The organism is Dyadobacter psychrotolerans (genome assembly GCF_004349265.1).
Taxonomy (GTDB): domain Bacteria; phylum Bacteroidota; class Bacteroidia; order Cytophagales; family Spirosomataceae; genus Dyadobacter; species Dyadobacter psychrotolerans.
In genome coordinates this window covers 115,343-173,013 of the sequence record NZ_SMFL01000009.1, presented here as the reverse complement: position 1 = coordinate 173,013, position 57,671 = coordinate 115,343, and the positions used below count along the sequence as shown (strand labels likewise).

Sequence of the window (57,671 nt, the reverse complement as noted above, 5' to 3'; positions counted from 1 at the left end):
AAGCGTTTGGGAGCGACGTCGGTAATCAAAGATTCAGGAAAAATGGCCGGAATTATTACCGACGGAGATCTTCGGCGTATGCTTAATCAGCATGCAGGAGACACGCTGCTGCAATTACAGGCCAGTGATATCATGACCCCCTGTCCGATCTCTGTCGGCCCGGAAGAGTATGCTGTAAATGCCCTGGAGATTATGCAATCCCGAAGTATCACTCAGGTTGTGGTTGTGGAGGACGATCGGGTTTTGGGATTTGTTCACCTGCACGATTTACTAAGAGAAGGCCTGGTATAACAAATGTCCCCAAGCCCTATTCTCTAGACCCCAAGCCCTCTGCTTATCTACCTAAATCTGTTGGATTGCTGCACCTTTTTTTCATCTTTCCTGATAAAACGGTTTGCAAACACATTAGACAGCATAGATGCGATTAATCCGTAGAAACCGATTTCGTAATTGCCCGGATTTTCAGGATCAAAAAGTTTGGCTGTGCTGTAAAAAGTATAATAAATGACCAAACCAATCATGACGGTCATCAAAATCGAATTAACCGCGCATAATGCAGATTGAAGAATGCGGTTTTTAAAGCTAAAAATGGCATAAGCCGATACCAGTGCTACAAGAATCGCCAGGATTACAAAATAATAAACCGGCTGAACCTGTGATTGCACTGCATTGATCTGGTGTGTTAACTTTAATGCAGTAAGATCTGCTTTTTCCACACCTGCGGCAGAAATTTTACTCCATACCGGAAATGACAGAAAAACGCCCATTCCGATAATTGTAATGGCTAAAAATATAGTTTGAACTCTTTGTAACATGGTAAACGGAAATATTATTCTAAAACGGTTTTACAAATTTAATAAAGAGAAAAGGGAAGGATATAACTGTTAAAATTAAATAACAACCTCTCCGTACAGGTCAAATTCCTCAGAGGATGTGATTTTTACATTAGCAAAATCTCCCAATCTTACATACTGGCTTGCAGGTATAAGTACTTCATTATCAACTTCCGGAGAATCGGATTCGGTGCGGCCAATAAAATGCCCGCCTTCTTTTCTGTCAAAAAGAACCTTGTAGGTGTTGCCTACTTTCTGCTGGTTCAGTTCATAAGAAATTCCCTGCTGAAGTTCCATGATTGCATCGGCACGTTCCTGTTTAATTTCGGCAGGAATATCATCCGGCATGGAGTAGGAATGCGTGTTGTCTTCATGAGAATATTGAAATGCACCTAATCTGTCGAAACGCATTTTTTCAACAAACTCGTATGTTTCATCAAATAAAGCTTCGGTCTCGCCGGGATGCCCAACGATAAGCGTGGTACGCAGCGTGATTTCAGGAATTTTCTCGCGGATCGATTCAATCAGCGACTCTGTTTTTTCACGGGTGATACCTCTCCGCATGGATTTCAAAATTTCTGTTGACCCGGATTGAAGAGGCATATCCAGGTACTTACATATATTACTGCGCTCTTTCATGATATCAAGGATGTCCATCGGGAAACCGGCAGGATAAGCATATTGCAATCTGATCCACTCAATTCCTTCCACATCAGAAAGTTGAGCCAAAAGATCAGATAAATTTCTTTTTTTATAAATATCAAGACCGTAATAAGTAAGATCCTGAGCAATAAGAATCAGCTCTTTTGTGCCACGTTTGGCCAGAGATTTTGCTTCTTTTACCAATTCTTCAATCGAACGGGAGACATGCCCGCCGCGCATAATCGGAATTGCACAAAAGCTGCACGGACGATCACAGCCTTCCGCTATTTTTACATACGCATAATGCGTAGGTGTGGTAAGCAGGCGCTCTCCAACCAGTTCATGTTTATAATCTGCTTTCAGTGTTTTAAGCAAACGCGGAAGTTCGTTGGTGCCAAACCAAGCATCAACTGTGGGAATTTCAATTGAAAGTTCATCTTTATAACGGTGCGAAAGACAGCCGGTTACATAAACTTTGTCCACAATCCCTGCCGCTTTTGCATCTGCATAACGAAGAATGGTATTGATAGATTCTTCCTTTGCATTATCGATAAAACCGCAGGTGTTGATCACAACGATCTGAGAATTATCCTTTTTTGATTCATGCGCTACATCAAAGCCGTTTCCTTTTAGCTGTGTGTACAACACTTCCGAATCGACCAGGTTTTTGGAGCAACCCAGCGTAACAATATTTACTTTATTTTTAACTATTCCTTTGGTTTTCATTATGGGAAGCTGCCAGCAGTTAGTAATTAGCTGTTAGCCTGTTATGTTGTTCGAATAAAACGGATTAAGCCCCTTGCCCCTATAAAATAAAGTATGCAAACGGGCTGCAAAGATCGGGAAAATTTGGATAGGAAATTCTACTTTATATAAGGAAATACTTTTACCGAGTATTCGGAAGGAATGTTCCTGAAATATTCATTAATAATCCACAGGCCCGGCATACGATCTGTGAGGATAAATTTCTCTCCGTTTGTTAGATAATAAGTATAATAAGAAAAGCGAAGACGGGTATTATTGGAGACGATGGATATTCTTTCAATATCACCTTTTCTGAGAATGATCTCTTTTCCTTTGACGTTGACATGAATTTCATGACTGTAAGGAATTGAGGTCAATATTACGCCCTCGGTAAATTTCCAGTAATTGTATTGAAATACAAGAAAGTATCCTGCCGAATAAGTGTTTAATGAACCCAAGGAAATAAAAAGCAGGCTACCAAGCCCTTGTTTTGTTTCAAATACAGGAAAACCTTTGGTGATTGGCATGGTTAAAATTACCAATGCCATAATCAAAAGGGGATATGAAGTAATGCTATCCAGGCTGGTGAAATAGCTGACGGTAGATATCTGATAAACTCTGTCGACCTTAAGCGGAGAGTTGTTGCCATAGGTATCTCTTGATACCCTATATAGTTGCCAGATGCCCCCTCCTGCTATACCGAAAACAATCAGGAAAATAAGGACGGTATCCATTTTTAACAGATGATTTTGCTTTTTCCATCATCAAAGATAAAAAGTCTAGCTCCAGTTATCCAATTTTCTTAAACAAAGAATCAACAAATTCGCTGCGGTCAAAGACCTGCAAATCGTCCATTTTTTCACCTACTCCGATGTATTTAACGGGTATTTTAAATTCGTCGGAAATTCCGATTACCACGCCGCCTTTTGCGGTTCCGTCCAGTTTGGTGATTGCCAGGGCAGTGATTTCTGTAACCTTTGTAAACTCACGAGCCTGAATAACCGCATTTTGCCCGGTACTTCCATCCAGCACCAATAAAACCTCGTGCGGCGCATCAGGAATGATTTTTTGCATGACCCTTTTGATTTTCGAAAGCTCGTTCATCAGGTTTACTTTGGTATGCAATCTCCCGGCGGTGTCAATAATAATGACATCCGCACCAATTTCCATTCCTTTTTTCAGTGCATCATAAGCAACAGAAGAAGGATCGGTGTTCATACCATGATCGATAACCGGAACGTCCACTCTTTTTCCCCACAGTTTTAATTGTTCAACTGCGGCAGCACGGAATGTATCGGCTGCACCAAGTACCACTTTATGTCCGCGGGAGTGAAACTGGTGGGCCAGTTTTCCGATTGTTGTTGTCTTTCCTACACCGTTCACACCTACCACCATGATCACATAAGGTTTAGGAAGATGCTTGGTTTCAAAGCTGTCCGTAAAATCAACGGATTTATTTTCAATAAGCAGTTCGGCAATTTCCTCGCGGAGAATTGTGTCAAGTTCGGCAGTCGTTGCATATTTGTCTCGTGCAACACGTTCTTCTATTCGTTTAATCACCTTTACGGTGGTTTCAACACCCACGTCTGAGCTTACAAGTATATCTTCCAATTCATCGAGAACATCTTCATCGATGGTTGTTTTTCCAATGATTGCCTTTGAAAGTTTGCCAAAGAAACTGTCTTTGGTTTTTTCCAGGCCTTTATCTAATGTTTCTTTTTTTTCTTTTGAAAAAAAGCCAAATAAGCTCATATCAGCGTAGGGATAAGATCAGTAAAATGAGTGTGCATGAAATAGTGCAACTATTTGCAATTCAAAATTAAACAAAAAAAGTCCCGAAAGGGACTTTTTAAACTGCAATATCAAAACCTGCAACTGAAATGTGTTTAACCTCAGTTTTTAAGCGCACCCTGAACACCGTCAAGAGGTACAATTTCTTCTTTGAAGGTATAAGCTCCGGTTTTTGGAGACTTTACGGCTTTAATCACTTTCGCAAAAGCTTTACCACCTTCTTTTTTCAGCGTAGCAACTACTTTCTTTGCCATATCTGTATATATTTAAAATGTTATCAATTATATATAATCAAGACGAGAGGCTAAATTACATTAACCACTAACATCCTGCAATAACTTTAAGACAGTATTATTTAATCTCTTTGTGTAGAGTATAACGTCTCAGGAAAGAATTGAATTTTTTCAATTCCATACGGCTAGGCGTATTTTTACGATTCTTTGTAGTCACGTAACGTGACATACCTGGTACACCGCTTTCTTTTTGTTCAGTGCACTCTAATATAACCTGTACTCTATTACCTTTCTTAGCCATTACTTTACATCGTTTTACAAATAGGACTGCAAAAGTAATGATATTTCATATTATTCACAATAATTTATTTTAAATAAAAAATAAAATTACCTATTTTTAAAATCTCACTTTTGTGTTAACCTATTTATTGTTAGGTTTTTATGTGGAATTTTGCTCAATTTTATTGTTGTGATTTATAAAATATATGAGGGAAATCTAACACAAACTTACTTTCTTCGTGTAGTGGATTATCGGGAAATGCGATAACATGGCGGAAATTCTTTAAAAAATTAAAACAATGACACTTAAAAAAAGTACTTCTCTGGCAATTATTGCCCTGGCAGCTTCTGTATGGATCGGCTGTTCTTCAACGGAAGACAAGGAAAAGTATGACAACTTTTACGGAGCCGGAAGTAAAGCGAGAGAGGAAACAGCGCTCGTTACATTACAAAATGAGAGAAAAAATCCTAAACCAGAAGTAACACCTGCCGCACAGCCTGCTGCTGCACCGGCTGTTACTGATTCGGCAATGGCCGGCGATACAACTGCTGCTGCAACACCAGCCGCTCCGGCCGCAGATGCAAAACCAAAGCGTAAACCGGTACCAGCAGACGTATCTGCTCTGTTGAATAAACATGCCTGTTTTGCCTGCCATCAGGCATATGACAAGGTAATCGGGCCGGCTTATTCGGAAGTAGCAAAAAAGAAATATACGCCTGAGCAAATTGTTGAACTGGTACATAATCCTAAGCCTGAACACTGGCCTGGTTATCCTCCAATGGCGCCGCTGGCACACGTTCCAAAAGGGGATATTGTGGTTATTGCCAACTGGATTAATTCATTATAAGGTAATTAGGGATTAACTAGCCGAGGTGCTTCTTCGGTTTACTTCTTTGAAACAACTTACTAAGTCAGAAAATGCGGGTCGTTCATATTATGGACGACCCGTATTTGTATCTTTGCAAAAGCATTTGCAATAATTATGATTCAAACAGAAATTACTCCCTCTGAAATAAGCGAAGAACTTTTGGCTTCCTATGAAACCGTGATCGGTCTGGAAGTGCATTGTCAACTATTGACCGAGTCGAAACTATTTGCTTCGGACCGGAATCTTTTTGGGACTGAACCCAATACGAACGTTGGGCCGATAACCATTGCTTTACCGGGAACATTACCTAAAATAAATAAAAAGGCTGTTGAATATGCCATCCGTCTTGGCCTGGCTTGCGACTGTTCAATAAGCAGGCGTACGACCTTTGACAGAAAAAATTATTTTTATCCGGATCTTCCGAAAGGTTACCAGATATCACAGGATAAAAAACCGATTTGTGAAAAAGGCGGTGTTACCATTGCAACAAAAGGTGCAGACGGGAAAATGGTTGAGAAGCTGATCCGCTTTCATCATATTCATTTAGAGGAAGATGCAGGGAAATCAGTTCACGACGGGAGTGATACGGAAACCCTGCTTGACTACAACAGAGCTGGAACGCCACTGGTAGAAATGGTTTCTGAACCGGATTTGAGATCGGCAGAAGAAACAGGAGCCTTCGTCACAGAAATTCGTCGCTTGGTTCGCTATCTGGGAATCAGTGATGGTAATATGGAAGAAGGTTCTTTGCGCTGCGACGTAAATGTCTCCATCAGAAAACGTGGTGAAACTGCATTGGGAGTTAAGGTTGAGGTTAAAAATATGAACTCGATCCGTAACATGATGCGCGCAATTTCCTTTGAAACAAAAAGACAGGTTGAGTTACTTAAAAATGGCGGTGAAATACATCAGGAAACCCGTATGTTCGATGTTGAATCCGGCAATACGTATGGCATGCGTATGAAAGAAACGATGAATGATTATCGCTACTTTCCGGATCCTGATCTGAGCGCTGTTGTGGTTTCTGAGGAATGGCTGGAAGGTATCCGTTCGGCGATGCCGGCTTTGCCAAAAGAATTACGGGAGAAGTTTACAACGGTTTATGGTATTCCCGCTTATGACGCGCTTGTTTTAACTGATACAAAAGAGATTGCGGATTATTTTGAAGCCGTTTGTGCTAAAACGAATTTCTATAAATCTGCTTCTAACTGGCTGATGGGACCGGTTAAGTCTTATTTAAACGAACATCAGGGGGACATTACGTTATTTCCGGTTAAGCCGGAAGGACTTGCAGCGTTAATTGAATTGACAGAATCGGGTTTGGTGAGTAATTCTATTGCAACACAAAAGATATTTCCGGTTATGCTGGCCGAGCCGTTAAGAATGCCAAACGAGATCGCGACTGCAAATAACTGGCTGCAAAACAGCAATACAAATGAGCTTGAAACGTTGGTAGATGAGGTAATTGCGTCGATGCCGGATAAGGTTGCGGCATATAGAAAGGGCAAAAAGGGTTTAATGGGACTTTTTGTCGGAGAAGTAATGAAAAAGTCAAACGGAGCCGCGGATCCTAAGCTGGTTAATCAGCTTCTTGCAGCAAAACTTTAAGTGCGTCATTTATTCAAATGAAAATAGTCCATATTATGAAGCAGTTCGGTATAAAATATCTGTTTGTCTTTTTTCTGTTTGCAGTTTTTCTTACAAGCCCGGCTTTTGCCCAAATTGCGCCAAAATACTTTACGGTTAACGGTAAAATTAAAAATGGAGTAAAGGGAGAAAAAGTTACTCTTATGCAGACTATGGCCAACGGATCAGCCGTAAAGGTTGATTCTGCGCAGTTAGCTGCGGACGGCACTTTTATGATCAAAGCAAAGGAAAAAGACGGCGGTAGTTTTTACACGCTCAATCTAGCCGACAGACAAAAGGTTGTTTTGCTTGTTGAAGGTGGCGAAACGATGAATCTTGTGGCAGATGGTTTTACAAAAACCAGTGCGGGAGCCTCGGGTAAAGCAGTGATTACCGGCTCTAAAAACATGGAGTATTATGCAAAGATAGACGAGCTGATGCAGGAGTTTGCAGCAAAAGTTACTGTTTGGAATGAAGAATATGCTGCGGCTGAAGAGAAAAAAAATACTAAAAAGGTGCAGGAAATTCAGTCATCTTTTGCCGCTGCCGATCAGGCAAGAATGGGTGTGATCAGAAAAATGCTGCCGGAAATGGGTACTTCATTAATCGCATTGTTTACGGCGAATAATTTTCTAAGTCCGGATACCGATCTTGCAACATTAAAAAACCTTGCTTCCGAATTTGAAAAAGTAAAACCAACTCCGACACTTGCACAGGGATTTATTGGTCAGATCAAACGTATGACTGGTGTTGCCGTTGGTGAACTTGCTCCGGATTTTACATTAAATAATCCTGAGGGAAAACCAATTGCCCTTTCTTCCCTTCGCGGTAAATTTGTTCTCATCGATTTCTGGGCGTCCTGGTGCGGTCCGTGTCGGATGGAGAATCCGAATGTAGTTCGGATGTATGATAAATTTAAAGACAAAGGATTTTCTATCTACGGAGTTTCCCTGGATAAGGAAGAGGGCCCGTGGAAAGCAGCTATAAAAAAGGATAATTTAACCTGGGTGCATGGTTCAGACCTTAAATACTGGAATTCTGCGGTTGCCCAGACTTATGGTGTAACTGCCATTCCGGCGACTTACCTTTTGGATAAAGAAGGAAAAATTATTGCTAAAAATTTGAGAGGAGCTGCCTTGGAGGCAAAGCTGGCTGAATTACTGGGAACTGCCCAGTAAATATATACAAATGTTAAAATCAAAAAGTCCGCTGATTTTCAGTGGACTTTTTGGTTTTAAAGGCGGGTATGAAAACTAGTTTTCGGGTAACTGATATTTAAAATACAGCGGGTCAGGAAAACGAAAGCTGTATTTATAAAAAGTTGAAAACTTGTCGGCCGAGATGATTTTAAAATCGGGTTTGATTTCAGGTTCAGAAAAGGTGGGAGCTTCCCAGTTGAATTCAGCGCAGGTACTTTCATAAACTTCCCGCCGGGTCGGATGCGAGGGAGCGACGATATTGAATGTTTCGTTAAGTACACCTTTTTGCATGATGGTAATGATAATTTCAACCGCATCATCCGGATGGATATAGTTAACCGGCAGGGAGCCGGTTGTCATGTTTTTCAGGCCTTTGACATATTTCCCCGGAATTCTTTCATAACCGATTAAACCGCCAAATCTCAGAACAGATACGGTCATGTTTTCTCGAAGCTCAAAAAGCAGATTTTCAGCTGAAACCATGTCTGGCGCCGCAGATTCGTCAGGTGTAGTAACATCTTGTTCTGTCACAACACGGTTAAGATCAGGATAAATACCTGTAGAACTGATAAAAATAATTTCCTGAACCGGAGACTTTTGAACGGCTTTCACAACAGCCGCGATTTGTTCCGGGTGAAACCCAGGTTCATGTTTTCCCAGTCGTGGAGGGATGGATATTACGAGAAAGTCTGAATCAAAGAAGGACGTAATAATTTCCTCACCAGCCGAAAATTCGGGATTTAAACTAAATTCAACACCTTGTATTCCTTCTTTCTGAAATGTTTCAAGTTTCGCAGCGGAGGTGGTACTTCCTTTTATTTCGGATGTAATATCAAGTTCCTGGAGGCGTTTAGCTAACTGTAACCCGAGCCATCCGCAGCCGAGAATGCTTACCCGTTTTTTTTCTATTTTTGACTCTTTATTCATTTATACTGATTTATCAATGATTTTTGTTCGAACGCTGACGCTTTTCTGTTTTTTAGTTGTGATTACAGTTTCATGTAAAACCGACACAAAAAAAGAAACGGATAAAACTCCCGAAATATCCGATGTGTCAGTTGAAAACCTGGATCAGGAGCTGTTTGCAAGCAAATCGGTTCAAGATGTACAAATTTTTTTAAATAAACATCCCTATCTGACGCCGTTGTATTTTACCGATACGCAAGCTGACACGGCACAGCTGGCAAATCATTTATTTAATATTCTTCAAAATCCCGGTTTGCAGGAATTTAAAACCCGGATCGACACGATTATTGGTGACAGAACTTTAAATATTGTAAACCCGCTAAAAGAAGCATTTGCTAATATCAGGGAAAGTTATCCCGACTTCAAATCACCGAAAATCAAATTTATAATTACAGGCTTTACCGGAAATGATCTGTATATATCCGATTCTCTGATCATCATTGGTCTGGATTATTTTGGCGGACCCAAAGCGGGTTACCGTCCGGATGTTTTTGATTATCAGTTGAGAAGATATCAAAAAGAGTATATCGTTCCATCCGTTATTTTCTTTTTGTCCAATCAATACAATCATCTTAATGCAACGGATCCAACCTTGCTTTCAGAAATGGTAGGATATGGAAAAGGATTTGAATTTGTCAAACAGGTATTGCCCAATACGCCTGATAGCCTGATTCTGGGTTATTCATCAGAAAATTTGAGCCGGACTTACAACAGTCAGCAGGATATCTGGGCTTACTTTATTACCAACAAGCTGCTTTATGAAAAAAATGAATTGAAAAAGCAGAAGTATATTGGCGAACGACCTTTTACTACCGAAATAGGCAATCAGGTTCCGGGTGGAATTGGGCGTTGGGTTGGCTGGCGGATTGTTTCTATGTTTATGGAAGAAAATCCTGATTTGACACTTCCGGAACTTATGAAAATGGATAATGCCATGCAGATTTTGCAGGAATCAGGATATAAAGGGCAAAGGGACGAAGAGAACTAAGTTTTTGATTACTTTTGCCTGTTGAGATTTTGACTATATAAGCTTTCTTTTAATAGAAATGTCATCAAATAGAACAATTTTCCTGAATTAAATCTGACTACCGTTTACAATGCCGATAACGCTTATCATTTTTCTTTTGGCCGTTCCGGGCTTTGTAATCGTAGGCGTGTATCTGGAACGTAAGGTTTCTGCTTTTATACAGGACCGGATGGGACCGATGGAAGTTGGTAAGTGGGGACTTCTGCAATTGTTTGCGGATTTGCTAAAACTGCTTCAAAAGGAGGATATTGTTCCCAAAGCCGCTGACCGCCGTCTTTTTCTGATTGCTCCCATCGTAATTTTTGTTTCTGTTTTTGCAGGTTTTGCCGTGGTACCGCTCGCTCCGGCGCTTGCAGGTTCCGGCGCTGCCGTTGGTGTCTTTTTTCTGATGACGATTATCTCTGTTGACGTTATCGGTCTTTTGATGGCAGGGTGGGGCTCTAATAACAAATTTGCTTTGTATGGAGCAATGCGTGCTGTTTCGCAAATTATATCCTATGAGGTTCCGCTGGGGCTCTCTATCTTGTGTGTGGTGATGCTCACACAAACGTTAGATCTTCAGGTTATTAGTTTTCAGCAGGGAATTTTTAGCCCGGATACCATCTATCTTTTTGGTATGAAACGCCTTGGAATTGATGTAACTTCTGTAGGTGGGTTTTTATCCTGGAATATTGTCCGGAATCCGTTTTTGCTGCTGGCATACATCGTGTTTTTCATAGCTTCTTTGGCAGAATGCAATCGTGCACCGTTCGATTTACCGGAAGGAGAATCAGAGCTTGTTGCTGGTTTTCACACTGAATATTCGGGAATGCGCTTTGCATTATTTATGCTTTCCGAATATGGCATGATGCTGCTGGTTTCTTTGCTGGGAGCAATACTTTTTTTGGGTAGCTGGAATACGCCTTTTCCAAACATCGGACCGGTAAGATTGGCGGATTGGACCAGCGGTGAGCCAGGGACGTGGCTTGGTTACCTAACCGGTGCTTTCTGGCTGTTATTTAAAGCACTTTCCGGTGTATTAGTTCAAATGTGGGTGCGCTGGACACTACCACGTCTGCGTGTTGACCAGCTGATGTATCTGGGATGGAAAGTGTTAACGCCTGTGGGGCTGGTATTATTCTTTATTTCGGGTGTCTGGAGACTGATCGGGATTTGACGGGTGGTCTTTTTATTCCGCTATTTCAGCTCCGTCCAGAATATAATTCATTTTGTAAATATCATCAGCGTTCAGCATAAGTGTACCTGTCAGTGTAAGACGCTCATCGGTTTTAAACTTTCTGGAATTCTTTTTGAAGTTTAGTGTCATAACTGTTTCCGGTCCTGCACCTCCGCAAAAGAAACATGCACTAAAAGGAAAGGCTGATAACACATATAAGTTAGCATCCAAATCAACCGGAAGGATGTAACCTGTAATACTTACCTGCTGATTTTTTAATTTCTGAACACTTGGGCCAAAGGTCGGGTGAAGCATGTAAATCGATTCTTCGGCATACCATTTCTTCTTGAAAGTAACATCCCTCAATATTTCCCAAGTCAGCTTAACCGGAGCATTTGAAGGAGTAAATGCAAAAAGGGAGGTTGCAAATGCAAAAATTATGAAGAAACGTAGTGATTTCATGAATGTTATCTTAATGGTAAGCCTGATCAGTTAGTCAACAAATTTAAGAAGAATATCATTCCTCAGCCAGAGTACGGGATATATTCAGTTTGTAAATTCCCAGAGATGGCAAGGCTGCTGCCAGCAACCCAAGGACAATCGCTGCGGCAAAAAGGTAAATCTCTTCCGGCAGGAGGTTAAATTCTTTAAGCGAATAGTGAAAATCCTTCTCGGTCGATTTGTTAAACAGATACAATCCGATTCTGCTCAGACCTATTCCGGCTACATAACCAATCAAAGCAAGCATCAATCCTTCAAGCAAAAGCATAAAAAACAGGCGTGTTCTTGTCGCTCCCATGGAAAGCATCAGTGCCATTTCGTATTTTCTTTCTTTTAAGGAATTATAAAGAGAAATAAATACACTTACACCGGCAATGGTGATGATAATGATAGCAAGGTTTTGCAACGTTTCTATACCAACGCCAAGAAGTGAAAATAACCTGTTGATTTCAATACTGGGAAGAGCAGCCTGCATTGAAGTGTTTTCATTTACCTGACGCGGTAAAGTAAGCAGGCCCATCGGGTTTCGGAACTGGATCAATGCACTGGTAACCTGTTTTTCATCTTCATGATGTTCTTGGGAATGTTCATCACCCAGCAATTCAGACGTTGGTTGTGCTGGTTTTTCTGCATGGCCATGTATATCCCAAACACTGGAAAGGCTGGTGAGTATCAATTGATCTAAAACCGATCCGGTCGGGTCGAATATTCCAACAACCTTATATTTTTTGTCTCCATGTTTATCTCCTTCGGAATCAAGACCGTGTGAGCTTTCAAAACTATCGCCGATCCTGAGACCAAGATTATTAGCCGCATTACTTCCTAAAGTGACCTCCATGGATTGATCGAAAAGTTTTCCGGAAATGACCTTTGCCTGGAAATGTTCCGGATATTTCGCCGATGTTCCTACAATCCTGAATCCTTGGTAATTATCTCCCATAGATAACGGGATAACGTTTTTGACAAAGGGATTTCTTTTGAGACTGTTTACCTCCGACAAAGGGATGTTGCCGGTAGGAGCATCGATCTGATAAATGCTGCTGAGTATAAGCTGCAAGGGGCTTCCCTTGGCTCCCACAACCATATCAATACCACGAATGTTACGCCTGAATTGCTCGTCCAGCTGTTTGTTAAGCAAAAGGAGCAGCGAAATCATTCCAATCCCAAGCGTAAGAAGTAACGCGCTGAGAAAACTGTTAAGCTTTTTCTCTTTAAGATTTGCAACACTGATTTTAAAAAGGTTCATATTAAATTTAAAGATTCTTCTGTTCGGCGGTTTGAGTTAAGCCAGTTATTCAAGAGCTGTTATAAAAAGATCTGATTAGCAAATTCGTCTTTTAATCGCTGATCGTGCGTTACAACCACCAGGCTGGCGTCAATAAGTTTGGATTGTGATTTTAATAATTCAATTACTTTTTGGCAATTATTATCATCCAGACTTGAAGTAGGCTCATCTGCAAGTATGACATTGGGGTTGTTCATTAATGCTCTTGCGATGCTAACTCTTTGCTGCTCGCCCTGGCTTAGCTGATTTGCTTTTTTAGAAAGATGATCTGCAAATCCCAGTTGTTCAGCAAGGCAGATAGCTTTTGTCTTGTCCTGTCGCTTACCTGCAAAGTAATTGGGCAGCAAAATATTGTCCATTACAGAAAGTGAGCTGGTAAAATGAGCACGCTGATAAATTATACCAATGTTTTGTGCCCTGACCTTTGTAATTTGGGAGGGTGTAAAGCTGCTAACCTCATTTCCTGCAATGTTAATTTCACCGGACTCCGGTTTGAGTAAGAGAGCAAGTAAGTGCAGCAAGGTTGTTTTACCTTTACCCGACTGTCCTAAAATGAGCAGGGTTTCACTGTCTGCGCAAAAAATATCCGGAAAGTTAAAGTGCTTTTGACTTGAATATGAAAATTGAAGGTTCTTGCTGCTAATCATCAGGGAAACGGTTTTTTGACCTATACAATGATAAGGAAGTTTTTGCCTTTTAAAGAAAAATAAGCAGGATTTAATTGTAGCTAAAGGCAGCAATGGTGCGAAGAAGTGCGTATATGACTCTGGGTGGTAAAGACGGTTACAGAAATTTTAAAGCCAGCACAAATAAATAATAAAGAAATACGTTGAAAAGGAGATTAATCTATGGAAAACCGACAACTGTTTTATTTTTGCAAAAAAAATGATCCCAATGCGTAGAAATTTTGAATTGAAAGGAGTAACCGGAGCGCTGTCGCTGATCTTGACTATTGGATTTTTATTTACAGACGGAGAGGTACTTGCGCAGAATCGCGGCATTTTTATGCCTTATTCTTCTGTCGGCGTTGGCCTGGGTACCGCAAATTATTATGGGGACTTAGCTCCTTACGGAACACCACTTGCTTCAACATTTAAAATGATGCGCTGGAGTGCAGGCGGTAATTATACACGCCATTTTACTCCCCGGTTGGCTGCAAGAGCAGGATTTACTTATGCAAGAATTGCCGGTGATGATTACATCATGAACCGAAGCTCAAAGCGTGAAAGTAATGTTTATTATGCCCGAAATCTGCATTTTCGTAATGATTTGAAGGAATTCTCTTTACAGGGAATTTTTAAATTAACTCCTGATAACCGTAGTTATGACAGGCGTCCACAACTCGGAGTTTACCTTTTTGCTGGTATCGCTTTAACTGCACATAACCCCAAAGCACTGGATTCTCTAAAAGGAGACTGGGTTAAATTGCAACCGTTAGGAACAGAAGGTCAGGGTAATGAAGGTTATGAAAAACCCTATTCCCTTGTTCAATTTGCAATTCCGTTTGGGGTAGGGGTTCGTTACAAAATCAATTCGAAATTTGATGTTTCTGCCGAGCTTGGTTTCCGGTATACTTTTACGGATTATCTGGATGACGCGCATGGAAACTATGCGGATCCTGCTTTATTTGCGGATGATCCTCTGGCCGCTGCCATGGCAAACAGGTCAACAAACCCGGTGGCCGTGAGAAAAGGCGCTGACAGAAGCGAGGCAATAAAGAAGTTTCTTCAGGTCAATTATTTGATTGATTCCAATGATCCTTTAGCAACGCTTCCAACTACCGGTTTTGCGTCAGCAGGCAATCCGAGGGGAAATAGTCCGACGATGAAAGATGCTTACATGGTTGGGACGATTAGCGTTCATTATATTTTGCCTGCTCAGATTAAATGTCCTCCACTGAAGTAACTAGGTATCCAATTGAATTACCGTCATAACATTTTAATGAATAAATACTTGCCCAAGGTTCTTTTGGCAAGTATTTGTGTTTTTATTCTATCAATTGCTCACACGGCTTCTGCTCAAAAAGTCGAAATAGGAGCTGGTTTGGGCGGATTCAATTATAAAGGTGATATTGCTCCCAATTTTCGGTTTCGATTTTTCAAGCCGGGTGGAAGTTTGTTTTTCAGATATAATCCCAGTCAGGCGTTGTCATTACGGGCGGAGCTCGCCGGCGGTTTAATCGGAGCTGATGACGCTGCCAGTAAAGATCCGTTTCAGCAGGCTAGAAATATGTCGTTCCGAACAAGAATTATTGAAGGCAGCGCGGTTGCAGAATACAACTTTCTGGATTACGAAGACAGGCGTTTTGCAGTGAACTGGACTCCATATCTATTTGGTGGTGTCGGTTTGAGCAGTTTTAAACCGGATATTAAAACCAGTGATTACAAAACGAGTTCATTGATACTTCCCTATGGTGTAGGTATAAAATATCAGATTCGTCGTCCCTGGAATATTGGGCTGGAATATGGTACACGGAAAACGTTTACGGATTATCTGGATAATTTAGGTGGAGATCCGGTTTCAACCGATAAACTTCAGCAGGGAGATCCGTCTCGCAAGGATTCGTATTACTATGTCCGATTGTCTGTAACGTACACCTTTTTCAGGATATTCTGCCCCAAATGATTTATGAAAAAACCTCTCCTCCTCATTGTTTCTTTTGTATTATTCCTGGTAGTCAGTTTTTTAGTCTATAAGCGTTATACCAAGTCGTTCAGTCCTGAAGCCTCTGTTGTTTATGACCAGAGGGGGCTGGAAATTGAGGTGAGTTATGGCAGGCCTGCAAAAAAAGGGAGGTATATTTTTGGCAGACAGCAGGACAATGCCCTGGTTCCTTATGAAAAAGTATGGAGGACAGGTGCCAATGAAGCGACAATCATTGATTTACCACAAAATGTAATCTTCGCAGGAAAACCGGTAAAAGCTGGCCAGTATTCGTTGTGGACAGTGCCGGGGCCGGGTACCTGGAAAGTGATTTTGAATTCAGAAACCGGTCAGTGGGGGACAGAATATAACGACGGAAAAGATGTTTTCCAGTGTGAAGTCCCAATCCGGATCCGGTCGGGAATACAACAGTTATTTACCATTTACTTCGAAGAACAGCCAGTTGGAGTAAATATGATTTTAAGTTGGGATCAGACAGAAGCGGTCGTTTCTATCAAACCCCAATAATTTTTGCCCTTCCAACCCTTTATTATGTTTGTCGAAGCCATTGAAAACGTGGACAGGTTTACGCGTCCCGTTCATTTTATTTTGCGTTATTATACGGGGACAGATATCGTACCGGGAACTGCCACCTTATTTTTTGTTAATCAGGATGGTTTTGCGGTCACATGCCGGCATGTTGCAAGGCAGATTCTGTATGCCAATTCTGTTTACGAAAACTACATGAAGTTTTCAGGCGAGTTGCGAAGGTTTGAACGCGATCCTAGTTTCAACACACAGCGACAGTTACTGGAAAGCAAGTATAAGATCAACGCAGAAACTCCGGTCAGAATACTGTTTAATTTTATCAATTGTGTTTCAGCTTATAAAAGTCTCTCAGTTCACCTGCATCCGACTCAGGATCTGGCCATCATCCAGTTTAAGGATTTTTCTTCCCTGCAATATCAGGGAGCTGCCCGGTTTCTGAAAGATTCCAGAATGGTGAAACAGGGTAGGTATCTGTGCCGGCTGGGTTATCCTTTTCCCGAGTTTACCAATTATCGGTATAATAAGGATATCAACGATATTGAATGGTTAAAAACAGGCCGGATCAATACGCCCAGCTTTCCCATAGACGGAATTGTTACCAGGCACATCGGAGAGAATAATGAAATTACGGGTATTGAAATGAGTACGCCCGGTTTGCGCGGACAAAGCGGAGGTCCGTTGTTTGATCCTGGTGGAATTATTTATGGGATGCAAAGCTCTACCAGGCATTTACATCTTGGGTTTGATCAGGTTAATAGAGAAGTAATTACCGACGGGCATCGTAAAAGAGTTTCAAATTATCCTTTTCTAAATGTTGGTCAGTGTGTTCATGTGGATGTGATCAAACAGTTTCTTCGCGAGAAAAAGGTATCATTTTATGAATCCGACGATCTTGGGTAGTTTTTACAGCTGATTTTCTTTTTAATAGAAATGTCTGCTAAATGGAAACTACTGAAATACGATCATTTGAACAACAACTTGAAGAGCCGTATGAGCTTCCGGCAGAATCGGTTGCTTTTTTTAGAGAATACGGATATGTGAAACTCAAAAATGTGTTAAGTGACTCACTTCTTGCTTACTATGGAGATATTATTACTGAATGGGTTTTTAAACTTAATCAGTTAACCAAGCCCATGGAAGAAAGAACGACCTACGAACGCGCTTTCCTTCAGGTTATGAATCTCTGGCGGGAAAATGAGGAGGTGAAAGATTTTGTATTCTCAAAACGACTGGCTAAAATCGCTGCTGATCTGATGGAAGTAAAAGGTGTCAGGTTATACCATGATCAGGCGCTTTATAAAGAATCTTCCGGAGGTATCACACCCTGGCATGCTGATCAATTTTACTGGCCCCTTTCCTCTCCTAAAACGGTGACTGTCTGGATACCTTTACAAAAAACTTTGATGGAAATGGGGCCGCTGGCTTTTGCGGAAAAAAGTCATAACGTGGAAATAGGACGCAATCTTGAGATCAGTGATGAAAGTGAGGCCATTATGGCTTCCCAGCTTACACAGTTTAATCTCAACGAAACGCCTTTTGATTTGGGAGAAGTCAGTTTTCATTCGGGGTGGTTGTTCCATCGGGCTGGTGCCAATTTATCAGGCAGCGCCAGAAAAGTAATGACAATGATCTATATGGACCAGGATCAGCTTATCACCCACCCTCAGAATTCGTATCAACAGGCAGACTGGGAAACGTGGCTGGCATCAAAAGAGATTGGCTCTCATCCTGACAGCTATCTTAACCCACTGCTTTTTAGTTATTAATTTATAAAATAGATTTCAGTTCTTCCAGTCTGCGGATATCATAAGTTGGCTCCTGGTCGAATTTTAATCCGGCGGGATTGTAGTAAACGGTGTCCAACCCAAACTGCTTTGCACCAAGCACATCAGCCACCCAGTTATCACCAATCATGATACATTCTTCTTTGTTAGCTTTTGCAGACTCCAAAGCGTAAGCGAAAATTCCAGGGTCAGGTTTTTTTGCGTTGGCATTTTCAAAAGTGATCACATTTTCAAAAAAATGGCTTATTCCGGAACTGGCGATCTTTCGTGCCTGTATTTCGGTGAATCCGTTGGTGACGATATGCATCTGATAACCCGCAGATTTAGCATAGTTTAAAGTATCCAGCGCACCTTCAAGCAAATGTTTTTTATCAGGTAATGTATTCAGGTAAAGGTCACCGATTTCCAGATGATTGTCCGGAAGAGCAATACCTAATTCTTCAAAAACCATCAGAAACCGGTTTTGACGTATATAGCTATGGTGCAATATTCCTTTGTCAAAATCATCCCAAAGGCGTGTATTGATACGTAAAAACGATTCTATAAAATGCTCTAATGACGTCACGCCGCATTCTTTGAGCAGCATGTTGTGAAAAATATCTTCCAGTGATTCTGACGAGTTTCGTTCAAAATCCCATAGTGTATGATCGAGATCAAAAAAAAGATGCTTATATTTCATTTCTGGGAAAAATTCAATATTTGGAAAAAGTTCAATTATTGTAAAAAAATGATTTTTATTAAAATTTAATTTCAAATTTGATCTGAATGGCCGGCCCTTGTCGTATGTTATTTGATAAGTTCAATTATTTGGTATAATATGAACACGGAAGCAGTTTGTGGCGGAAATAGTTATAAAGTTACCCTCAGGTTGTTAACATCTGTTAATTGAAAAAAATTTAGTAAAAAAAGAAACATAAACATTTGCAAATCATTTGGCAAATCTATTTCTTTGATTAACAATATTGAAAAGACCCGCATCAGCACTTCATTTTATCATTTTAAAAGAAAGGAGAAACAATATCGACGAACCGCTCTACGTTAACTAAATCGAATAGTAAAAATGGAGAAAGTCCAAGTTAGCGACAGTGAGTTGGTAACATTGTATATCCGTGGTAATGAAAAAGCCTTCGAAAAGCTTGTTCAGCGCCATAAGTCCAGAATATACACCACTATTTATCTGATTGTCAAGGACCAATATGTTGCCGAGGATTTATTACAGGACACATTTATTAAGGCCGTTGACACGATAAAAGGAGGTAGATATAACGATGAGGGCAAATTTTTGCCCTGGATCATACGAATCGCACACAACCTCGCCATTGATTATTTCAGACGCGATAAACGCTACCCCAATGTAGTGTTCGAAGATGGAAGCAGTGTATTCAATACGCTGGACTTTTCGGAAGATTCCGTAGAGTCAGTCCAGATTCGGCAGGAAACACATGAGCAGCTTAGGGAGATGATCCAGAGGTTGCCGGATGTACAAAAGCAGGTACTGATCATGCGTCATTATGAGGACATGAGTTTTCAGGAAATTGCTGATGCGACGGGTGTGAGTATAAATACGGCATTGGGTAGGATGCGTTACGCGTTGATAAATTTGCGTAAGCAGTTCAACCAACGTGCCCCACAGTATGACAAAAACTTTTACCTACGATGACGTTGTCCGGTATTTATATTCGGAGACAACAGAAAATGAAAACGACCAGATTGTTGAAGCCTTAGCGCTCGATGACGATTTGATGAACTTTTACATTGATTCTCTGGAAATTAAAAGCCAGATGAACAAAATTGTCCGGAATCCAACAGATCGGACGATAGGTCAGGTTCTCAGATATTCACAACAATTTTCACCAAAAAGACCGACTGCTCTTTCTTGTTAAAGAAGCCGCCGGTCTTTTTCTTACCAGCTAGTGTAATATTAGCTGGCTTATTTTGTTAGCTCAGGACGGATAAATCAGCCGCCCTGGTTTTATATTGTCATATCTTGACATTTTGATTATTTATGCAGAGAAAAGAGCGTTTCAGATTACTTCTGGATTATTTTACCACAAACTTTCCGGAACCTGAAACCGAACTTCATTATGGCAATCCTTACGAGTTGCTGGTTTCAGTTATTCTATCAGCGCAATGCACGGATAAGAGAGTTAATATTGTTACGCCTCCGCTTTTTGAGCGTTTCCCGGATCCGGAATCGTTGGCTTTATCAAATGCAGAGGAAGTGTTTTCCTACATTCGCTCCATATCTTATCCCAATAATAAAAGCAAACATTTGGTAGGTATGGCCAGGATGCTCGTTGATCAGTTTGACTCGGAGATTCCCGCATCAATTGATGAGCTTCAGAAACTGCCGGGTGTGGGAAGGAAGACGGCAAATGTGATTGCTTCCGTAATATTTAATCAACCGGCTATGGCTGTTGATACACACGTTTTCAGAGTGTCGCACCGTATAGGGCTTGTGCCGTCTACAGCGACAACACCTTTTGCCGTGGAAAAAATGCTGATGAAACATATTCCTTCCGCGCTTGTACCAAAGGCGCATCACTGGCTTATATTACATGGGCGTTATGTATGTGTGGCACGCACGCCTAAATGCGACATCTGCAATTTAAAATTCTTTTGTGCGTATTATGAAAAGAGAGTGGTTGCTTAATTTTTTCATAAAGTTTGCAACCATTTCCAATTTTATAGAGTCTACCATGCTGTGGAGTTTTTACAAATTTGTATAAATCAAAAATAAAAGTAAAAAAGATGATTAGTAGGTATTTGAAAATGAGCGTTCTGTCTGCTGTTGTAGTGGGGTTGGTGTCGTGTAATAAGGGGATGGATAACAGTGAGGAAGAGCAGAAGATTGTAGAAAATGAACAGGCTATTGAAAAATACATTGCTGACAGCTCACTAAGTGTAACCAGAGATTCTCAGGGGTTTTATTACTCAACTGTTACCTCAAATCCAATAGGAACTAAGGCTGCGGTAGGAGAAGAAGTGACTGTTAGGTATAACATGTATCTTTTAGACGGTACTAGAATTTGGACATCAGAAAGAGATACTGTCAAGTCTAGTAAATTTCCCTTTTATACAGGATTTCGCTTTGTTTTGCCAGGGATGGAGCTGGCACTAAATACCATGCGTACAGGTGAGAAGATTAAACTTCTGGTTCCCTTTTATTTAGGATTTGGTAACTATACTAATGTACTGACGGGCTATTCAACAAACGCAACTATCCCAACATATTCACCGGTTAGAATAGACATGGAGTTTGTAGGCAAGCGAACAGAAATCGAGCAAATTAATGAGTATATAGCGGCAAAAAAACTAACGGTATCTGAAAGAACAAGCGATAACTTAGTAATCGTTAAAACAACCCCAGTTACAACAGGAGATACCCTCGGATCAAACAAGGCCGTTAAAATCAAGTATGTAGGTAAGTTGCTTGACGGAACTGTTTTTGATCCTGGTACTAACCCCTTGGAGTTTACCACCGGCACAGGTAGAAATAATCTCATTACTGGTTTTGACCGCGGTATTCGTAGGTTAAAAACAGGAGAGAAGGCAACTTTAATACTACCTTCTGCTATTGCTTATGCTAAAAATGGCGTCGTAAATTCTGCACAGACTAATTTTTCTATAAGACCATATCAGCCAATTGTGTTTGAGGTTGAGGTTTTATAATAAGTTATTAAAAAAATAGTTAACTCCTTCATAAAAGAAAACACCTCCGGATGGCTGAAAGCAAGTCCGGAGGTGTTTTCTTTTCAGTGATTTATTCTAATCATATGAATTATTCTTTCAATTTCATTTGATGTTAACCCCGACCCCGACGGCAAACAAAGTCCCTTCTCAAAGATACCCTCAGCCACATTTCCTCCAAAATAAGCTGCATCTTTAAAAACCGGTTGTAAATGCATGGGTTTCCATACCGGCCGGGATTCAATGTTTTCTTCTAATAGGTGTTTTCTTATACTTCCCCGGGTCGTTCCTCCTGATAAAGTCGGATCGATTAAAATAGCAGTTAACCAGCGATTAGAAAATGAATTGGGAGTTTCTTCCTGGAAAGTCAGGCCGGGTAGATTTTTTAATCTTTCCTCGTAAAAATAGTAGTTCGCTCTTCGTTGGTTTACTCTTTCTTCAATCACTTCCAATTGCCCTCTGCCAATTCCTGCACTAATATTACTCATCCGGTAGTTGTAGCCAGTTTCTGCATGTTCGTAGTGAACAGCATCTTCCCGCGCTTGCGAAGCTAAAAACTTGGCTTTGGTAATCAGATTTTCTTTGCTGGATAAAAGAGCGCCTCCACCAGAGGTCGTGATGATCTTGTTGCCATTGAAGGAAATAACACTCATTTCGCCAAAGCTGCCCAGTTTCTTTCCACGGTAAGTTGAACCCAGGGCTTCAGCAGCATCTTCAATAAAAGGAACTTCATATTTTTCGCAGAGGTATAGTATTTCATCCAGCTTGCAGGGCATTCCATATAAATGCACGCCGATTACCGCTTTGGGTTTTCTGCCGGCTTGTGTATAATACTTTAGAGCATCTTCCAGTGCGTCCGGGCAAATATTCCAGCTCTCTTTTCACTATCAATAAAAACCGGGGTGGCTCCCTGATAAACAATCGGGTTTGCACTGGCAGCAAAGGTTAAGGACTGGCAAAGCACAATATCATTTTGTTTGACATTTAAAAGAATGAGCGCCAAATGCAAAGCTGCTGTTCCGGAGTTTAACGCTGCGGCGTGTTTGCTGCCGATATACTTGGCCAGCTCTTTTTCAAAATTGTCAATGTTCGGGCCGACGGGGGCAATCCAGTTTTGTGCAAATGCCTGTTCAATGTATAACATTTCCCGGCCGCTCATGTGTGGCGGAGAAAGCAGGATTTTGTTTTGCGGATTCATTATATTGTCCTGATAATTCTGCCCGGATTGCCGCGAACTATGGAACCGTCAGGAATGTGTTGTGTGATAACGGTGCCGGCAGCTATAAAACAGTTGATTCCTATTGTGATATTTGGACAAACAACGCTTCCTGCACCAATGAATGTATTTTCTCCAACATTTACGTTCCCGCATACAATTACGCCGGGAGCAAGATGCACGAAGTCAGCGACCAGGCAATCATGATTTACACTCACGCGAGTATTAATGATAACATGATGGCCAATTACTGAGCCTGTTTGTATAATGCTCCCATGGAGCATAACAGCGCCCTTGTTAATGATGACATCCGGATCAATAAGTGCCGATGAATGCTGAACAACTCCAAAAGTATGGCTGACTTTTTCCGAGACAAGACGTCGGGTCTTGTTGTCTCCGATAGCGATTACCAGTGATTCAGTATCAAAAAGAGACGGACTGTATTTACCATGAATGGTAACACCCGAAATTTCAGGTCTATCGGGTGCGTCATCAAAAATGGCAGGTACTTGTTCACCATCGACAAGTAAGCAGCTTAGAATCGCTTTGGCATGTCCGCCTGCGCCGTAAAGAAGCATAAACTGTTGATTCAGATTGAAACTGCAGTTAGTACGGCAAATCAGGTTTTTGGTAATTAATTGACATATTAAATTTTACTGCTTCCTGTAAATTTATCAGGAATGGAAGTTTCCCTCTTGATCGTGGTTGTCCTGAAAATCAATTTCTTAAATGTCAGAAAAAGTATTTTTATATCAAGCCGCAGCGAAACGTTGTGAACATACCAGACATCCAGTTCAAATTTCTTTTCCCAGGAAATTGCGTTTCTGCCATTGACTTGTGCCCAGCCGGTAACACCGGGTTTTACCTGATGACGCTGAAATTGAAAAGAATTGTAGAGAGGTAAATATTCTTTGAGCAAAGGTCTGGGACCTACCAGGCTCATTTTTCCCGATAATACGTTAAGAAGTTGAGGGATTTCATCGAGCGACTGTCGCCTTAACCAATGGCCTACTTCTGTAATACGTTCGGAGTCTGATGATGAAGCATCCCTTTCATCAGCCATCGTTCTGAATTTAATCAGCTTGAAAAGTTTTCCGTTTAAACCGGGGCGATGCTGATAAAAGAAGGGTTTTCCTTTATTTACAAAACATAACAGCAGGGTCAGTAAAAGAAAAAGCGGAGAAAGGATGATCAGTCCGCTCCCCGCTAATACAAGATCTAAAATTCTTTTTCCTGCCGGTTTATACATTTAAACTAAAATAACTCAGGAAATGATACAGGATTCGTTTCCCGCATCATGTTGTAAGCCTTTTCCAGTACGTCGTCCATGTTTGGCTTCGTGAAATAATCTCCGTCTGAACCATAGGGAGGACGATGGTCTTTCGCTGCAATCGTAACAGGAGCGGAATCCAGCCAGCGATATGCCTGTTGTTTTTCGATTACCTGCTGCATCATATAGGCCGATGCGCTGCCCGGAACATCTTCGTCGGCAAAAATAACCCGGTTCGTTTTCTTGATAGACTCAACAATACTGCTGTTAACATCAAATGGTAAAAGCGTTTGTACGTCGATAATTTCAGCTTCTATACCCAGTTTTTCAAGCTGTACAGCGGCTTCCATCACAATCCGGCACATCGATCCGTAGGTTACGATTGTTATATCCTTTCCTTCTTTCAGGATTTCAGGTTGTCCCAGCGGAAGACAAATCTCACCGATATTATCAGGAAGCACTTCCTTTTGCCGGTATGAATTTAAAGGTTCGATTACCAGGGCAGGATCATCACCTTTTATCAGTGTATTATAGAACCCGGCTGCCTGGGTAAAGTTTCTTGGGACAATAACATGCATTCCGCGAAGGCTGCTCAGCATCGTCCCCATCGGAGAGCCGGAATGCCAGATTCCTTCAAGGCGATGGCCACGCGTACGTACGATCAAGGGCGCTTTTTGACCGCCGGCGGTGCGATAACGTAATGAAGCAAGGTCATCTGTTAAAGTCGCTAATGCATAATAAATATAGTCAAAGTACTGAATTTCAACGATAGGGCGCAAACCGCGCATTGCCATTCCGATGCCCTGACCGATGATCGTCGCTTCACGGATACCGGTATCGGTTATCCTGATCTGACCAAATTTTTCCTGTAAGCCAGCCATGCCCTGGTTCACGTCACCGATCATACCTACATCTTCGCCGAGCGAAACAATACGCGGGTCTTTTTCGAAAAGTGAATTAAAGAACATCCGGATCACTTCGCGGCCGTCCACGGTTGGACTTTCCTCCGAGTAAACCGGTTTAACCGGCTCAACCAGCATGGGTGATTCAGGCGAATTACTGTAAAGATGGGTGCTGAATCTTTCGGCATTGTCTTTCAGGCTGGTTCTAAGACAATCCTGTAATTCAGTTTTGCTTTGACTGCTTTCTGAGGCCATCAGCCGCAGCGCTTTACGAATGCTGGAAACCATATCCTTTCTGACAGGCAGATAGGTTTTGGATAATTCCAGAACAATATTGCTTATTTCAGAAGTAAACGCACTCTCCTGCATTGCATTTTGCAACAGCTGAATTGTGCCCAGATATTCTTTATCAAGATCTTTTCTATAAGCCTGCCATGCCTGATTACGGGCCTGGCTTGCTGTTTCCTTTGCTTCGGCTTCAATGCGTTCGAGTTCTTCCTCGGTTGAATACCCGTTTCTGAGGATCCAGTCCCGGAATCTTAAATTACAATCCCGGTCATTTTCCCACTTCAGCCTTTGTTTGGATTTATATCTTTCATGCGAGCCGGAAGTGGAATGGCCCTGCGGCTGAGTTAACTCTGTGACATGTACTAAAACAGGTACCTGCTCTTCCCGGCAGATTCTGGCTGCGCGTTCGTAGGTTTCAATCAATGCAGGATAATCCCAACCGGAAACGGTAATAATTTCCATGCCCGGTTCATCTTCGTTGCGCTGAAGACCGGCCAATGCTTTTGATATGCTTGATTTAGTCGTCTGATATTCAATAGGAACTGAAATTCCGTAACCGTCATCCCAAACCGAAGTCAGGAGCGGAATCTGCAACACGCCTGCTGCATTCATTGATTCCAGAAACATGCCCTGAGAAGTGGAAGCATCACCGATGGTAGCAAAAACAATCTCTTTTCCCTGATCTGAGAAATTGGTCAGGTATTGAATATCCTTATTTTTTTTGAACAGTTTTGAAGCGTAAGCCAATCCTACCGCACGGGGAATCTGACCCGCGGTGGAAGATATATCACAAACCGAATTATATATTTGGGTCTGGTCCAGCCACAGCCCGTTTTCATCCAGCCACCTCGTAGAAAAATGCCCGTTCATTGACCGGCCTCCGGTACTCGGTTCATGCTGTAAGTCAGCATGTGCATACATTTGGGCAAAAAACTGCTGCCAGGTAAGGTTCCCCAAAGCGGCTTCAATCGTTTGGTCCCTGTAATATCCTGAGCGAAAATCGCCTTTGCGAAATGCACGCGCAAGTGCAATTTGTGCTACTTCTTTTCCATCTCCAAAAATGCCGAATTTAGAACGGCCGCCCATTGTATCCTTTCTTCCCAATAAACTTACCTGGCGACTCTCGCAAACCAGGCGATAGTCATCTGTAATATTCTCCTTACTCAACACGCTGGAACCGGTCAAACTATCATTTTGAAGCATAAGCAAAAGTTACGGGGTATGAATCCGTAGTTAAATTACATTTTTTTGGATGCAAGCCAAAATTATGCAGGAAATTAATATTCCCAGCAATATTCACAACAACTTTAAAGACCTTTGTTAATATTGGTTAATGTTTATTAAATTTAACTTTTAAGCACTAATCTTGTTCTTGAATTATTTTTTTCACCACTAAATGTAACAATCCGATTATGAAAGTATTTTTTTCAGCACTGGTTTTATTCATTGGTTTAACCACTGTTAGTTTTGCCCAAAAAGGTGTTTTGAAGTTTAAAGAAGAAACACACAAATTCGGCCAGGTTCCTCAGGGCACTCCTGTTACCAACATTTTTACGTTCACCAACACCGGATCTGATCCTGTTGTGATCTCTAACGTAACTGTTTCTTGTGGATGTACAACTCCTGAATGGTCTAAAACTCCTGTTCTTCCTGGAAAAACCGGAACCATCAAAGCAACATTTAACGCTGCTGCGGCTGGTCCTTTCAATAAGCCTGTTACTGTTTTCAGTAACACAGAAGGTGGTTCAATTACTTTATACCTGAACGGTGAAGTGGTTACTAAACCTGCTGCAAAATCTTCAAAGTAATTTAGACTTTACCGTTAAAATCCTGGTAGCCATCTGAGTAAGATGGCTATTTTTTTGTGCCTATAAACTATGAAGGGGTAATTTCTAGTAATCCGACAAGTCGCGGAACGACCGGCGGCGGGTTACTTTCAGGTCCTGAAGGATACTGGATTTCACTTTTAACGTGAAGTTGTAATTGCTTACCCGTGATGCACTTCCTGCAAAAGGTGTCCAGCTTAAACTCATGTCCCAGCAATGTAAATCGCGGTATAATGTCAGCGAGGTAATTGTTGGTTGAAATGCAGTAAAGTCGAAACCGGTATTTACACTGATCTTAAAATTCTTTGAAAGGCTCAAATCGCCTGTAGCCTGTACTGCCTGAATAAGCTGTGCACTGGATAATCCAGGCTTTGTCAGGCCAAAGTTGTAGTTCAAAGAAATATTCCAGGGTATGGTAAAATCCACGTAGAGATCGGGATTATTCTGTACAAACTCACGCTGTTCCGGTGTTGACGTGCTGTTACCTCCCGGTGCCGGTTTCTTCTTGTCCGAAGAGCTTTTGGGAGAAAAACTGGTACCAAGCGTAAATCCAAGGTTCTGAAGACCTGCAATACCTTGTCCCTCGGTAATTGCATATCTGTTTATTTTTGTACCAATCTGGTTACCAATAACATTTGGGTTGGCTTCATAAGCATAAGGATCCAGGTTCATGTTAAAGTTCAGATTGAGGTTTTTCCCAATCCGTGCGTTGGCATTTACTGTAATATTGGACAAGTTGAGTGAATCTGCCAGTAAATTGTAGCTTCCTCCTAAACTCAGGTTATCAAGCAAAGAAACCTTCTCAAACTGGGATGCAGCGGTGTCACTTTTTGATTTCAGTTTCATCTCAAATGAGTTGTTCAAACTAAATGAAACGACACTGGAGGCCCGTCCGTCGCTGATACCCGTTCCGACGCCGCGAAAGCGTGACAAACGTTTTGTGTCGCCGGCTTCATTATATTGAACTTTTTCGTAAAACCCAAAACTTTCGCCAGTGAAATCTGGTGTATAACTGAAAGATAAAGATGGAATTACAGTATGTCTTATCGCTTCCAGGCGTCTTCCCCTGACAAAAAAGGTGCCATAGAAACGAGTATTTAATCCGCCACCAAAGGAGTAAGAATATTCTGTTCCGGGTTTGTTAAGTGTGTCTATCTGTACACTGTTTGCGCCTGCATAAGTATATTTATATTGCTTGGTAAATACTTCACCCTGCAGCGACATACTCGGGGTTAGGTTTATGAAACGAAGTATTTTAAAGTTTGGAAGTGAAATGGGCAAGCTGTAACGTCCTGTAAACTGGGCATCCTTTAGCATAAAAGGTAAATTGCCAATATTAAAAGGAATAACTTGAGCAGTATTAACCCGTTCAGGTGCTACTTTGATGTTACTCACCCGGAAACCAAGTCTTGAAAAGGAAGTATCAATGGCTGAGAGGGAATTTGTCAGGGCATAGTTTCCGCTAAAATCCAGGCCCAGACGGAAACTTTCATACCATCTTCCTGTGCCGCCATTTAGGGCGAACGGAGCAATTTGGTTTACACCAAAACTGAAATCAGAAGAAATATTCGTTTTTCCTCCTTCTCTTCTTTGTGTACTGTCATTAATTTGTCCAAAGTTCTGATTAACCCTTATACTTGCTGCACCGCGCAGATATTGTCCCATCGTACGAGTATACTGAACGGATGACGTAGCAACGTTGGAGGTGTATTTTGAAATATTGAGCTCCTGTGTTTGGTTATAACTATTACTGGTGACATTCACGTTTGCTGAAAAGGTCGAATTTCCTCTCGCTTTTGGAGCGTGCGACCATATCAAACTGAAATCATTGGAAACACCCTGTCCGGAAGCTCTTTTAATTTCATCACTGGAACGGTTGCGCGCAATCCGGAAGGCAAAATTTCCATTGTACTGGTAACGCCTTGAATACGTGGATGCCAATCCCACTCCCCAGCTTCCGGATGAGTAAATCTGTCCGGTTATGGAAGCATTGATAAATTCACTTATTGCAAAATAATAACCTCCGTCTCTGAGGTAAAAGCCTCTTCCATTGGGTTCTTCGCCATAAGTCGGGAAAAGAATACCGGAGGTTCCGATCTCTTTCTTTTTTGGGAAAGGGAAAAACCCAAAAGGCAACGCTATTGGCAAAGGGACATCGCCAATCACCAGGTTAAACGGGCCGGAAATAACCTGCTTCTGGTTGACCATTTTAATTTTGGGAGCATTGATAAAGTAGTGCGGGTGCGTCAGGTTACAGGTTGTATACATCGAATGCTGGATGTAAAAATTTCCTTCAGCATCTTTTTTTACTTTTTCTCCACGAATGTTACCATCGCCCTCAGTTGTTATAATCCCCTGAATTAAAGCCTTTTTTGATTTGAAGTTATAACGGATCTCCTTCGTATTGTAAGTTTGTGCTCCATCCTGGAAAATGGGTTCCCCAACCATTTTCTTCGCAGTTGAATCATAGGTTCCAATTGCATACACTTCATTGGTAACCCAGTTTAGTCTTATATAATTAGCTTTCAGGTTAATGGTTCCGTACGTTACCACAGCATTACCATACAGATGCACTTGTTTTAAAGCAACGTCCGAAATCGTAGAATCATCCGAATCATATTTAACTATATACTGCAGATCATCAGGATTGGAGAGCGTATCCGATGCAGTTGAATCCGTTGCCACCGCTATCGAATCCCGGATGGCTAATGAATCTTTGGAAATAGATATAGCTGATTTAGAGGAATCTAGCGGGTTTTTGGGCTGTACCTGTTTGGGTATACCAATCGTGTCCGCCTTTGACGCAGCCTGGTTAGAACCCTTTTCTTTGTTAAGGTTTTTCCCTGATCGCCCCGAGCGCAATTGCACACATCCCACTGTGCCTATTAAAAGAAACGCGACAAATCCCAGCGATATAATAATCGCCTTTCTTTTCAGTTCTAACAAATAGAGTATTTTTGCATAAGAATTCAAAATTAGTGGAGAAACCGCTAATGAGCATCGCCGTAACTAAAAAATAATGTTAAAAGTTCTTAAAACCCTGATTACAGCCTCATTCTTAATAGCCAGTCTCGCGTTTGCTTTCCAGCAGGAACCGGTTATCGCACATGTAGACAGCAGAGTTAATACGGTTGTAATAGATGCCGGCCATGGAGGAAAAGATCCCGGAACCAGAGGGCGTACTACTAAGGAAAAAGATGTTGCTCTGGCCGTTGCTCTGGAACTTGGCAGACAAATTAAAGAAGAAACGCCGAATGTTAAGGTTTTATATACCCGGTCAACCGATGTATTTATTGAATTAGGGGAACGTTCTGCTTTCGCAAACCGTAATAATGCTGACCTGTTTATTTCAATTCACTGTAATGCTACGCCTAATTCAAGAAGTGTAAGAGGCACAGAGACGTTTGTGATGGGTTTGCATAAAACTGAGGGTAACCTGGATGTTGCGAGAAGGGAAAACTCGGTTATTTTACAGGAAACAAATTACAAGCAAAAGTACAAGGGATTTGACCCCAGTTCCCCTCTGGCACATATCATGCTGGCAAACTATCAGAGTGCGTTTATATCAAGTAGTTTGCGATTTGCACAACAGGTTGAAAAGAAGTTTCAGTCCGTTTCCGGGCGCGACAGCCGTGGTGTAAAACAAGCGGGTTTTCTTGTGTTATGGAGAGCGTCCATGCCGAGTGTACTTATTGAAACCGGGTTTTTGTCCACACCCGATGAAGAAGAGTATTTAGGTTCAAAGGACGGCCAGGAAGAAGTTGCCAAATCCATCCATGAAGCCTTTAAAGTATATAAAAAGAGTATGGACAGTTAACCAGTCGGGTAACAAATAATTTTGTTTTATGCTTCGGTTATAACCAAAGCAAATTTTTAGCTCATGAAAATATCAAAAGAAGCGAAAGTAGGAGCAATGGCTATTGTTGCGATTGTTATGTTATACTTCGGCTTTCACATCCTTAAAGGTTCTGATGTTTTTTCCAGAACATATACTTATTACGTTATTTACGACAATATTGACGGACTTACAGCTTCCAATCCGGTTTTACTGAACGGGTTAAATGTCGGACGTGTGCAGGGTATTAAACTTCTTCAAACCCGCCAGAATAAACTTCTGGTAAGTCTGGATATACAAAAAGGTGTGGCGATACCCGAAGGATCCATTGCAACATTGGCCGACGGAGGTCTGTTGGGAGGAAAAGTAATCCATTTGGTACTTGGCAAATCCGCAAGTGCTTTGTCTGACGGGGATACTTTGTCGGCTATGAAAGAAGCAGGGATTTCGGCTTTGTTACAGGAAAAGGCCCTTCCGCTTGTAACACATGCTGATTCTTTGGTGAGAAACCTTGACCTTGTTGCTGCCGGTTTCAGAGAAACAGGACAGATATTAAATCAGGTTTTGAAAAACTACGACCAGGCAGGAAGTGATGTGCAGGGATTGCTTACCGAAAACCGCAGAAATTTACTGGCAATTACAACCAACCTTAATAAACTTTCAACTTCTTTGGTAGAAACGGAGAAGGAGCTTAAACCATTACTTGCCAAAACCGGCACACTCGCAGATTCACTTAATGCTTTACGGCTTGGAGAAACGGTACAAAGCGCTAACCGCACCATTGCTGAGCTGCGTCAGATACTGGCAAGCGTTCAGTCCGGAAAAGGAACCGCAGGTAAGTTGATTAAAGACGAAACGCTTTATAACAATCTGAATAGCACGATGGTTAGCCTCAATAAACTGATGACCAATTTGCGTGAACATCCAAAACGGTATGTTCATCTTTCTGTTTTTGGAAAAAAAGAAACCGGCCCGGCTGAATCCGTACCTGATACAACTACGCGGATCAAATAGGCGATTTCGTCTGCTTCTCTAAATTTGTTATATTGCTTAAAGAAAAACGGGAAAGGAGGATCTTATGTTGACGAAAGAGGAAGTAACAGATGTTGAAAATGTTACAGAAACCGAAATTCCCGAATCGCTGATTTATGAAGTGATGGACAGTCAACCATTATACTACCGTGGTTATAAAGAGGTTTTGAATAAAAAAAAATCTCTGGATGATATTATGGGAAGCAGCACACTACAAAGCTTTATCATCAGTTATTTACTCAGATTCATTTTTAGAAATCTGAATGAACAAAAATATATTTCTCTCACCAATGAGTTAGACTTACACCTGGGTGAAGGGACGAATCTTTCAGGGGATGTAAATATTTTTGACCGATCTGTGTTTACAGCAGCCAATGTCCATAATAAGTATTCTGATGTTGCTCCCAATATCGTTTTGGAAGTGGATACTAAAATTGATATTTCAAAGGACAAGGATCTGGACTATCTTCATATCAAATCGCAGATATTACTAAATTTTGGAGTTGAAAAAGTAATCTGGATTTTTACTGCAAGCCGGAAAGTAATGATTGCCAGGAAGGATACTGACTGGATTACGAAGGATTGGAACCAGGATATTGAATTATTAGACGGGCATTTTTTAACATAGCTAAGTATCTTTCGGATGAGGGCGTAAAGCTGGAAGCCGACGTTTAAAACATATTAACATTGAATAAAAGTCGTTTACTTACGGGTGAACGACTTTTTATTTTTGAAGGCAGCTAATAGGATTAAAGGCTTTTTGTCTTATTATGATATTCAATTCAATCATCAAACTATGACAAATCAGGAAAGTATACAGGAATTGTTGACAAAGCTTAACCTGAAATATGAACAGGTAAAATTAGGCGGAGGTCAGAAAAAAATAGATGCTCAGCATAAAAAAGGCAGGCTCACGGCACGGGAAAGAATCAATTACCTGATTGATCCTGATTCTTCTTTTACTGAAATCGGAGCTTTTACTGCGGACGGAATGTATGAGGAAGAAGGCGGCTGCCCTTCAGCAGGTGTGGTGACAGGAATTGGCTATGTATCCGGTAAATTATGCATGATTGTTGCCAACGACGCTACCGTGAAAGCAGGTGCCTGGTTTCCAATTGCTGCTAAAAAGAACTTACGTGCGCAGGAAGTAGCCATGGAAAATCGCCTGCCGGTAATTTATCTGGTAGATAGTGCAGGCGTTTACCTGCCTTTGCAATCGGAAGTATTTGCGGACAAGGAACATTTTGGACGCATTTTCAGGAATAATGCAAAAATGTCTTCCATGGGAATTGTTCAGCTTGCAGCGATTATGGGAAGTTGTGTGGCCGGAGGCGCTTATTTGCCGATTATGTCCGACGAGGCTTTTATCGTAGAAGGCAGTTCGGTTTATCTGGCTGGTCCATATCTGGTGAAATCTTCCGTAGGAGAAGATGTGGATTCGGAAACGCTTGGAGGTGCTTCTATGCACTGCGAAATATCCGGTGTAACTGATAATAAATTCCCTGATGATGAATCCTGTCTGGACGCTATTAAGCGGCACATAGATAAAATTGGTCGTCCGGAAAATGCCGGATTTGACCAAAAAGCAGCTGTCACTCCGAAGCGGCCTCTGGAAGACATTTATGAGATTCTCCCAACAGACCGTTTGAAGCCGTATGATATGCTGCAAATTCTGGAATGTATAACGGACGCCTCGGAACTGGATGAATATAAACCTGATTATGGGAAAACGTTAATCTGTGCCTATGCCAGAATTGATGGCTGGGCGGTAGGAATTGTTGCCAATCAGCGAAAAATGGTAAAATCCGGCAAAGGCGAAATGCAGATGGGTGGGGTTATTTATGGTGAATCTGCGGACAAAGCTGCCCGTTTTATCATGAATTGTAACCAAAAGAAAATTCCGCTTGTCTTTTTTCACGATGTTACCGGTTTCATGGTAGGAAGCCGTGCAGAACAGGGCGGAATTATCAAAGACGGAGCCAAGATGGTGAATGCTGTAGCGAATTCGGTTGTGCCAAAATTCACCTTCATTGTTGGGAATTCGTATGGCGCCGGAAATTATGCAATGTGTGGAAAAGCCTATGACCCCCGGCTGATTTATGCATGGCCAACGGCCCAAATGGCAGTTATGAGCGGTGCTACTGCTGCCAAAACATTACTTCAGATACAAACTGCAACACTGAAAGCAAAAGGAGAAACAATAACCCCGGAGGCGGAAAAAGCTTTGCTTGATCAAATTACAGAAAGGTACAATCAAGAACTCTCACCTTATTATGCGGCAGCAAGACTGTGGGTAGACGGGATTATTGATCCTGTTGAAACAAGGAAAATCATATCTGTCGGGATTGAAGCTGCAAATCAGGCTCCGATTGAAAAAGCATTTAACGTAGGTGTGATGCAGGTGTAAGCGTTTGATAATGAATATTAAATTGATAATAATTTTTAACCCCGGAAGAAATTTCGGATTAATAGAAAAATATGTCTGAAAAAATAACTTTCCTTGGTTTGGGAAACCTTGGAACACCCATTGCCGAAAGTCTGGTAAAAGCCGGATTTGAACTGACAGTTTGGAACAGAACAAAATCCAAAGCGGATTCTCTTGCAGCGTTGGGCGCAAAAGTTGTGGAAGACCCTTTGGAAGCAATTACACCCGGCGGTATCGTATTTTCTGTTTTGGCGGATGATGCAGCTTTGGAAGAAATATTTTCTCTTGAATTAATAGAGAAACTTGGAGAAGGCGGTATTCATGTTTCCATGAGTACGATCGCGCCTGAAACTGCCCGCCAATTGGCTAAAATTCATTCATGGAGTAAGGTGCATTATGTTGCTGCTCCTATTTTCGCCCGGCCGGAAGCTGTTGTGGCGAAAGTGGGAAACATTTGTGTTTCAGGAAATCCGGAAGCAAGGGAACGTGTTAAACCGATTCTCCAGACTTTTGTGAGAGGAATTTATGATTTTGGGGATGATCCCGGTGCAGCTAATGTAGTGAAGCTTGCTGGAAATTTCATGATTGCGGCAAGTCTTGAAATGATGGGAGAAGCTTTTACAATGGCCGAAAAAAATGGAATTTCCCGCCAAAGTATTTATGAAATGCTCACACAGACTTTGTTTGCAGCACCGATTTTTCAAAATTATGGAAAAATCGTAGCGCAGCAGGTTTATGAACCGGTGGCTTTCAGGCTGCCGCTAGGTTTAAAAGACATTAATCTGACACTTAAGACGGCTTTAGATGTTCATGTTCCTATGCCAATGGCCGATTTAATCAGAAACCGGTTTATTTCTGCAATTGCTAAGGGGAGAGATAATCTGGACTGGGGAGCCCTGGCACAAGGTGCCTCTGACGATGCCGGACTTTAAGATTTAGCCAAAAACAGAAAAGCTGCCATGTTCCGGCAGCTTTTCTGTTTTTTATTTTATTGATCATGCGCTAATTTGATTCACTAAATTCAAGCAACATCTCATCAGTAATATTATTTTTTTCTTTAAAGTCTGACACCGTTTCGGTGAACGTAGTGTGTAACCCTTCTATATTTTCCAGGTTTTTGTAAGCACCATCGTAAATCTGTGCGATAGACTTTTCAAGATCCTGAATGTTTACATTCATATTTTCAGTTTCAATCTGTCCGATCTTTTTGATCACGGCAGTTTCACTATTTTTCAAATCCTCGATTTCACGAAGAATTTTTTCCATCGACTTATATTTCTCAATCTTATCCATAAACTTTTCATTTAATGATATCGAGAAGAGTTAAAATACCATGCCAAAGACGTTTGCCAATAATGACTTATGCAGTGACTTATAATTTTTTTAAACCAAAAGTAAGTCGTGCCGGTAAATTTCGGATCGCCGTATCTTTTGATTTTATGAAGAATCTCTACAAGAAAATACTGCTGTTTTTACTGGCTGCTAATTTAAGCACTCCTGGTACTTTTGCTCAAACTACAAAGACGATATCTGAAACATCCACCAACTGGAAAGGTTTTCAAAAACAGGAATTCAAGTTTGAAGGCAGAGATGCCTGGTATGTTAAGCCGAAACAGCCGGCACCGGGAAATCCATGGATTTGGCGTGCTCACTTTCCTGCCTGGCATACAGAAATGGACAGTATTTTGCTCGCCAGAGGTTTTCATGTGGTTTATGTAAATACTAACGATATGTTTGGTCATCCAAAGGCCATGCAGGTCTGGGATAATTTCTACGACTATCTGGTCAGAGAAAAACAATTTTCACAAAAGGTTGCACTGGAAGGTGTCAGCCGGGGTGGGCTGTATGTATACGGCTGGGCAAAACGCAATCCGGATAAAGTAAGCTGTATTTATGCCGAAGCACCGGTTTGTGATCCAAAAAGCTGGCCGGGTGGCAAAGGCAGGGGAGCAGGTTCTGAGAACGACTGGGCACTCTGGCTGAAACAGTATGGAATGTCAGAAAGTGAAGCCCTGGATTTTAAAGATATTCCTTTAAATGATCTGGCCGGTTTAGCGTCATTTAAGGTTCCTATTTTACATGTTATCGGATTACAGGACAAGCTTGTACCACCCGCGGAGAATTCCGATTTGCTGGTTCAGAATTATTTAAAGCTTGGCGGGCCGATCAGCGTTTACCCGATGACACGCGGGGAGCAGACATTGGAAGGCCATCATTTCCCAATCGAACATCCCGAACTGTTTGCCGATTTTATTTATAACAACAGTATACCTGTTCAAAAGATACTTTCACATACTCCGTATATTGAGTCTAATAAAGGTTTATTTAATGCTTATACTCAATTTAGAAATACCAAAAAAGGTACAGTTGCATTCCTGGGCGGGTCGATTACCCATAACCCTGGCTGGCGGGATAAAACTTCGCAGTATCTTCAGGAAAAATTTCCCGAGACAGAATTTACATTTATAACAGCCGGAATTCCATCTTTGGGAAGCACGCCGCATGCATTTCGTTTTGAAAGGGACGTTTTGGCAAAAGGAACACCAGATTTACTTTTCGTGGAAGCTGCTGTGAACGACCGTGGAAATGGATTCAGTGGAAAGGCTCAGATTAAGGCACTGGAAGGTATTTTAAGGCAAATGTATCTTAAAAATCCAAAAGCGAACGTCGTCATGATGGCGTTTGCCGAACCTGCAAAAAACGTGGTTTATAAGTCAGGGAAGCAGCCGGTTGAAGTAGATGTTCACGAAAAAGTAGCCAGATATTACGGTGCAGCTTACATCAATCTTGCCAAAGAAGTTTACGATCGTATCGAAGCAGGAGAGTTTTCGTGGAAGTATGATTTTAAAGACCTGCATCCTTCACCATACGGTCAGGAAGTATATTTCCAGGCCATTAAAGAACTTTTGAAAATAGAGCCGGCAGAAACCGGTGTGTCAAAACTGCCTGTTCCCATAGATAAATTCTCCTATGAAAAAGCAAGTTATCATCCGGTTGAAGAAGCTAAAAAGTTACATGGATTTGCGGTAGATCCGAATTGGAAACCAAAAGAAAAAGTATCAACGCGTGCCGGATTTGTTGAGGTCCCGATGCTGGTAGGTGAAAGCGCCGGTGCTTCTTTTGATTTTGAATTTAAAGGCCGGGCTGTGGGTATCGCGATCATTTCAGGTCCTGATGCAGGAAAAATTTCTTATTCCATTGACGGCAAAAAGGCTCAGACACTTGATCTTTTTACGCAATGGAGCACACAGCTTCATTTGCCCTGGTACCTGGTTTTGTCCGATGAGCTTTCGTCAGCCAAACATACTCTGCATTTAACCATTGCTTCTGATAAAAATGAGAAGAGTAGTGGAAATGCTTGTCGGGTGGTTTACTTTCTGGTGAATGAGTGAGAGGGATAATTTGCTCTATTCCAAGTTCTCTAATCAACAATTGTCCCTAACATAATCGAACCAATGCCGGAAATTTCACGTTTTTTTGGAATAGTAATATATATGTGTTTCAAAGATCACTTGCCTCCGCATTTTCATGCAGAATATGGAGGACAAGAAGCTCAGTTCTCAATAGAAACAGGTATATAATCATAGGAGATTTACCCAGAAAACAAACAAGACTTATTCAGGCATGGGTAGAGCTCTATAGGGAAGAACTCATAAATAATTATCTGGAGTCCCAAAAAGATAACGGGCAACTACGAAAAATTAAACCGCTACAATAAATGAATCCAAGAGTAAGAAAAATAGTATCGGTTAGCCCTTTCACTGTCGATGCGCTATGGACCAATAATGAAGTGAGACGAATAGATTTTAGTAAATTCTTGTCTGATTATTTTGATAAAGACAAAAGTGTTTTCTTTAAAATATTAAATGAGGATACTTTTATGCAGGCTAAAACGGATGGACGTACCATATATTGGGAAGGTCTGGCTACGATGCAAGATTATGATGGCAACGTTATTTCTGCACCATTGGATTTTTGTCCGGATGTTTTATTTGAAAAATCAGTACTGGTTTCATAAGCCTATCACCTTGCCGTCTGCGTCGTATAAGTACTTTCAAAAATCTTGTCTGCATTGGCTGCTTCAAAACCGTCGCGGCGATGTTTTCTGGTAATTTGCTCAGAAGGTAAACTCTGAAATTCAGGCAGTATTCTGCGTTCAGCAAATTCTACATAAGATCCGGAAATACGAAGAGTTTCTCCGTCGGCAAAATCTGCATTTATCATTTCCGCCACAGTGGCACTTTGAATAAGGCCGCCGTCAGGGCTCTCTTTTATTTTTCCTCCCGACGTATTCAGTTTGATCCCAATGCCTTCCAGGAAATTGTTAAACTGAGCTACTGTGCTATAACCATCGGGCAGATTATGTACACTGATGGTAAAATGATTGAGGTAATAACGGTTGTAGATCACCCACGCGGCATACTCACTTTCTTTGAGCAGCGCCTGATAGTCGGCAGCGCTTGGCGTTCTCCACAATGGTTTGTGTAAAAAATCATCCACCTCAAGGCCATTGTCAAGATCAAGACTGTCTGCGGGGTCTGATATTACCTGGTCGGTATAACTGTGAATGATTTTCTGGCTCTCTTCGGAAAGGTCTCCGACACGCAGTTCACTCACAAATATCCTTGGATCGGTTTCTCTCGGAGGACTGTACCACCATGCATCAAGTTTTTTACCTTCGAAAAAGTAATGATCTCTTTTTTCATAACCGTAATGCAAAAATATTTTTTCAAATGACTTTACGCCCAGTTGCGGAACGCCCATCGTCCTGAAAGCAATATGATCATTTTCGATTGTTTCACTTCTCTCAACAATACCCTTACTGACCATGGCATCGATAATTGTTTTCACATCCGGTACGCGTTCCGAGTAACGCCGCATGAGGCCGTTTAAAACGATATCCAGTGTTTCTGATTTTTTCAATGAAGTGTTTTCCATGAGATTTGGTCTGTCTTGTTACTTCAATTTTCTGATTTTTGATATTTTTTTAAATCCCTTTGCCTATAATTTAATTTTCCTGCAATGAATAGAAATAGATATCAAATGTTCTTTGTAAAGATAAAGAACAGCTAAATACTAAAATGATTTCTGCTTAAAGGGAAATATTATTAGATTTATTAAAATATTTTATAAAATATAGTAGGGTAAGAAAATAATAGTTTAGAAATTTGTTTTATAAATATTACAAGAACGTTTCTTTAACCCAGAGAGTGCCTGAACCCATGAAAAAACCTGTTTTCTTAGCAGCTGGAATATTACTGTTTATAGGAATGATGGTTGCTTCCTGTTACCAGAAAAATACGGTAAAAAAGAGTTCATCAGAACAAACAGTCAGTTATAATTTTGATATCAGGCCTATTTTATCTGATAAGTGTTTCGCATGCCATGGCCCGGATGCAAAAAAACGGGAAGCCGGATTGCGATTGGATATGGCCGAAAGTGCTTATGCAAAATTGAAGGATGGAAAAGGTGTCGCCATCTTTCCCGGCAAACCAGAACAATCTGAGCTGTACAAAAGAATCATCTCCATTGATCCTGAATATCAGATGCCGACGCCCGAGTCACACCTTGGGCTTTTGAGTGAGACGGAAGTTGGGACGGTAAAAAAATGGATTGAACAAGGCGCCAGATATGAAAAACATTGGGCATTTACCACGCCTGTACTTCCAAAGGTTCCTGAGGTTGAGAAAAAGGAATGGCCTAAAAATGAAATCGATTATTTTGTACTGCAAAAAATGGAGCGTGCAGGATTAGTGCCAAATGACGAAGCAGACAAAAGTCACTTGTTAAAAAGGGTTGCACTGGATCTCACCGGACTGCCGCCAACACTGGAAATGCAGCGGAAATTTGAGGCAGACAAAAGTGAAAAGGCTTACGAAAATATTGTCAGCGAACTGATCAGTCAGAAAACGTATGGTGAAAAAATGTCGGTATACTGGCTGGATATGGCCCGTTATGCGGATTCATACGGTTATCAGGACGATGAGGTAAGAACGCAATGGCCGTGGCGCGACTGGCTGATTAATGCTTTCAATAAAAACATGTCGTATGATCAGTTTCTGACCTGGCAAATTGCAGGCGATATGTTACCCAATGCAAGTAAAGAGCAGGTTCTGGCTACTGCATTTTTCAGAAATCACAAGTATACGGAAGAAGGCGGCGTGATCCCGGAAGAATACAGAATTGAATACAACATTGATAAAACAAAAACATACAGCACAGGTATCTTAGGCCTGACAGTAGAATGTGCGCAGTGCCACGACCACAAGTACGATCCGATCTCCCAGGAAGATTACTACCGGCTTTTTGCATTTTTTAATAATTCAAAAGAAGTTGGTTATGAGGGCGATGTGTCCCAATCGAAGCCGGCCAAAAATCCGATGATGAGCATCACGGATCAGGAAGCCAAAACTTTGCTTTCTTTTATCAACAGGCCTGATACCAGCCGGCTGATTGTATCGGTGATGGGAGAACGGGATACATTGCGGGCGACACATGTTCTGAACCGGGGTGTTTATGATGCGCCTGGAAAAGTTGTTACAGCCTCAGGACTTCCGTCAGTTATGAAATTTGATACCACCAAACTGCCCCAAAACCGGCTTGGGCTTGCCAGATGGACAACCAGTAAAAACAATCCCTTAACAGCCAGGGTTTTTGTGAATCAAGTCTGGCAGGAATTCTTTGGACGAGGTTTGGTAAAAAGTACAGGTGATTTTGGTATGCAGGGCGAATTGCCAACAAATCCTGCATTGCTTGACTGGCTTGCAGTTGATTTTATGAATTACAACTGGGATATCAAACGGCTTGTTAAACAGGTTGTTACCTCTGCAACTTATCGGCAGTCAGCAAAGATTACGCAGGAAAAGTTAAAGACGGACCCGGATAATATCTATCTGTCGCGGGGGCCGCGGTACCGCTTGCCGGCGGAATTTGTCCGGGATATGGTATTGTCTACCAGCGGCTTATTAAATCCGAAAATTGGCGGGCCGAGCGTAAAACCGTATCAGCCAAAAGGTTTATGGGAATCTGCAACATCCGGGCGTGGATCTTTGAGAAGTTATCAGCAGGACAGAGGTGGAGCGCTTTACAGAAGAGGCATGTATACTTTTATCAAACTTACTGTACCACCTCCATCCATGATTATTTTTGATGCCAGCAACCGGGATCACTGTGAAATAAAACGATCCAAAACGAATACACCCTTGCAGGCCTTGGTGATGCTTAACGACCCGACTGTACTGGAAGCTTCCCGCGTGCTGGCAGAGCGACTTACCATTAAATCTTCGGTAACGGAAGAAAAAATTAAAGAGTCGTTTCAGCGTATTGTCTGTCGTAACCCTACTGAAAAAGAATTGAAATTGCTGGTGAATTATTACAATGAAGAAGCAGCTGTTTTTTCAAAAGATAAAAAACACGCACATAAAGTATTGAATGTTGGCGAATTTCCGCATGAAGCGAAAGTGAATGAAAATCAGGCTGCGGCTTTGATGCGTGTGATTAACACGCTTTACAATATGGAGGAAACGATTACGAAGTCTTAGGAAAAATGGAAATGAACCGCAATAGTCGCCATGGAACCTGCAATGGGCGCGAAGGAATTTAAACTATTCCATTGCGTCTATTGCGAAACCAATTGCGCCCATTGCGGTTAAACAAATTACCCATGGAAAAACAGGTTTTTGATTTTGGAATAAATACGACCCGCAGGCATTTTTTGTCCAAACTTAGTCTTGGCCTTGGTAGTGCGGCATTGGGTTCTTTGCTGATACCTGATATTTTTAAGGGAAGCGGCGAAAGTGACATGAACGATCTCGTGGCGGGTCTGCCTCATTTTGCTCCAAAGGCTAAACGCGTCATTTATCTGTTTCAAAATGGTGCCCCTTCACAACTTGATCTTTTTGATTATAAACCGATGCTGAATAAAATGCATGGCGAAGATTTACCGGAGTCTATTCGCGGCGGACAGCGCTTAACGGGCATGACGGCTAACCAAGCCAAGTTTCCCTTGGCAGGATCGGTTTTTAATTTTAAACAGCATGGAAAGTCGGGTGCCTGGATGAGTGAGCTGCTCCCGCACATGGCAAGCATTGCGGACGATCTGTGTATCATCAAAACCCTGAATACCGAAGCAATCAACCATGACCCTGCACTGACGTTTTTTCAAACCGGAGCGCAGGTCGGTAACCGTCCAAGTATGGGTTCCTGGCTAAGTTATGGCCTGGGAAGTGAAAATCAGAATCTTCCCGGATTTTGCGTGTTGTTGTCGAGGGGCAAGGGGAACGGGCAGGGTGTATACTCTAAATTGTGGACAAATGGATTTTTGGATTCCGTTCATCAGGGTGTACAGTTTAGCAGCGGCGAAAATCCGGTTTTGTATCTAAATGATCCGGAAGGCATGGACCGCAGCCAGCGACGGAATATGCTCGACAAGCTTTCGGAACTTAACCAGGGGACCTATGAGGATTTTGGAGATCCGGAAATCACAGCCAAAGTACAGCAATATGAAATGGCTTTCCGGATGCAAACGGCCGTCCCGGAAATAACCGACATGAGTAAAGAGCCGGAATCCATCGTGAAAATGTATGGCCCCGAATGTCTGGTGCCCGGAACCTACGCAGCAAACTGTCTTTTGGCAAGAAAATTATCAGAGCAGGGAGTCAGGTTTATTCAGCTTTACCATCAGGGATGGGATAGCCACGGAGGTTTGCCAAATGAAATAAAAGGGCAGTGTATGGATGTAGATCAGGCTTCTGCTGCTTTGATCACAGATCTTAAACAACGTGGCTTGCTGGATGAAACACTGGTGATCTGGGGAGGAGAGTTTGGCAGGACAAACTATTGCCAGGGTACTTTAACGAAAGATAATTATGGTCGTGATCACCATCCGCGTGCGTTCACAGTTTGGATGGCAGGCGGCGGTATCAAACCCGGGGTCGTGTATGGAGAAACGGATGAATTTGGATATAACATCGTAAAGGATCCCGTCCATGTTCACGACTTTCACGCCACGATACTGAATCAATTGGGGCTTGACCATGAGAAACTCGTATTCAAGCATCAGGGACGTCGTTACCGGCTTACAGACGTAGCCGGCAAACTGGTAAATGGTATTATCGCTTAATGGATTCTTCTTCTAAACCCTCCCAAAATAACTGGAAAGGCCTGTTTTACAACATTGCTTTTTTTCTTAACGGTTTACTCCTATTTCTCCTGCTATTCGAAAGCAGGTTCAGTGTTCCTTATTGGATGCAGGCAATTGGCCGCATGCATCCTTTGGTACTGCATTTTCCGCTTGTTGTACTGATGCTTTATGCATTCTGGGTTTTGATTGTCGATAAGCCTGATTCTGTCAGATGGAATTCGAACTTATCTGATCTGCTGCTTTTAATTGGAACATTTACAGCCGTTGTCGCCGCTTTTTCGGGATTCATTTTGTCCAAAGAGGATGGCTACGAAAGTAATACACTGTTTTGGCACAAATGGATGGGTGTTGCAATATCCGTTGGAAGTATCGCCTGGTATGGTTTCAGAACTTATCTCACTCCCTGGAAATTATCATCCAAGTTTTTTGCTGCCGGTTTTTTATTGTTACTCACAATCGGAGGACATTTAGGCGGGAACCTGACACATGGAGAAGATTTCCTGATTTCTCCGGTTGCAGATTTAAGCACAGAAGAAAATAAGATCCCGCTTGAAGAAGCTAAAATTTACGCAGATCTGGTGCAGCCTGTATTGCAGCAAAAATGCTACGCCTGTCATAATGCAGAAAAATCGAAAGGCGGCTTGCAAATGCAAACCATAGAACTGCTGGTCAAAGGCGGTAAAAGCGGTGCACTTTGGGATACAACCCGCGCTGACCTGGGATTGCTTTTAAACCGCATTCATTTACCTCTTGACGATAAAAAACACATGTCTCCGAGAGGCAAAGCACAGCTTACGGACGAGGAAGTCGTATTGTTGGCAGAGTGGATTAAAATGGGTTCTGATTTTGATCAAATGGTCAGTTCGCTTTCTGAGCAAAGTCCCGTTTATGCCTATGCACAGAATGTTTTGGGCGGTGGAAGAACGGAAGAACAATATGATTTCGATGCTGCGGATGCTGATAAAGTAAAAGAACTGAATACAACTTACAGGCTCATAAAAAGTCTGTCTGCTGAATCACCGGCGTTGTTTGTGAATTTTTATAACCGGACAAATTTTAAAAGCAAGGACATAGAGGATCTTCTTGCTTTGAAGGAACAGATCGTTTCTATGGATTTAAGTAAAATGCCGGTCAAAGATGAAGATTTAAAAATAATTGCCCGGTTTCCGGAGCTTCGAAAGCTTATTTTGAATTTTACAGATATTAAGGGTGAAACATTAGGTGAGCTACAAAAGCTTGCTAAACTAAGGGAATTATCCATAAGCGGAACATCAGTGAGGATTACTCAGGTAAAAAAACTGAAAGAAATTCCTTCTTTGAAAAGAGTTTATGTCTGGAGCACCGGTTTGTCAACAGAGGAATTTGCGCTTTTGAAAAAGGAGAAAAAGGTCAGTTATGAAACCGGTTACCGGAGCGACACTATTAAACTTGCATTAAATCCTCCGATTATTGAAAACGAGGATCAGATCATTTCAGGAAATACTGCAATTCGTTTGAAACACCAGATTCCGGGAACGACTATCCGCTACACGGTTGACGGATCGGACCCGGACAGTGTTCATTCACTGGTTTACAGTAAGCCGGTTACAATCGATAAAAATACCAAGCTGAAAGCGAAGGCATTTAAAAATGGCTGGTATGGCAGTAAAGGTGTGGATAAATACTTTTTCAGGTCCACTTACCACATCGACAGCGTCAGACTTATCACACCTCCTGACGTAAAGTATCCGGCACAGCGTGATATTACGATCGCCAACGGAGTTAAAAGTGATAATTCTCCTTCCAGCGGCAAATGGCTGGGATATAGGGAAAATGATTTTCAGGCCTATCTGCTGTTTAAAAAACCGGTAAAAGCACACAATGTCACATTGAGTATGCTTCGAAATGTGGGCGGTTTTATTTTTCCTCCTGTACGTGTGGAGGTTTGGGGTGGAAAAGATGAGAAAAATTTGAAATTACTGAAAGTCCTGACTCCTGAAATGCCGGTTCAGACAACCGGTAATGTTGAAAATCTTTCTCTGGAAGCTGATTTTGCATTGCAGGAATTAAGCTGTATCAAGCTCATTGCCAAGCCGCTGGCAAAGCTTCCTTTGTGGCATCCGGGAAAGGGAGAGAAAGCCTGGGTTTTTGTGGATGAGGTTTTTGTGAATTGAAAAAGTATTCTTCAAAAAGAAAACGACCTCAATATCAATCCACCGACAATCGCTCCCAGGATCGGCCCTAAAACAGGAATCCAGCCGTAGGACCAGTCCGAAGTGCCTTTTCCCGGAATAGGCAGTAACATGTGCGCCAGCCGTGGTCCCAAATCGCGGACAGGGTTGATGCCATAACCGGTAGTGCCGCCCAAAGACAAACCTAAACTCCAGACCAGCATGCCAACCAAATACGGAGTTAAACCCGAAGGTATACCACCTTTATCAGGATCGGCAGTTCCGGCGTAACCAATGGCTACGACACCTACAATCAGTAAAATTGTAGCGATAAACTCACTCAGAAAATTATATCCATAAGAACGGATTGCAGGACCGGTAGCAAAACAGGCCAGTTTGGATCCCGGATCTTCCGTGGCTTTCCAATGCGGGAAATATTGCAGCCAAACCAAAACAGAGCCTAAAAAAGCGCCGATCAACTGTGCCAGGAGATATGAAGGGACAGACGCGTAGTCGTTTCTCAAAACAGCAAAAGCAATTGTCACGGCAGGATTTAGATGCGCAGCTGCGCTGCCAAATGCATTGGCTGTAAATATTCCGATCATCACCGCAAATCCCCATCCGGCGGTAATGACGATCCAGCCGCTGTTTTCACCTTTTGTTTTTTTGAGGACAACATTGGCTACTACTCCGTTTCCTAACAGGATAAGAACCATGGTGCCAACTAATTCTCCGAGAAATGGGGATTGCTGCATATGTTATTTATTGCGTTCAGGTTTGACAGGCGAATATGCGAATAGTTTTAAAATATCTGTTGCGAATACCAAAAAGAATATTTCATGCCGGATTTACCAGTTTTCGACGCCGAATTCCCTTAACTTTGCGTGATAATCTATTTTTCTGCATTGAAAATCATGTCATTAAATCAACTTACGGCTATTTCACCGGTAGACGGCCGTTACTACAAGCAAGTTTCTGAGCTTTCTGCTTATTTTTCTGAGTACGCTTTAATCTATTATCGCGTTTATGTTGAAATCGAATACTTTATCGCACTGTGCGAAATTCCTCTTCCGCAGTTAGCTGAATTTGATAAGAAGAAATATGCTTCTCTGCGTAAAATCTACGAAGACTTTTCGGAACAGGATGCGCTGAATATTAAGGACATCGAAAAGACAACCAATCACGACGTAAAGGCTGTTGAATATTTTATCAAAGAGCAGTTCGTAAAACTTGAAATTGAAGCTTATCAGGAATTCATCCATTTTGGGTTGACTTCTCAGGATATCAACAATACGGCCATTCCGCTTTCTTTAAAGGATGCACTGGAACGCCAGATCAAGCCGTTGTTCCGTCAGGTTCTTTTTGTTTTAAAAAGAATGTCTATCGAATGGAGAAATGTGCCGATGCTTGCATTCACACACGGACAGCCTGCTTCGCCTACACGCGTAGGAAAGGAGTTTCTGGTTTTTGTTGAAAGACTGGAAAGACAACTGGAAATGCTTGATAAAATACCTAATTCTGCGAAATTTGGTGGAGCAACGGGTAATTTTAATGCGCACCATGTAGCATACCCGAAGCAGGACTGGATGGCTTTTGCTAACCATTTTGTGGAAGGTTTGGGCTTGAAAAGAAGTAAGCACACCACGCAAATCGAACATTACGACAACCTGGCTGCTACGTTTGACTGTTTGAAACGCCTGAATACAATCCTGACAGATTTGAACCGCGATATGTGGACATATATTTCGATGGGTTATTTCAAACAGAAAATAAAAGCAGGAGAAATCGGTTCATCAGCCATGCCGCACAAGGTGAATCCGATTGACTTTGAAAACTCAGAAGGTAATCTTGGACTTGCTTCGGCATTGTTCGAGCACTTCGCAGCAAAACTTCCGATCTCCCGTATGCAGCGCGATCTTACCGATTCAACTGTACTTCGTAACATTGGGGTTCCATTGGCACATCAATGTATTGCGCTGAATTCGCTTATCAAAGGATTGGGGAAAGTGGAGTTGAACGGCGAAATTCTGAAAGCTGAACTCGAAGATAACTGGGCCGTTGTGTCGGAAGCGATACAAACAATTCTGCGCCGCGAAGGATATCCAAAACCTTACGAAGCACTGAAAGAACTTACCCGTACCAACGAGAAGATCTCCCATGAGTCCATTTCCCGTTTTGTAGAAACCCTTGACGTTTCAGAAAAAATTCGCGAAGAACTGCGTGGATTGACTCCGTTTAATTATATTGGGGTTGTTGAGGATACGCATTGATCTTATTTGAAGCTGCTATTTTTGTAAAAAGAGGATTACATTATGAGACTAGCTATTAACATTCCACAGATAGACACTTTTTCAGACGAAGAGTTTTATAGGTTTTGTAGGGCCAATCCCGACTTGCGTGTAGAGCGAAATGAAAATGGACAAATTGTAGTTATGCCGCCAACAGGAATAGAAACCAGTTTCAGGAACAGTGATTTAAACTATAGAATATATTCATGGAATCTGAGAAATCGTCTCGGAAGAGTATCAGACTCTAACGGCGGTTATACACTTCCTGATAGTTCTATGAGAGCCCCTGATGTTGCCTGGATTTCTAATGAAAGACTTGCAACGATTCCTTTATCAGATTTAAAGAAATTTGCCCATGTTTGTCCGGACTTTGTTATTGAATTAATGTCGGAGTCTGATGAAATGGAGGATTTGGAGCAGAAAATGAAAAAATGGCTTGTGAACGGAGTTCGACTAGGTTGGCTTGTTGATCCTAAAAAGAGGCAAACATATATTTTTAGCCCGGTTCGAGAACCAGAAGTAAAGTTGTTTTCTGATGATCTTTTGGGGGAAGAAGTTCTTCCGGGTCTGGTGATTAAACTTTCAGATATTTTTTAAAAGACTTTCAAGTTTCAAAGGCTTGCCAAGTTTCCAAAACTTGGCAAGTCTAAAGCCTTTAAGCTCACCCACACTTCGAGCTCCCGCAATCCTTGCAAGTCAGGCAACCTTCCTGATACATCAAATTCGTCGAGCTGCAATTCTGGCACATCTGCTTTTTTACTTCCGTTCCATCCGGCACGTAACGTTTTAAGGCACGGGCAACACCGTTTTTCCAGGTATTAATCGACTCGTCCAGTTGTAAACTGCTAATCAAATCCACCACTTTTTCAATCGGCATTCCGTGGCGTAATGTGCTGGAAATGAGTTTTGCGTAATTCCAGTACTCCGGGTTGAATTTATGGGATAAGCCTTCGATGGTTGTTTTGTACCCCCGCATATTTTTGTATTGAAAATCATAACGTGAGCTTCCGTCGGCTTCACGGTTTTTGATGATCAAACCTTCATTGACCCATCTTGGAATCAAAATACCGTCTTCGTCATCTGCGAAACCGGTGAAGATTTCATAAGGCTGATTATCGATCAGTCCGATAAAGGCAATCCATTTATCTTTTTTATTTTGAAAACGAACTACATCTGCTTCCAGCGTTTGCGGACGGATCGTCGGAAATGGGGTTTTTAAATCTGCTTCCGGCTCCTCTTTTTTCTCCGAATTTGAAATTAATACGCCTGAACGTGAACCATCACGGTAAACTGTTACACCTTTGCAACCGGCTTTCCAGGCCTCCATATAACACTCGCCAACCAATTCTTCTGTAACATCATTTGGCATGTTGATTGTCACGCTGATCGAATGATCCACCCACTTCTGGATCGCTCCCTGCATTTTAACCTTATTCAGGTAATTTACATCATTGGAAGTCGCTTTGTAGTATGGTGATTTTTTAACGATATCATCCAGCTCTTTTTCCGAATAATTAACGCTTGTATCATATCCGTTTATTTCCATCCATTGTTTAAAACGGTGGTGGAAAACGATGTATTCCTCCCAGGAATCACCTACTTCATCCACGAAATCAACACGGGAATCTTTATCATTTGGATTAACCTTTCTTCTTCTTTTATAAACCGGCATAAAAACAGGTTCGATACCAGAGCTCGTCTGCGACATTAAACTTGTAGTGCCTGTCGGCGCAATGGTCAGAAGGGCAATATTCCTTCTTCCGTATTCAAGCATTTCGTAGTAAAGCTGTGCATCGGCTTCTTTCAAACGAAGAATGAACGGGTTATTTTTTTCTCTTTCGGAATCAAAAATGGTAAAAGCACCTCTCTCTTTGGCTGTATGAACCGAACCGCGATAGGCTTCCAGCGCTACCGTTTTATGTATCTCAACAGCAAATTCAGATCCTTCATCACTTCCGTAACGCAAGCCCAAAGCAGCCAGCATGTCACCTTCAGCAGTGATGCCAATTCCTGTTCTTCTGCCTTCACGTGCTTTGGTCTGTATATTCAGCCACAAGTTACGTTCCGTGCGTTTGATTTCTTCTCCTTCCGGATCTTCGTCAATTTTTTGCAGGATGGCGTCAATCTTTTCAAGTTCCAGATCAATGATATCATCCATCATTCTTTGTGCAGCCGCAATGTGTTTTTTGAACAAAGTCCAGTTGAATGCAGCTTCCGGCGTAAATGGATTCTCTACATAAGAAAACAAATTGATCGCTAGCAAACGGCAGGAATCGTATGGGCACAACGGAATTTCTCCGCAGGGATTTGTCGAAACGGTTTCGTAGCCAAGGTCTGCATAACAATCCGGCACAGATTCGCGGATAATAGTATCCCAGAACAAAATTCCCGGCTCAGCAGAACGCCATGCATTATGAACAATTTTTTTCCAGAGCGCATTGGCATCAATGCTATTTTGATGGGAAGGATTGGAACTGTTGATCGGGTATTGCTGGGTATACAGGCTGCCTGACTCAACGGCTCTCATAAATTCGTCATCAATCCGGACAGAAACATTGGCTCCCGTAACTTTTCCTGATTCCATTTTGGCATCAATAAAGTTTTCAGAGTCCGGATGTTTGATTGCAACCGACAGCATCAGCGCACCGCGGCGGCCATCCTGTGCCACTTCACGGGTGGAATTGGAATAACGTTCCATAAAAGGAACAATGCCGGTGGACGTAAGTGCTGAATTTTTAACCGGCGAACCTTTTGGACGAATGTGTGACAAGTCGTGGCCCACACCACCGCGACGTTTCATGAGCTGTACCTGTTCCTGATCGATTTTCATGATACCGCCATAAGAATCCGATTCACTGCCGTTGCCGATTACAAAACAGTTCGACAAAGATGCGATCTGAAACGGATTGCCGATTCCGGTCATCGGGCTTCCCTGCGGAATGATGTATTTAAAATCCCGGATCAGGTCAAAGATTTCATCTTCGCTCAAAGGATTCGGATAGCGAACTTCGATGCGTGCAATCTCCTTCGCGATGCGGCGGTGCATGTCGTCCGGAGTCGCTTCGTAGATCGCTCCGTAAGAATCTTTGAGCGCATATTTATTCACCCAGACACGTGCTGCAAGATCATCGCCTTTAAAGTATTGAAGCGAAGCCTGATAGGCCTCGTCACTGGTGTATGTTTGTTGTGTTTGTGAAGATTTTATGGATTCCATTTCGGTGTGGTGTTGCAGGAAAATTTCATTAAATTGTAGAGGGCAAATTTAACAATTTATTAATTCTGATTTGTTTAACTTGGAAAAAGTTTCCCAAAATATTTTATAAATTTCTGTATTTCAATGTATTGAGTTTTTATACTTCGGTAAAAGTTTACAAAAATATTTATTAAGAGAATTTTTTTGTAAACAAGATGATAATGAGGAGCTAAGGGTGAACGGGAGATATTCTATGCCTCAAAAGTTTGCCACGGATGCACTAATAACCACGAATCTATCCGTATAAATTCGTGTATTCGTGGCAAGGAAAGTTTTCATTTGTTTTAAGAGGCCACTTTTGCAGTTCGGTTTCGCTATGCGGGATTATCGGTGTTATCCGGTACCTCAAAAGTTTGCCACGGATGCACTAATAACCACGAATCTATCCGTGTATTCGTGGCAAGGAAAGTTTTCATTTGTTTTAAGAGGCCACTTTTGCAGTTCGGTTTCGCTATGCGGGATTATCGGTGTTATCCGGTACTTCAAAAGTTTGCCACGGATGCACTAATAACCACGAATCTATCCGTATAAATTCGTGTATTCGTGGCAAGGAAAGTTTTCATTTGTTTTAAGAGGCCACTTTTGCAGTTCGGTTTCGCTATGCGGGATTATCGGTGTTATCCGGTACCTCAAAAGTTTGCCACGGATGCACTAATAACCACGAATCTATCCGTATAAATTCGTGTATTCGTGGCAAGGAAAGTTTTCATTTGTTTTAAGAGGCCACTTTTGCAGTTCGGTTTCGCTATGCGGGATTATCGGTGTTATCCGGTACTTCAAAAGTTTGCCACGGATGCACGAATAACCACGAATCTATCCGTGTAAATTCGTGTATTCGTGGCAAGGAAATGTTCCTCTAAGGACGACGAACTGTGAACCGGAATCCGCCTTTTGAGATGTTTTGTGTTCGTATTTTTCGTGCATAATCATAGAGTCCGTCGAACAGATATTTGTATGTTTCCTGTAATCCCTCCGTCGTTCCGGTTTTTATTTTATTGATATCGCCGTTTTCGAACAAACGGTAAGCGTTTTCCAGGCTTGGCTTATCGATGTTTTTCATTTTGAAATTGGGTACAGGCAGTGGACTTAGGTTATCATTAATAACTGCCTTTTTGCTGCGTTCAACTTGCATCGCCGACCGGGATTCCAAAGGTACTTTTGTTTGTCTAATTCGGTCAGAGACCGATGACTCTTGGACGTACCGGGCCGGAGCGGTCTGGAGACTATGCCCAACTTGGGGTGAAGGGTAGGTATTCTGTATTTTTCCACGAATACACGAATTTTTCAGTGTGATTTCGTGGCAAGGGAATATGTTGATCTAGGCCAATAAGTATTGCAAACTGGGATTGTTAAAACTGGCTGTTTGCTGCGTTAGGGTGGCTTATTATTATTGCTTCAATGATCATTTGTGTTTCTACTGATATTGTTGATTTCTTATCAATTAATTTTTCGTTCTATTAATTGTCCAACTTTCATTGCTCTGTTTTCTCGCCAACCGCCTGTTATATCTTGTGTTATTTTTGTGTTTAGATAAACTTGAATTTTGTTTGGCTGTATTCTATAATAAACTCCGGTTATTGAACTCCACTCATTTGCTGCCATTCCTCTCTTTCCAATAACACACTTGTTTTTAATATTTTAAACTGCAATAGAATAATTATATGATCTTAATCCGTTTTTAATTATTTCAATGAGTGTCGCCTCTTCTACGTTGTTTTCTTTTTCAAAATAGTATTCGTTACTTGTTTTCATAGTCCAAGAAAGAGTTTCTGTAAGTTTAAATTCCTTAGATAACTTATCAAAATCAATTGTCTCAGAAGTTTTGCTAAAATTGGAAAGTTTCGCAACACCAACACTGCTCGTCAAGATAGCAGAGGTTAACAATATTGTAAATATTTTTTTCACTTTACTTTTGGTATTTCTTGTTATCTACTGAGCGATTAAATTATTTACAGTTTTTCAAAATTTCATCTTCACCCCTCCGACAACTCCCTGGACCTAACCTGCGCCGCAATAATCCCATCCATCAAAGTTTCATCCAAACCACCAGCTTCAAATTGCCGCAACGCCGCTTCGGTAGTTCCGCCTTTTGAGGCAACGGCTTTAATCAGTTCGTCCAGTGATTTATCTGCTGTGTTGATCAGGTGAAAGGAACCAAGCATGGTTTGTTTTACTAGTAGAGCTGCAACGGATTCTTCAAAACCCATTTTTTTGCCGGCTTCGATCATCGCTTTTACAACATAGAAAAAATAAGCAGGGCCACTTCCGCTCAGAGCTGTAACGGCATTAAGCTGCTCTTCATCTTCCAAAAACACGGAACGTCCGGTGGCGTTGATCAGATTTTCTACCTTCCTGAGCTGGTTCATTTCCACTTCCGGAGAGGCAGAATACGCGGTGATGCCCATTCCCAGCATGGCCGGCGTATTTGGCATGGCGCGTATGACGGCTTTATGGTTTAATGCGTTTTGAATAATCTGAATGGTAATTCCGGCCATAATAGAGAGCACGACCTGTTTTTCGGTGATCACCTCACGCAGCGATTCGGATACAGACAGAAAATCCTGTGGTTTTACTGAAAGGATGATCAGGTCATATTCGCTGATTTGCGGGCTGATTACTCCGGTAATTACCCCGGGCTGAAAACTGCTCAGTTTTTCGGTGCGGTCTTCGCTTTTTTCAACAAGAAGAAAATCTTCTTTTTTAACAAGATCAAATTTTAGGAATGCGCGGGCGAAAGCCATGCCCATGTTGCCGCAGCCGATGATTGCAATTTTCATTTTCGGTTATCTAAATGGTATTCAGATTTTAGGCGAATTACGTAACTTTTGAATAAAAAATGAGCAGAATTAGAAGAATTGCAGGAATTAATATGGAATGAATTGTACGACACGCATGTTTCGAATGATAACCTGTTACCTTCGTTCCTGAAAAGCGGTCATCTTATTTTTAAGTTATTTCAGGGAAACAATATTTTGCAATAATTATTTATTGTAAGGATATATTTTGAAAAATAACTATAATACATTTTTTTAGGCGCAGGAAAATTTCAGGTTACCAAATTATCTAAGATTATTGTAATACTCCAATTATGGCTATAAAAGTTGCTATTTCACACAAGACAAAGTATAAATTTGACCGGAGTGTTTCACTTTCACCGCATATTTTCAGACTGCGGCCTGCTCCACATTCCCGGACGGCCATCGAAGGATATTCATTTAAAATCACCCCGGAAAATCATTTTATAAACTGGCAGCAGGATCCGTTTGGTAACTACCAGGCAAGGGTTGTGTTCCCTGAAAAAGCAACAGAACTGAGCATTGAGGTCGAGGTAATTGCCAAATTGCAGGTAATCAACCCGTTTGACTTCTTTGTTGAGGAATATGCCGAACATTTTCCCTTTAAATACGAGCAGGGCTTAAACAAGGAGCTAGGCCCATATCTTGAGCCAAGAGAATCGGGACCAAAGTTGATGCAATGGATTGAAGAAAATAAGCCTGCGGATGGGATCAAAATAGTAGACTTTCTGGTGCACGTAAATCAGCGCGTTTTTAACTCCATCGGTTATAACATCCGCATGGAAGCAGGTGTGCAGACTTGCGAAGATACGCTGACAAGCAGAAGCGGCTCCTGCCGGGATTCTGCATGGATGCTTGTTCAGTTTTTAAGGCATTTGGGAATTGCAGCAAGATTTGTGTCGGGTTATCTTGTTCAGCTTACTTCGGATATCAAATCATTGGATGGTCCATCCGGTCCGGAAGAAGATTTTACGGATTTGCATGCCTGGGCAGAGGCTTATGTACCTGGTGCAGGATGGATTGGTCTGGACGCTACATCCGGACTTTTGGCGGGTGAAGGACATATTCCGTTATGTTGTACGCCCGATTATGCGAGTGCGGCTCCGGTTTCGGGTGCCACAGATGTTTGCGAAGTAACTTTTGAGTTTGACAACAGCGTTTTTCGTATCCACGAAGATCCGCGTGTTACTAAACCTTATACCGAAGAACAATGGGGTAAAATCATGCAGGTAGGGCATGATGTGGAGAAGGATCTGCAGGAAGGTGATGTCCGTTTAACCATGGGCGGTGAACCAACTTTTATATCCATCGACGATTTTGAGTCTCCCGAATGGAATACCGCAGCCGATGGTAAACTGAAAAGGGAGCTTGCCTACGATCTGGCACTCCGGTTGAAAAATCGTTTTGCTTACGGCGGACTTTTGCATTTCGGACAGGGCAAATGGTATCCCGGTGAACCATTCCCGCGTTGGCAGTATGCCCTTTACTGGAGAAATGACGGCGTTCCAATGTGGAAAAATGACGATTTGGTAACCAAGGAAGGACAGACAAAATACACATTCAGAGAAGCAGAACAGTTTGCAACGGAGCTGACAAAATATCTGGGAATTGATATCAATAACATTACACCGGCCTACGAAGATCCCATTTACTGGGCGATGGAGGAGGGGAAATTGCCGGTTAATATCGATCCTTTAAAAGTAAATCTTAAAGATTCGATTGAAAGAAGGACACTGGCAAAGTTGCTGGAAAAAGGGTTAAACAATCCTGCCGGTTTTGTATTGCCGGTTAAGTGGAATGAAAGTGGAAAACACTGGTCAAGCAGCGCCTGGCAGTTCCGTCGCAACAATTGTTTCCTGATTCCGGGAAATTCAGCGATTGGTTTCCGTTTGCCCTTAAAATCACTTCCTGAAATTGCAAAAGAGAGAAGAGAACTTCCAATTGAACGAAGCCCGTTTGAAGATTTGCCAGCACTGATCGATTGCCGTCCGCTGGTTGAAACCCGTTATGGTTCGGTTGCACCGGCATATCAGCCTCCGCTAAATGTTGAGGTTGACGAAGAGGATGACGACAAAAAAGTTAAAAAGGAAAAAGAACAGGAAGATCCTCTGCTTTTTGAAGTTCCGATTATCAAAACGGCATTGTGTGTTGAAGAGCGCGACGGTATTATTTATGTTTACCTGCCGCCAACGGATTATCTTGAACATTATCTCGATCTGATGGCTTCGATTGAAGCAACGGCAGAAAAATTACAGATGCCTGTTCGTATTGAAGGTTATGCCGCTCCATCCGACAGCCGTGTTCAGAAACTGATTGTAACGCCTGATCCGGGGGTAATTGAAGTAAATATACATCCTGCTAAAACCTGGCAGGAACTGGTGGATAACATCAGTGCTTTATATGAAGAGGCTTTCTTTTCAAGGTTGGGTACAGATAAATTTATGGTTGATGGCCGTCATACAGGCACAGGAGGAGGAAACCACGTAACAATCGGCGGTGCAACACCGGCAGATAGTCCGATTCTTCGCCGTCCCGATTTGTTGCGAAGTTTGCTTACCTACTGGCAGCATCATCCGGCGCTGAGTTATTTGTTTGCGGGTCCGTTTATCGGCCCAACTAGTCAGGCTCCGCGTATCGATGAAGGTCGTGACGAACGATTGTACGAAGTTGAACTTGCTTTTGAACAAATACCGGAAGATAAGGAAGTTCCTTTCTGGATGGTCGACAGGATTTTTAGGAATCTTTTGGTTGATATCACCGGAAATACGCACCGTTCAGAGTTTTGTATGGACAAGCTGTACTCGCCTGATTCGGCAACAGGCCAGCTTGGAATTCTGGAATTCAGGGCCTTTGACATGCCGCCGCATAAACACATGAACCTGGTGCAAACCTTACTCGTTCGTGCCCTGATTGCCAAATTCTGGAAAGAACCTTACAAGCATAAACTGATCCGCTGGGGAACAGAATTGCATGACCGTTTCCTGCTTCCGCATTTCGCCTATCTGGACATGGTGGATGTTGTAAATGACCTTAAAGATTCGGGCTATAACTTTGACATTTCATGGTTTGATCCTTTCTTTGAATTCCGCTTTCCGCATTACGGAGGTATTACAGTTGACAATATCCAGCTGGACCTGAGATTAGGAATTGAGCCTTGGCACGTGTTGGGAGAGGAGTTATCTAATTCAGGAACAGCCCGTTTTGTAGATTCTTCCCTGGAAAGATTGCAGGTTAAAATCAGTGGTTTTGTGGAAGGAAGGCATATTCTGGTTTGTAACGGATGCCGTGTTCCTTTACGCAGTTCCGGAATTAAAGGAGAATATGTTTCAGGAATTCGTTACAAGGCCTGGAACCCGCCGTCTGCTTTACACCCGACAATCGGGGCTGATGCGCCTCTCGTTTTTGATATCGTCGATACCTGGAACAATCGTA

At 41.9% G+C, this 57,671-nt stretch carries 53 protein-coding genes and 1 pseudogene (2 of these 54 running past the window's edge); 31 read left to right on the top strand and 23 right to left on the bottom strand.

Annotated features, from left to right (window positions below; all coding sequences use genetic code 11):
* Nucleotides 1–291, top strand: partial view of a KpsF/GutQ family sugar-phosphate isomerase gene (locus E0F88_RS22420; protein ID WP_131960520.1) — the end only. Its footprint begins 684 nt before the window's first position; only the last 291 of its 975 coding nucleotides appear in the window; its start codon lies off the left edge, out of view; its stop codon occupies nt 289–291.
* A 47-nt stretch (nt 292–338) separates the two neighbouring features.
* On the opposite strand, the gene E0F88_RS22415 is transcribed toward E0F88_RS22420, so the two are convergent.
* From E0F88_RS22415 to rpmG, 6 genes are all read right to left on the bottom strand, one after another.
* Nucleotides 339–815, bottom strand: a complete 477-nt coding sequence (locus tag E0F88_RS22415) for a DUF4293 domain-containing protein (protein WP_131960519.1) — start codon at nt 813–815, stop codon at nt 339–341.
* Between the two features lie 75 nt (nt 816–890).
* Nucleotides 891–2,201 (bottom strand): 30S ribosomal protein S12 methylthiotransferase RimO, encoded by a 1,311-nt coding sequence (gene rimO / locus E0F88_RS22410; RefSeq protein ID WP_131960518.1) that lies wholly within the window; start codon nt 2,199–2,201, stop codon nt 891–893.
* A gap of 137 nt (nt 2,202–2,338) precedes the next feature.
* Nucleotides 2,339–2,953, bottom strand: a complete 615-nt coding sequence (locus E0F88_RS22405) for a hypothetical protein (protein WP_131960517.1) — start codon at nt 2,951–2,953, stop codon at nt 2,339–2,341.
* A gap of 55 nt (nt 2,954–3,008) precedes the next feature.
* Entirely contained in the window at nt 3,009–3,971 is a 963-nt protein-coding gene (ftsY, locus tag E0F88_RS22400) for a signal recognition particle-docking protein FtsY (RefSeq protein ID WP_131960516.1), read from the bottom strand.
* Nucleotides 3,972–4,111: 140 nt separating this feature from the next.
* Nucleotides 4,112–4,264 carry a DUF4295 domain-containing protein gene (locus E0F88_RS22395; RefSeq protein WP_015813059.1) on the bottom strand — a complete coding sequence of 51 codons (153 nt, stop codon included), beginning with the start codon at nt 4,262–4,264 and terminating at the stop codon, nt 4,112–4,114.
* Between the two features lie 97 nt (nt 4,265–4,361).
* Nucleotides 4,362–4,544 carry a 50S ribosomal protein L33 gene (rpmG, locus tag E0F88_RS22390; protein ID WP_131960515.1) on the bottom strand — a complete coding sequence of 61 codons (183 nt, stop codon included), beginning with the start codon at nt 4,542–4,544 and terminating at the stop codon, nt 4,362–4,364.
* Between the two features lie 277 nt (nt 4,545–4,821).
* Here rpmG and E0F88_RS22385 point away from each other — a divergent pair, with 277 nt between their 5' ends.
* The 3 genes from E0F88_RS22385 to E0F88_RS22375 all read left to right on the top strand — a co-directional run bounded on the left by E0F88_RS22385 (nt 4,822) and on the right by E0F88_RS22375 (nt 8,195).
* Nucleotides 4,822–5,370 carry a c-type cytochrome gene (locus E0F88_RS22385; RefSeq protein WP_131960514.1) on the top strand — a complete coding sequence of 183 codons (549 nt, stop codon included), beginning with the start codon at nt 4,822–4,824 and terminating at the stop codon, nt 5,368–5,370.
* Nucleotides 5,371–5,505: 135 nt separating this feature from the next.
* Nucleotides 5,506–6,999, top strand: a complete 1,494-nt coding sequence (gene gatB / locus E0F88_RS22380) for an Asp-tRNA(Asn)/Glu-tRNA(Gln) amidotransferase subunit GatB (protein WP_131960513.1) — start codon at nt 5,506–5,508, stop codon at nt 6,997–6,999.
* 35 nt (nt 7,000–7,034) lie between these two features.
* On the top strand, nt 7,035–8,195 hold the full coding sequence (locus tag E0F88_RS22375) for a TlpA disulfide reductase family protein (RefSeq protein WP_131960512.1): 1,161 nt from the start codon (nt 7,035–7,037) through the stop codon (nt 8,193–8,195).
* Nucleotides 8,196–8,270: 75 nt separating this feature from the next.
* Here the strand turns inward: E0F88_RS22375 and E0F88_RS22370 are convergent, their stop codons facing one another.
* Nucleotides 8,271–9,143, bottom strand: coding sequence for a Rossmann-fold NAD(P)-binding domain-containing protein (locus tag E0F88_RS22370; RefSeq protein ID WP_131960511.1), 873 nt, complete (start codon nt 9,141–9,143; stop codon nt 8,271–8,273).
* A 16-nt stretch (nt 9,144–9,159) separates the two neighbouring features.
* Between E0F88_RS22370 and E0F88_RS22365 the strand changes: the two genes are divergently transcribed.
* Both E0F88_RS22365 and E0F88_RS22360 read left to right on the top strand, forming a co-directional pair.
* The gene (locus E0F88_RS22365; RefSeq protein ID WP_131960510.1) at nt 9,160–10,170 is read left to right on the top strand and encodes a gliding motility protein GldB-related protein; all 1,011 of its coding nucleotides are present in this window, start codon (nt 9,160–9,162) and stop codon (nt 10,168–10,170) included.
* Nucleotides 10,171–10,279: 109 nt separating this feature from the next.
* Complete coding sequence (locus tag E0F88_RS22360) at nt 10,280–11,365, top strand: complex I subunit 1/NuoH family protein (protein ID WP_131960509.1); 1,086 nt, start codon at nt 10,280–10,282, stop codon at nt 11,363–11,365.
* Nucleotides 11,366–11,377: 12 nt separating this feature from the next.
* Here the strand turns inward: E0F88_RS22360 and E0F88_RS22355 are convergent, their stop codons facing one another.
* Genes E0F88_RS22355 through E0F88_RS22345 form a run of 3 tightly spaced genes read right to left on the bottom strand, consistent with a single transcriptional unit; the run spans nt 11,378 to nt 13,798 of the window.
* Nucleotides 11,378–11,827 carry a YEATS domain-containing protein gene (locus tag E0F88_RS22355; protein WP_131960508.1) on the bottom strand — a complete coding sequence of 150 codons (450 nt, stop codon included), beginning with the start codon at nt 11,825–11,827 and terminating at the stop codon, nt 11,378–11,380.
* A gap of 55 nt (nt 11,828–11,882) precedes the next feature.
* Nucleotides 11,883–13,112 (bottom strand): ABC transporter permease, encoded by a 1,230-nt coding sequence (locus tag E0F88_RS22350; RefSeq protein ID WP_131960507.1) that lies wholly within the window; start codon nt 13,110–13,112, stop codon nt 11,883–11,885.
* A gap of 59 nt (nt 13,113–13,171) precedes the next feature.
* The gene (locus E0F88_RS22345) at nt 13,172–13,798 is read right to left on the bottom strand and encodes an ABC transporter ATP-binding protein (protein ID WP_131960506.1); all 627 of its coding nucleotides are present in this window, start codon (nt 13,796–13,798) and stop codon (nt 13,172–13,174) included.
* 247 nt (nt 13,799–14,045) lie between these two features.
* On the opposite strand from E0F88_RS22345, the gene E0F88_RS22340 reads away from it, so the two are divergent.
* Genes E0F88_RS22340 through E0F88_RS22320 form a run of 5 tightly spaced genes read left to right on the top strand, consistent with a single transcriptional unit; the run spans nt 14,046 to nt 18,109 of the window.
* On the top strand, nt 14,046–15,056 hold the full coding sequence (locus E0F88_RS22340) for a DUF6089 family protein (RefSeq protein WP_165940128.1): 1,011 nt from the start codon (nt 14,046–14,048) through the stop codon (nt 15,054–15,056).
* Nucleotides 15,057–15,092: 36 nt separating this feature from the next.
* Complete coding sequence (gene porG, locus E0F88_RS22335; RefSeq protein WP_131960505.1) at nt 15,093–15,776, top strand: type IX secretion system protein PorG; 684 nt, start codon at nt 15,093–15,095, stop codon at nt 15,774–15,776.
* A gap of 3 nt (nt 15,777–15,779) precedes the next feature.
* On the top strand, nt 15,780–16,322 hold the full coding sequence (locus E0F88_RS22330) for a DUF2911 domain-containing protein (protein WP_131960504.1): 543 nt from the start codon (nt 15,780–15,782) through the stop codon (nt 16,320–16,322).
* Nucleotides 16,323–16,346: 24 nt separating this feature from the next.
* Nucleotides 16,347–17,243, top strand: coding sequence for a S1 family peptidase (locus tag E0F88_RS22325; RefSeq protein WP_131960503.1), 897 nt, complete (start codon nt 16,347–16,349; stop codon nt 17,241–17,243).
* Between the two features lie 41 nt (nt 17,244–17,284).
* Nucleotides 17,285–18,109, top strand: coding sequence for a phytanoyl-CoA dioxygenase family protein (locus E0F88_RS22320; protein WP_131960502.1), 825 nt, complete (start codon nt 17,285–17,287; stop codon nt 18,107–18,109).
* Between the two features lies 1 nt (nt 18,110).
* Here the strand turns inward: E0F88_RS22320 and E0F88_RS22315 are convergent, their stop codons facing one another.
* Nucleotides 18,111–18,806: a YjjG family noncanonical pyrimidine nucleotidase gene (locus E0F88_RS22315; protein ID WP_131960501.1), complete on the bottom strand. Its 696-nt coding sequence runs from the start codon at nt 18,804–18,806 to the stop codon at nt 18,111–18,113.
* 381 nt (nt 18,807–19,187) lie between these two features.
* Between E0F88_RS22315 and E0F88_RS22310 the strand changes: the two genes are divergently transcribed.
* The 4 genes from E0F88_RS22310 to E0F88_RS22295 all read left to right on the top strand — a co-directional run bounded on the left by E0F88_RS22310 (nt 19,188) and on the right by E0F88_RS22295 (nt 21,799).
* The gene (locus E0F88_RS22310; RefSeq protein ID WP_131960500.1) at nt 19,188–19,787 is read left to right on the top strand and encodes an RNA polymerase sigma factor; all 600 of its coding nucleotides are present in this window, start codon (nt 19,188–19,190) and stop codon (nt 19,785–19,787) included.
* Nucleotides 19,762–20,010, top strand: a complete 249-nt coding sequence (locus E0F88_RS22305; RefSeq protein WP_131960499.1) for a hypothetical protein — start codon at nt 19,762–19,764, stop codon at nt 20,008–20,010. The genes E0F88_RS22310 and E0F88_RS22305 overlap by 26 nt, the downstream gene beginning before the upstream one ends.
* Before the next feature lie 122 nt (nt 20,011–20,132).
* The gene (gene nth / locus E0F88_RS22300) at nt 20,133–20,780 is read left to right on the top strand and encodes an endonuclease III (protein ID WP_131960498.1); all 648 of its coding nucleotides are present in this window, start codon (nt 20,133–20,135) and stop codon (nt 20,778–20,780) included.
* A 68-nt stretch (nt 20,781–20,848) separates the two neighbouring features.
* Nucleotides 20,849–21,799: an FKBP-type peptidyl-prolyl cis-trans isomerase gene (locus tag E0F88_RS22295; RefSeq protein WP_131960497.1), complete on the top strand. Its 951-nt coding sequence runs from the start codon at nt 20,849–20,851 to the stop codon at nt 21,797–21,799.
* An 83-nt stretch (nt 21,800–21,882) separates the two neighbouring features.
* Here the strand turns inward: E0F88_RS22295 and E0F88_RS22290 are convergent.
* The 4 genes and pseudogenes from E0F88_RS22290 to E0F88_RS22275 form a co-directional block, all read right to left on the bottom strand.
* Nucleotides 21,883–22,961, bottom strand: a pseudogene (locus E0F88_RS22290) (DegT/DnrJ/EryC1/StrS family aminotransferase).
* A 53-nt stretch (nt 22,962–23,014) separates the two neighbouring features.
* Nucleotides 23,015–23,611, bottom strand: coding sequence for a NeuD/PglB/VioB family sugar acetyltransferase (locus tag E0F88_RS22285; protein ID WP_131960496.1), 597 nt, complete (start codon nt 23,609–23,611; stop codon nt 23,015–23,017).
* A 68-nt stretch (nt 23,612–23,679) separates the two neighbouring features.
* Nucleotides 23,680–24,282, bottom strand: a complete 603-nt coding sequence (locus tag E0F88_RS22280) for a sugar transferase (protein ID WP_131960495.1) — start codon at nt 24,280–24,282, stop codon at nt 23,680–23,682.
* Between the two features lie 5 nt (nt 24,283–24,287).
* The gene (locus E0F88_RS22275) at nt 24,288–26,696 is read right to left on the bottom strand and encodes an alpha-ketoacid dehydrogenase subunit alpha/beta (protein ID WP_131960494.1); all 2,409 of its coding nucleotides are present in this window, start codon (nt 26,694–26,696) and stop codon (nt 24,288–24,290) included.
* Nucleotides 26,697–26,905: 209 nt separating this feature from the next.
* Between E0F88_RS22275 and E0F88_RS22270 the strand changes: the two genes are divergently transcribed.
* Complete coding sequence (locus tag E0F88_RS22270; RefSeq protein ID WP_131960493.1) at nt 26,906–27,301, top strand: DUF1573 domain-containing protein; 396 nt, start codon at nt 26,906–26,908, stop codon at nt 27,299–27,301.
* Nucleotides 27,302–27,385: 84 nt separating this feature from the next.
* On the opposite strand, the gene E0F88_RS22265 is transcribed toward E0F88_RS22270, so the two are convergent.
* Nucleotides 27,386–30,265, bottom strand: a complete 2,880-nt coding sequence (locus tag E0F88_RS22265) for a putative LPS assembly protein LptD (protein WP_131960492.1) — start codon at nt 30,263–30,265, stop codon at nt 27,386–27,388.
* Nucleotides 30,266–30,338: 73 nt separating this feature from the next.
* On the opposite strand from E0F88_RS22265, the gene E0F88_RS22260 reads away from it, so the two are divergent.
* From E0F88_RS22260 to E0F88_RS22240, 5 genes are all read left to right on the top strand, one after another.
* Nucleotides 30,339–31,136 carry an N-acetylmuramoyl-L-alanine amidase family protein gene (locus E0F88_RS22260; protein ID WP_131960491.1) on the top strand — a complete coding sequence of 266 codons (798 nt, stop codon included), beginning with the start codon at nt 30,339–30,341 and terminating at the stop codon, nt 31,134–31,136.
* A 63-nt stretch (nt 31,137–31,199) separates the two neighbouring features.
* On the top strand, nt 31,200–32,168 hold the full coding sequence (locus E0F88_RS22255) for an MlaD family protein (protein WP_131960490.1): 969 nt from the start codon (nt 31,200–31,202) through the stop codon (nt 32,166–32,168).
* Between the two features lie 64 nt (nt 32,169–32,232).
* On the top strand, nt 32,233–32,814 hold the full coding sequence (locus E0F88_RS22250; protein WP_131960489.1) for a Uma2 family endonuclease: 582 nt from the start codon (nt 32,233–32,235) through the stop codon (nt 32,812–32,814).
* Between the two features lie 168 nt (nt 32,815–32,982).
* Entirely contained in the window at nt 32,983–34,593 is a 1,611-nt protein-coding gene (locus E0F88_RS22245) for an acyl-CoA carboxylase subunit beta (RefSeq protein ID WP_131960488.1), read from the top strand.
* A 71-nt stretch (nt 34,594–34,664) separates the two neighbouring features.
* Nucleotides 34,665–35,543, top strand: a complete 879-nt coding sequence (locus E0F88_RS22240; protein ID WP_131960487.1) for an NAD(P)-dependent oxidoreductase — start codon at nt 34,665–34,667, stop codon at nt 35,541–35,543.
* Between the two features lie 70 nt (nt 35,544–35,613).
* Here the strand turns inward: E0F88_RS22240 and E0F88_RS22235 are convergent, their stop codons facing one another.
* Nucleotides 35,614–35,904 (bottom strand): hypothetical protein, encoded by a 291-nt coding sequence (locus E0F88_RS22235; RefSeq protein WP_131960486.1) that lies wholly within the window; start codon nt 35,902–35,904, stop codon nt 35,614–35,616.
* Between the two features lie 146 nt (nt 35,905–36,050).
* Between E0F88_RS22235 and E0F88_RS22230 the strand changes: the two genes are divergently transcribed.
* The 4 genes from E0F88_RS22230 (at nt 36,051) to E0F88_RS22215 (ending at nt 38,629) form a co-directional block, all read left to right on the top strand.
* On the top strand, nt 36,051–38,003 hold the full coding sequence (locus tag E0F88_RS22230) for an SGNH/GDSL hydrolase family protein (protein WP_131960485.1): 1,953 nt from the start codon (nt 36,051–36,053) through the stop codon (nt 38,001–38,003).
* Between the two features lie 63 nt (nt 38,004–38,066).
* Nucleotides 38,067–38,192 carry a DUF4160 domain-containing protein gene (locus tag E0F88_RS34795; RefSeq protein ID WP_131960484.1) on the top strand — a complete coding sequence of 42 codons (126 nt, stop codon included), beginning with the start codon at nt 38,067–38,069 and terminating at the stop codon, nt 38,190–38,192.
* The gene (locus E0F88_RS22220; protein ID WP_374756322.1) at nt 38,147–38,329 is read left to right on the top strand and encodes a DUF4160 domain-containing protein; all 183 of its coding nucleotides are present in this window, start codon (nt 38,147–38,149) and stop codon (nt 38,327–38,329) included. The genes E0F88_RS34795 and E0F88_RS22220 overlap by 46 nt, the downstream gene beginning before the upstream one ends.
* Entirely contained in the window at nt 38,330–38,629 is a 300-nt protein-coding gene (locus E0F88_RS22215; protein WP_131960483.1) for a hypothetical protein, read from the top strand.
* A gap of 5 nt (nt 38,630–38,634) precedes the next feature.
* On the opposite strand, the gene E0F88_RS22210 is transcribed toward E0F88_RS22215, so the two are convergent.
* A complete protein-coding gene (locus tag E0F88_RS22210; RefSeq protein WP_131960482.1) occupies nt 38,635–39,549 on the bottom strand; it encodes a DUF1338 domain-containing protein in 915 nt (304 codons plus the stop codon).
* 284 nt (nt 39,550–39,833) lie between these two features.
* Here E0F88_RS22210 and E0F88_RS22205 point away from each other — a divergent pair, with 284 nt between their 5' ends.
* The 3 genes from E0F88_RS22205 (at nt 39,834) to E0F88_RS22195 (ending at nt 45,906) form a co-directional block, all read left to right on the top strand.
* Nucleotides 39,834–42,152, top strand: a complete 2,319-nt coding sequence (locus E0F88_RS22205) for a PSD1 and planctomycete cytochrome C domain-containing protein (protein ID WP_131960481.1) — start codon at nt 39,834–39,836, stop codon at nt 42,150–42,152.
* A 122-nt stretch (nt 42,153–42,274) separates the two neighbouring features.
* On the top strand, nt 42,275–43,732 hold the full coding sequence (locus E0F88_RS22200; protein WP_131960480.1) for a DUF1501 domain-containing protein: 1,458 nt from the start codon (nt 42,275–42,277) through the stop codon (nt 43,730–43,732).
* Nucleotides 43,732–45,906: an FN3 associated domain-containing protein gene (locus E0F88_RS22195; protein WP_131960479.1), complete on the top strand. Its 2,175-nt coding sequence runs from the start codon at nt 43,732–43,734 to the stop codon at nt 45,904–45,906. Before E0F88_RS22200 ends, E0F88_RS22195 begins: the two co-directional genes overlap by 1 nt.
* 11 nt (nt 45,907–45,917) lie before the next feature.
* Here E0F88_RS22195 and E0F88_RS22190 read toward each other — a convergent pair whose 3' ends face one another.
* Nucleotides 45,918–46,658 (bottom strand): MIP/aquaporin family protein, encoded by a 741-nt coding sequence (locus tag E0F88_RS22190; RefSeq protein WP_131960478.1) that lies wholly within the window; start codon nt 46,656–46,658, stop codon nt 45,918–45,920.
* A 159-nt stretch (nt 46,659–46,817) separates the two neighbouring features.
* Here E0F88_RS22190 and purB point away from each other — a divergent pair, with 159 nt between their 5' ends.
* Together purB and E0F88_RS22180 are read left to right on the top strand one after the other, a co-directional pair.
* A complete protein-coding gene (gene purB / locus E0F88_RS22185) occupies nt 46,818–48,173 on the top strand; it encodes an adenylosuccinate lyase (RefSeq protein WP_131960477.1) in 1,356 nt (451 codons plus the stop codon).
* 42 nt (nt 48,174–48,215) lie between these two features.
* On the top strand, nt 48,216–48,788 hold the full coding sequence (locus E0F88_RS22180; RefSeq protein WP_131960476.1) for a Uma2 family endonuclease: 573 nt from the start codon (nt 48,216–48,218) through the stop codon (nt 48,786–48,788).
* 64 nt (nt 48,789–48,852) lie between these two features.
* Here the strand turns inward: E0F88_RS22180 and E0F88_RS22175 are convergent, their stop codons facing one another.
* From E0F88_RS22175 to proC, 4 genes are all read right to left on the bottom strand, one after another.
* Nucleotides 48,853–51,405, bottom strand: coding sequence for an adenosylcobalamin-dependent ribonucleoside-diphosphate reductase (locus E0F88_RS22175; protein ID WP_131960475.1), 2,553 nt, complete (start codon nt 51,403–51,405; stop codon nt 48,853–48,855).
* An 895-nt stretch (nt 51,406–52,300) separates the two neighbouring features.
* Nucleotides 52,301–52,504: a hypothetical protein gene (locus tag E0F88_RS22170; RefSeq protein ID WP_131960474.1), complete on the bottom strand. Its 204-nt coding sequence runs from the start codon at nt 52,502–52,504 to the stop codon at nt 52,301–52,303.
* 578 nt (nt 52,505–53,082) lie between these two features.
* On the bottom strand, nt 53,083–53,349 hold the full coding sequence (locus E0F88_RS22165; protein WP_131960473.1) for a hypothetical protein: 267 nt from the start codon (nt 53,347–53,349) through the stop codon (nt 53,083–53,085).
* Nucleotides 53,350–53,417: 68 nt separating this feature from the next.
* The gene (gene proC, locus E0F88_RS22160; protein ID WP_131960472.1) at nt 53,418–54,221 is read right to left on the bottom strand and encodes a pyrroline-5-carboxylate reductase; all 804 of its coding nucleotides are present in this window, start codon (nt 54,219–54,221) and stop codon (nt 53,418–53,420) included.
* Nucleotides 54,222–54,532: 311 nt separating this feature from the next.
* On the opposite strand from proC, the gene E0F88_RS22155 reads away from it, so the two are divergent.
* Nucleotides 54,533–57,671: the 5' portion of a transglutaminase family protein gene (locus tag E0F88_RS22155; protein ID WP_131960471.1), read on the top strand. It continues 290 nt past the right edge of the window; only the first 3,139 of its 3,429 coding nucleotides appear in the window; it begins with the start codon at nt 54,533–54,535; its stop codon lies off the right edge, out of view.

Excerpts from the sequence above, each read along its gene's own strand:
- E0F88_RS22415 (WP_131960519.1), bottom strand. The coding sequence starts at position 815 with ATGTTACAAAGAGTTCAAACTATATTTTTAGCCATTACAATTATCGGA.
- rimO (WP_131960518.1), bottom strand. The coding sequence starts at position 2,201 with ATGAAAACCAAAGGAATAGTTAAAAATAAAGTAAATATTGTTACGCTG.
- E0F88_RS22405 (WP_131960517.1), bottom strand. The coding sequence starts at position 2,953 with ATGGATACCGTCCTTATTTTCCTGATTGTTTTCGGTATAGCAGGAGGG.
- ftsY (WP_131960516.1), bottom strand. The coding sequence starts at position 3,971 with ATGAGCTTATTTGGCTTTTTTTCAAAAGAAAAAAAAGAAACATTAGAT.
- E0F88_RS22395 (WP_015813059.1), bottom strand. The coding sequence starts at position 4,264 with ATGGCAAAGAAAGTAGTTGCTACGCTGAAAAAAGAAGGTGGTAAAGCT.
- rpmG (WP_131960515.1), bottom strand. The coding sequence starts at position 4,544 with ATGGCTAAGAAAGGTAATAGAGTACAGGTTATATTAGAGTGCACTGAA.
- E0F88_RS22385 (WP_131960514.1), top strand. The coding sequence starts at position 4,822 with ATGACACTTAAAAAAAGTACTTCTCTGGCAATTATTGCCCTGGCAGCT.
- gatB (WP_131960513.1), top strand. The coding sequence starts at position 5,506 with ATGATTCAAACAGAAATTACTCCCTCTGAAATAAGCGAAGAACTTTTG.
- E0F88_RS22375 (WP_131960512.1), top strand. The coding sequence starts at position 7,035 with ATGAAGCAGTTCGGTATAAAATATCTGTTTGTCTTTTTTCTGTTTGCA.
- E0F88_RS22370 (WP_131960511.1), bottom strand. The coding sequence starts at position 9,143 with ATGAATAAAGAGTCAAAAATAGAAAAAAAACGGGTAAGCATTCTCGGC.
- E0F88_RS22365 (WP_131960510.1), top strand. The coding sequence starts at position 9,160 with ATGATTTTTGTTCGAACGCTGACGCTTTTCTGTTTTTTAGTTGTGATT.
- E0F88_RS22360 (WP_131960509.1), top strand. The coding sequence starts at position 10,280 with ATGCCGATAACGCTTATCATTTTTCTTTTGGCCGTTCCGGGCTTTGTA.
- E0F88_RS22355 (WP_131960508.1), bottom strand. The coding sequence starts at position 11,827 with ATGAAATCACTACGTTTCTTCATAATTTTTGCATTTGCAACCTCCCTT.
- E0F88_RS22350 (WP_131960507.1), bottom strand. The coding sequence starts at position 13,112 with ATGAACCTTTTTAAAATCAGTGTTGCAAATCTTAAAGAGAAAAAGCTT.
- E0F88_RS22345 (WP_131960506.1), bottom strand. The coding sequence starts at position 13,798 with ATGATTAGCAGCAAGAACCTTCAATTTTCATATTCAAGTCAAAAGCAC.
- E0F88_RS22340 (WP_165940128.1), top strand. The coding sequence starts at position 14,046 with ATGCGTAGAAATTTTGAATTGAAAGGAGTAACCGGAGCGCTGTCGCTG.
- porG (WP_131960505.1), top strand. The coding sequence starts at position 15,093 with ATGAATAAATACTTGCCCAAGGTTCTTTTGGCAAGTATTTGTGTTTTT.
- E0F88_RS22330 (WP_131960504.1), top strand. The coding sequence starts at position 15,780 with ATGAAAAAACCTCTCCTCCTCATTGTTTCTTTTGTATTATTCCTGGTA.
- E0F88_RS22325 (WP_131960503.1), top strand. The coding sequence starts at position 16,347 with ATGTTTGTCGAAGCCATTGAAAACGTGGACAGGTTTACGCGTCCCGTT.
- E0F88_RS22320 (WP_131960502.1), top strand. The coding sequence starts at position 17,285 with ATGGAAACTACTGAAATACGATCATTTGAACAACAACTTGAAGAGCCG.
- E0F88_RS22315 (WP_131960501.1), bottom strand. The coding sequence starts at position 18,806 with ATGAAATATAAGCATCTTTTTTTTGATCTCGATCATACACTATGGGAT.
- E0F88_RS22310 (WP_131960500.1), top strand. The coding sequence starts at position 19,188 with ATGGAGAAAGTCCAAGTTAGCGACAGTGAGTTGGTAACATTGTATATC.
- E0F88_RS22305 (WP_131960499.1), top strand. The coding sequence starts at position 19,762 with ATGACAAAAACTTTTACCTACGATGACGTTGTCCGGTATTTATATTCG.
- nth (WP_131960498.1), top strand. The coding sequence starts at position 20,133 with ATGCAGAGAAAAGAGCGTTTCAGATTACTTCTGGATTATTTTACCACA.
- E0F88_RS22285 (WP_131960496.1), bottom strand. The coding sequence starts at position 23,611 with ATGCTTCTTTACGGCGCAGGCGGACATGCCAAAGCGATTCTAAGCTGC.
- E0F88_RS22280 (WP_131960495.1), bottom strand. The coding sequence starts at position 24,282 with ATGTATAAACCGGCAGGAAAAAGAATTTTAGATCTTGTATTAGCGGGG.
- E0F88_RS22275 (WP_131960494.1), bottom strand. The coding sequence starts at position 26,696 with ATGCTTCAAAATGATAGTTTGACCGGTTCCAGCGTGTTGAGTAAGGAG.
- E0F88_RS22270 (WP_131960493.1), top strand. The coding sequence starts at position 26,906 with ATGAAAGTATTTTTTTCAGCACTGGTTTTATTCATTGGTTTAACCACT.
- E0F88_RS22260 (WP_131960491.1), top strand. The coding sequence starts at position 30,339 with ATGTTAAAAGTTCTTAAAACCCTGATTACAGCCTCATTCTTAATAGCC.
- E0F88_RS22255 (WP_131960490.1), top strand. The coding sequence starts at position 31,200 with ATGAAAATATCAAAAGAAGCGAAAGTAGGAGCAATGGCTATTGTTGCG.
- E0F88_RS22250 (WP_131960489.1), top strand. The coding sequence starts at position 32,233 with ATGTTGACGAAAGAGGAAGTAACAGATGTTGAAAATGTTACAGAAACC.
- E0F88_RS22245 (WP_131960488.1), top strand. The coding sequence starts at position 32,983 with ATGACAAATCAGGAAAGTATACAGGAATTGTTGACAAAGCTTAACCTG.
- E0F88_RS22240 (WP_131960487.1), top strand. The coding sequence starts at position 34,665 with ATGTCTGAAAAAATAACTTTCCTTGGTTTGGGAAACCTTGGAACACCC.
- E0F88_RS22235 (WP_131960486.1), bottom strand. The coding sequence starts at position 35,904 with ATGGATAAGATTGAGAAATATAAGTCGATGGAAAAAATTCTTCGTGAA.
- E0F88_RS22230 (WP_131960485.1), top strand. The coding sequence starts at position 36,051 with ATGAAGAATCTCTACAAGAAAATACTGCTGTTTTTACTGGCTGCTAAT.
- E0F88_RS34795 (WP_131960484.1), top strand. The coding sequence starts at position 38,067 with ATGCCGGAAATTTCACGTTTTTTTGGAATAGTAATATATATGTGTTTC.
- E0F88_RS22215 (WP_131960483.1), top strand. The coding sequence starts at position 38,330 with ATGAATCCAAGAGTAAGAAAAATAGTATCGGTTAGCCCTTTCACTGTC.
- E0F88_RS22210 (WP_131960482.1), bottom strand. The coding sequence starts at position 39,549 with ATGGAAAACACTTCATTGAAAAAATCAGAAACACTGGATATCGTTTTA.
- E0F88_RS22205 (WP_131960481.1), top strand. The coding sequence starts at position 39,834 with ATGAAAAAACCTGTTTTCTTAGCAGCTGGAATATTACTGTTTATAGGA.
- E0F88_RS22200 (WP_131960480.1), top strand. The coding sequence starts at position 42,275 with ATGGAAAAACAGGTTTTTGATTTTGGAATAAATACGACCCGCAGGCAT.
- E0F88_RS22195 (WP_131960479.1), top strand. The coding sequence starts at position 43,732 with ATGGATTCTTCTTCTAAACCCTCCCAAAATAACTGGAAAGGCCTGTTT.
- E0F88_RS22190 (WP_131960478.1), bottom strand. The coding sequence starts at position 46,658 with ATGCAGCAATCCCCATTTCTCGGAGAATTAGTTGGCACCATGGTTCTT.
- purB (WP_131960477.1), top strand. The coding sequence starts at position 46,818 with ATGTCATTAAATCAACTTACGGCTATTTCACCGGTAGACGGCCGTTAC.
- E0F88_RS22180 (WP_131960476.1), top strand. The coding sequence starts at position 48,216 with ATGAGACTAGCTATTAACATTCCACAGATAGACACTTTTTCAGACGAA.
- E0F88_RS22175 (WP_131960475.1), bottom strand. The coding sequence starts at position 51,405 with ATGGAATCCATAAAATCTTCACAAACACAACAAACATACACCAGTGAC.
- E0F88_RS22170 (WP_131960474.1), bottom strand. The coding sequence starts at position 52,504 with ATGAAAAACATCGATAAGCCAAGCCTGGAAAACGCTTACCGTTTGTTC.
- proC (WP_131960472.1), bottom strand. The coding sequence starts at position 54,221 with ATGAAAATTGCAATCATCGGCTGCGGCAACATGGGCATGGCTTTCGCC.